Below are 57,671 nucleotides of genomic sequence, written 5' to 3'. Positions count from 1 at the left end.
GCGAGAAGCTCTCCGGCGACCTTGAACGGCTTCGCTCCTATTACCTGGACCGTGGCTATATCAACATGGATATCAGCTCCACCCAGGTCTCCCTCACGCCGGACAAAAAGCACGTCTACATCACGGTCAACATCCACGAGGGCAGCCGCTACAGGATTCGCGACGTCACACTCAGCGGCGACCTGAAAATCCCCGAGGACCAGGTGCAGTCACTGCTGCTGGTGCGCAAGGGCCAAGTGTTTTCACGGCAACTGATGACCACCACGTCCGAGCTGATCACCCGCCGCCTCGGCAATGAAGGCTACACATTCGCCAACGTCAATGGCGTACCCCAGGTGCACGAGGACGATCACACGGTGAGCCTGGTGTTTGCCATCGACCCCGGCAAGCGCGCCTACGTGAATCGCATCAATTTTCGCGGCAATACCAAAACCCAGGATCAGGTGCTGCGTCGCGAAATGCGCCAGATGGAGGGTGGATGGGCATCCACGTTCCTCATCGACCAGTCCAAGGTGCGTCTTGAGCGCCTGGGATTCTTCAAGGAAGTCAATGTCGAGACGCCGCCAGTGCCGGGCACGGACGACCAGCTGGACGTGAACTACAGCGTGGAGGAGCTATCGTCCGGTTCCATCACCGCCAGCATCGGATTCGCCCAGAGCGCCGGGCTGATCCTGAGCGGCTCGATCAGCCAGCGCAACTTTCTAGGCACCGGGAATCATGCCAGTCTGGGCTTGACCCGTTCCACTTATCAGAGCAAATACAACCTTGGCTTTACCGACCCCTACTTCACCAGGGACGGGGTCAGCCTGGGTTACAACGGGTTCTACAGCAAGACCGATTACAACAATTACTACGACAATGGACGCTCCTATTACGCGCTCAACAGTTTTGGCCTGGGCGCGAAAATTGGCTACCCGATCAACGAAACGTCACGTTTGAGTTTCGGCCTTACGGCACAACGCGACAGTATCGAGCCGGGGACCTACAGCGCCGATGAAATCTATGAATTCATCGGCCGCGAGGGCAAGGCATTCACCAACTTCAAGGCGGAACTCGGCTGGTCTGAATCGACCCTGAACAAAGGCATCCTGGCCACACGCGGGCATTCACAGAGCCTGAACATGACAGTGACGGTGCCCGGCAGCGACCTGAGTTTCTACAAACTCGACTATGCCGGCCAGACCTTCGTGCCGCTGAGCGCTCAGACCGCCCTGCGCCTGCATACCAAGCTCGGCTATGCCAATGGCTACGGTTCCACCGACGGTCTGCCCTTCTATGAAAACTACACCGCCGGTGGCGAAGGCTCTGTGCGCGGTTTCAAAAGCGGCACCCTTGGCCCCCGCAGCACACCGGCGACCGGAGCCTATTCCCGCCAGGGTCAGGCGTACTACACCGACCGCGACCGCGATGCGCTGGGCGGCAACGTCCTGATCACGGGCGGCATGGAATACCTGTTCCCCGTCCCCTTCGTCAAAGACACCAAATCCTTGCGCACCTCGGTGTTCTGGGACGTGGGCAGCGTCTATGCAGACAAATGCTACGTGAGTACGACCCAGGGATGCGGCACCATCGGGCTCGGCCAGATGGCCAGCTCGGTGGGTGTCGGCGTGACCTGGTACAGCCCCCTGGGCCCGCTGAGCGTCAACCTTGCCTATCCGATTCGCACCCCTGAAAACGCAGATACGCAGATATTCCAGTTCTCTCTGGGCCAGAGTTTCTGAACGCACTACTCATTGAAAAGCTCACCTGGAGGCTTGTCGATACTGACTCGGGGTGAACCCGGTGGAAGACTTGAACTGGCGGGTAAAAGCACTGTGATCGGTGTGCCCGCACTGCAACGCTACCTCGGTGATCGGCAGCTCGGAGTGCAGCAACAGTCGATGAGCATGCTCCAGACGCACCTTCTGGATCATCTGCCGGGGCGTGAGCTGGAACACGCGCTTGCAGTAGCGCTCCAGTTGCGCCACGGAAATTCCGGCGATGCGCGTCAGTTCCACGAGGGGTACACGGCGGTGAAAATGCGCGCGAATGTGTTCGTCAACCGCCGCCAGCCGCTGGTAGGCCGGATGGGATTCGCTGGCTGATTGCAGGTCGACCGAAATACCCGCCAGGCCCATGATCTGGCCGACATCGTTGTACAGAGGCCATTTGTGGGTAAGGCACCAGCCGGGTTCGTGAGTGCCATAGAGGTGCAATTCGAGCTGGTCTTCAAGCACAACGCCCGCTTGCAATACGCGCCGATCCTGCTCGGTGTAGCCAGGCCCCAGTTGTACGGGAAACACTTCGGCGCTGGTCTTGCCCAACAGCGCCTGCATCTGCTTGAGGCCGCAACGCTGCACCAGTGTGCGGTTGGCGAGTACGTAGCGGGCGTCGCTGTCCTTGATGAAAATCGTCGCATTGGGGATCACATCCAGCAGCGGTAACAACTGCGTCACGCCGGCCAGCAAGTGCTCGATGCTCTGGGGGCGACTGCCCTGGAGAAAGGTCGTAAACGCGCTGTGCAACATGACTTTGACCGCCCCTTCATACATCGACGTCCAGCAGATTGCCCCATGCCAGTGGCCTTGTCGAGCACGGCCATTGTGCCGAAATCGTCATGCGCAGTTGAGCAAAACATCAATCGACATGCGGTCAACGCGTTCAGGCTATGCCAGTCACAAGAAAACGCTGCCATGACTTCTACCGGCAACGTGCACTGACGGAGCGCTCCATGAAACGACTGCATGTCATCGACTCCCACACCGGCGGCGAACCCACACGCCTGGTCCTCAACGGTTTTCCTGCACTGGCCGGCAGCACCCTCGCCGCCCAGCTCGACAGCCTGCGCACGCACCACGATCAATGGCGCCGCGCCTGCCTGCTGGAGCCGCGCGGCAACGATGTACTGGTGGGGGCGCTGTATTGCCAGCCGGTGACGCCAGGTGCCACCTGCGGGGTGATTTTCTTCAACAATGCCGGTTACCTCGGCATGTGCGGCCACGGCACAATCGGCCTGGTAGCTTCTTTGCATTTTCTCGGGCATATCGGCCCCGGCGACCACCTTATCGACACGCCAGTCGGAACCGTAACCGCCACGCTGCACACCGATGGCACCGTCACCCTGCGCAATGTGCCTGCCTGGCGCTACCGCAAACAGGTTGCAGTGCAGGTTCCCGGCCATGGCGTGGTACATGGCGATATCGCCTGGGGCGGCAACTGGTTTTTCCTGGTATCGGACCACGGCCAGGCGTTGCACATGAGCAATGTCGAGGCGCTCAGCCATTACACCTGGACGCTGCTCGAGGCCCTCCAGGACCAAGGCATTCACGGAGCGGAGGGTGCGCTGATCGACCATGTCGAATTGTTTGCCGATGACCCCCAGGCCGACAGCCGCAACTTCGTCATGTGCCCAGGCAAAGCCTACGACCGCTCGCCCTGCGGCACCGGCACCAGCGCCAAGCTCGCTTGTCTGGCCGCCGACGGCAAACTCGCTGAGGGCGACATCTGGTTGCAGGCCGGCATTACCGGCAGCCAATTCGAAGGCCGTTATGAATGGGACGGCGAACAGGTGCGCCCGTTCATCACTGGCCGCGCTTATGTGACCGCCGACAGCGTGCTGCTGATCGACGAGCAAGACCTTTTTGCCTGGGGCATCTGCGCCCCGACCCTACTCGTCTGACACAAGGAGTTGCGACAATGACCCACAACATCTTCAGCGGCTGCATGCCTGCACTCATGACGCCCTGCACCCCGGCGCGCACGCCCGACTTCGACGCACTGGTCGCCAAGGGCCGCGAGCTGATCGATATCGGCATGAGCGCCGTGGTGTATTGCGGCTCGATGGGGGACTGGCCGCTGCTGAGTGAAGCCCAGCGTCAGGAAGGCGTGGCGCGCCTGGTGGCCGCCGGTGTGCCAACCATCGTCGGCACTGGCGCGGTGAACAGCCGTGAGGCCGTGGCCCATGCAGCCCATGCCGCCAAGGTCGGCGCCCATGGCCTGATGGTGATTCCCCGCGTACTGTCCCGCGGAGCCTCTGCCACCGCGCAAAAGGGTCACTTCGCAGCCATTCTCGATGCGGCGCCGAACCTGCCGGCGGTGATCTACAACAGCCCTTACTACGGCTTCGCAACGCGTGCCGAGCTGTTCTTCGAACTGCGCCGGCAACACCCGAACCTGATCGGCTTCAAGGAGTTCGGCGGCGCCGCCGACCTGCGCTACGCCGCAGAAAACATTACGTCCCAGGACGACAACGTGTCGCTGATGGTCGGCGTCGACACCCAAGTGGTGCATGGATTCGTCAATTGCAACGCCACCGGTGCCATCACCGGCGTCGGCAACGCCTTGCCGCGAGAAGTGCTGCAACTGGTGGCGCTGAGCAAGAAGGCCGCCCTGGGCGACGCCAAGGCCGCTCGCCTGGCCCGCGAGCTCGAAACAGCGCTGGCGGTGCTGTCGTCCTTCGATGAAGGCTGCGACCTGGTGCTGTATTACAAGCACCTGATGGTACTCAATGGGGATCAGGGTTACGCGTTGCACTTCAACGAGACCGATGAGCTCAGCAATGCCCAGCGACGCTATGCCGAACAGCAATACAGGTTGTTTCGCCGCTGGTATGCCAATTGGTCGACCGAGGTGTCGGTTTAGGAGCGAGCAGGCCATGTGCGACCACACGCCGCCAGACATCGCCATCGTCGGAGCCGGCATTATCGGCGTTGCCTGCGCCCTGCAACTCTCGCGACAAGGACGCCAGGTGCTGGTGATCGACTCGCAGCAACCGGGCATGGGCGCCTCATACGGCAACGCCGGTCACTTGGCCACCGAGCAGGTGTTTCCCATCGCCGACCTGGCGATCCTCAAAAAACTGCCCGCCATGTTGCTGGACCCCACGGGCCCGCTGCGTCTGGACTGGAAATACCTGCCACGTGCCCTGCCCTGGTTCACCCGGCTACTGCTCAACCTGCAAACGGACCGTTATCAACGCACCGTAGAAGGCCTTCGGTCCCTGAATGAAGGCAGCCTGGACGCTTGGCGCCGCCTGCTTGAGTCCATTGAACAGCCACAACTGCTGCGCAACGACGGCTCATTATTGGTATTCGAGCGAACCGCCTCGCGAAACGTCATCGATGCCTTGCAGCAGCGCATGCAACAGCAAGGCGTGCCGGTGACCTTGTGGTCAGGCGATGCCGTCCGAGCCGGTGCGCCGCAGTTGAGTGAGCGCATTCAGGGCGGTTTGTTTTTTCCTGGCACCGGGCACTTTATCGACCCCTACCAAGTGGTCCTCGCGCTGGTCAACGCCGCCACGGCCGGCGGCGTGCGATTTATCCAGCGCAAGGTGCTCGATGGACGCGTCGAAGGCGATAGCGTCACACTGACGACCGACCAGGGCACCCTCACCGCACGGCAGGTGCTGATTGCTTGCGGCGCCCACTCCGCCAAACTGACGGCGGCCCTGACCGGCAAGAAAGTGCCACTGGACACGGAACGCGGCTACCACCTGATGCTGCCCCACGAACACAACCGGCTGCCGTTTGCTGTCACCTCGCTGGAACGCAAATTCATCATGACCCCCATGAGCAGCGGCCTGCGCCTGGCAGGCACGGTGGAATTCGCCGGACTCGACCGCCCCGCCAACATGGAGCGCGCATGGCAACTTCATCGTCTGAGCCAGGGCCTGTTTCGCGAAGACTTGAATCGCCACGACGCCACCCCCTGGATGGGATTTCGGCCGTCACTGCCGGACTCGCTGCCGATCATTGATCAAGTCTGCGAGGGCAAGGTACTGCTTGCGTTCGGTCACCAGCATCTGGGGTTGACCCAGGCGGCGGTGACAGCGCAGATGATTGGGCAAATGGTGTCGCACCGGAATACGCCGCAATGGGCGTCGTACCGTCTTTCAAGGTTCTGAGGAATAAAAATCACAATTAAATTCTGGAGGCGGGCCTTACTGTGGCCAGCAGGCTTGCCCCAATGCCGTTCAGTTAAGCGCAGATTCCCTGTGGCGAGCAGGCTTGTCCTGCGTTGGGCTGCGCAGCAGCCCCAAAACCATGCTCTGCGCAGTCTCAGGTACACCGCGTTTTGCTTGATTGGGGCGCTTCGCACCCCAACGCGGGGCAAGCCCGCTCGCCACAGAGGCCTCGGCCTGCTTAAGGGTTTTGAGTACGGGTGGCGGCAGCCCTGAACAATGCCTCGGCAATGTGTTGAATCTCATCGCGCATCCACAGCTTCTCCATCCATCCGGAAGGAATGCCTTGAACTCCGTAGTGAGCGCCAGCCAATTGCCCAACGATGGCAGCGGTTGTATCGGCGTCATCGCCCAGATTTGCCGCTTCGAGTACAGCGTCGGCGAAACAATGGGTGTGATGGAAGCACCAGAACGCAGCCTCCAGGGAAGCCACTGCATAACCGGAACCCACAATGTCGTCACTCGACTTCGCTTGATATTCACTGCCGGCGATAGCCGACACTTTCGGTGCCGACAGAGACAGATTAGGAAACCGAAGCACATCAGCTTTAGCAGCCCCACTCAATGCATTGCTGATCGCTTCAGCCAGTAACAGACAACACTCAATCGCCTCCTGCGCCGCATGGGTGGTGCGAGAGCTCTCTGCCGTGAATGCGCGGACCTGCTGACGATCAGGAAAGTAAAACAGGGCCACAGGCGCCAAGCGCATCATTGAGCCATTGCCTGCGGAATATGGGTCCGTAGAGCCTGCAAATGGATTGCCATTTTTCTGAAAGTCCGCCAACGCTTGACGAACCGTCATCCCAATATCAAAACATTCGCCTGTGGAGCTCAAATCCCCATGCGCCCACCATTTAAGGTAACGCGCCATCTGATCCGCCGCGTCAAACCCTCCACTCTGCAACAAGCTCTGCGCCAGGCAGAGTGCCATCGATGTATCGTCCGTCCATTGGCCGGGTTTGAGCGTGAAAGGCCCTCCGCCGACCATATCAATCACGGGCGCGAATGAGCCTCGGGACATGAATTCGACCGTCGTCCCAACTGCGTCGCCACAGGCCAAGCCGAGCAAACTGCCACGATAGCGATCCAAAAGCGTTATAGCCATACGTACTCCCTGAGCTAATTCCTCAACGACACACAAGCTACTTCACCAACCGCTTCTCTTTGGAGGGGCGATATCCGAAATACGCGCTGTAACACTTGCTGAAATGACTCGGCGATACAAACCCGCACGCCACCAGCACATCCACTTGGGACAACTCGGTATGCTGCAACAACCGTCGCGCCTCGGTGACACGCAGTTCCATGTAATAGCGCTGCGGCGTGGTGCCCAGTTGCTCCTTGAACAGCCGTTCGAGCTGGCGCCGGGAACGGCCGGCGTAGACGGCAAGCTGGTCGAGTTCGAGGGGTTCCTCAAGGTTGGCATCCATCAACTTGACCACTTCGCGCAGCGGCGCGCTGACGCAGACGTTCTCGGTCGGTTTGATGCGCCGATAGCGTGATTCCTCGAAGGCCAGAATATCTTCGACGCCTTCAACCAACGCCTTGCCATGCAGGCTCTTGATCCAGTCCAGCGCCATGTGGAAGGCGCCCGAAGGGCTGGAGGCGGTGAGCCGGTCGCGGTCGATGACGAAGGGTTCACTGGTGACCTGGGCTGCCTTGGACACTTCGGCAAGTGCCGGCCGATGCTCTGGATGGATTGCGCAGCGATAACCCTGCAACAACCCGGCGCGCCCCAGGAACCAGGAGCCGTTCCACAACCCGGCAAGACTGATGCCTTGTTCAGCGGCGCTGCGCAGCAGATGGATGAAGTCTTCGCTGGCCTTGAGCTCCGTGCGAAAACCGCCGCATATCACCAGCAGGTCCACGTCATGCAACGCCGCCGCGTCGAGTGCGGCGTCGGGACGAATCACCAGGCCCAGGTCACTGATGACTTCGCCCTCACCCCAGCCGAAGGTGCGCGAGGCGAACAGCTCGGGGCGCAGCAGGTTGGCCGTGACCAGGGTATCGAGCGTCTGGGTGAATGCCGGCAGGGAGAAGTGTTCAAGCAACAAAAAGCCGACGCGAGTGACCGATGCCAGTTGCCCGGGGTTTTCGTTGAGGTAACGCAGATTCTTGCCTTTCATGCCGCCGCTGAATTGACGTCTTTCCATCGAGGGGTGGCCCACTTTTATTGTTGATCCCATGGGCGCCATCTTAGAGGCAAATGGGCCGGCTGTCTCAACCGGAACCTGCAGCTTGCCGGTAAACAGGCCCCAGCTCAAAGCCTTGCGTCATTCAACAAACCACAATCTGATATGGTTTTTTATTCGCTACCTGCCTCTGTACTGAAAGCCGCAGCGGACCGACAATGTCGCCAACCCGACATTTCTGTCATCCAACTTTTCGGAGGCCTCATGACCAAGATGGCACTGTTCCTGTTCGGCTTTTTGGTACTGACTATTGGCATTGGCCTGCTGGCGACCATATCGCCGGTGTAAGGATCGTCGGCCTGCTCGCTTGCCGACATCTTCCAACCCTGGCAGTCATTACGCGTTGGGGGCGGTGGCGACATTCAATTGAGGGCGAAAAAATGCCGCCAGTGCGTATTCGGCCATCAAAACGCCATAATCTCTGCTATTGTCCAAAGACCTCATCTCCTCATCATCGCCCGCACGCGATCTTCTGTGAGCATGCTCTGCGGCGTCGGCCTTTTCGATGTCGGGCCTGAATAGCACGGAACGCACAAGCGATGGACACACCGCCACCCACACCGCAGCAATCGCGCGCGGAAAAGATCGTCGAGTTCAAACGCCAGAAAACCCTGCTCAAGACCGGCGCGCTGCAGGACGCCATCTTCAACAGCGCGTATTTCTCCAGCATCGCCACCGACGAAAAGGGTGTGATCCAGATCTTCAACGTCGGCGCCGAACGCATGCTCGGTTATGCCGCCGCCGATGTGGTCAACCGCATCACCCCGGCCGATATTTCCGACCCCGTTGAGCTGATCACCCGCGCCGCCGCGCTCAGCCTGGAACTCGACACGCCTATCACACCGGGCTTTGAGGCGCTGGTGTTCAAGGCCTCGCGCGGTATCGAAGACATCTACGAGCTGACGTATATCCGCAAGGATGGCAGTCGCCTGTCGGCCATGGTCTCGGTGACAGCGCTGCGCAACCGCAGCGACATGATCATCGGCTACCTGCTGATCGGCACCGACAATACCGCACGCAAACAGGAAGAAGCCGAGCGCAAGGGTTTCGAACGCGCCCTCGAAGAAAAGAACCTGGAGCTGGAACACGCCAGCCACATGAAATCCGAATTCCTCGCCACCATGTCCCATGAACTGCGCACGCCGCTGAACGCGGTGATCGGTTTTTCCGAAGCGCTCAAGGATGGGCTGGTGGGCGACATGAGCGACACCCAGCGCGAATACATCGGCGACATTTTTACCAGCGGCCAGCACCTGCTGTCGCTGATCAACGACATTCTCGACCTGTCCAAAGTCGAGGCCGGGATGATGGACCTGGAGCTGGAAGCGGTTGAACTGTCGGGCCTGCTGGCCAACAGCCTGTTGATCGTGCGTGAGAAAGCCGCGCTGCAGCGTATCCAGTTGAAGCTCGACAGCCCGGACGATTTCGGCTGGCTGGAGCTGGACCTGCGCAAGACCAAGCAGATCGTCTACAACCTGCTGGCCAACGCGGTCAAATTCAGCGAGCACGGCAGCTCGGTAACCCTGGCCGTGCGCGAAGTCAGCCGCGCTCAAGTCGGCCTGGTGCCCGGCGACTGGCCGGTGCACGGGTTTGCACTGCCGCCCAGTACGCACACACAGTTCCTCGAATTGAGCGTCAGCGATACCGGCATCGGTATTGCCAGGGATGACATGGGAAAGCTGTTCAAGGCCTTCAGCCAGATCGACAGCAGCCTGGCGCGCAAATTCGAAGGCACAGGTCTTGGTCTGGCGATGGTCAAGCAGTTGACCGACCTGCATGGCGGCAGCGTCGCCGTGGCCAGCCACGCAGGCCTCGGCGCGCGTTTTGTGGTGTGGCTGCCGCTGCACCGAACTCTGGAGGCCACATGGCCGCAATCCTGATCGTCGAAGACAACGAAGCCAATATGCGTCTGGCTCGCCTGCTGTTGGTGAATGCCGGCCACAGCGTGGTGTGGGCCGCAGACGCCGAAAGCGGGCTGACCATGGCGCGCGAGCAACAACCGGCGCTGATTCTGATGGACATTCAACTGCCTGGCATGGATGGCCTGGCTGCCACACGCTTGCTCAAGCAAGACCCACATACCGCGCATATCCCGGTGATCGCCCTCACCGCCATGGCCATGAAAGAGGATCGGGAAAAAACCCGCCTGGCCGGTTGCGACGCCTATGTGATCAAACCCCTGCGCTACAAGGAGCTGTACCAGGTGATCGACACCCTGCTGAACCCGTCCATTACACCTCTAGCATGAGTCCTCTCCATGGCCAGCTCACCCGCAACGCTGTTGATCGTTGACGACGACGCTCACATACGCAAACTCCTGGAAACCCTGCTGCACCACGAGGGCTACCTGACCCTGAGCGCCGCCAGCGGCGAAGAGGCCCTGCACCTGGTGGCCAGCAGCCCGCCTGACCTGGTGTTGCTGGACGTCATGATGCCCGGCATGGACGGCTACGAAGTGGCCAGCCAGCTCAAGGGCAATCCCGCCATCGCGAATATCCCCATCATCATGCTCTCGGCGCTCAGTGAATCCGAGGCCCGGGTCAGCGGCCTGGAAAGCGGCGCCGAGGAGTTCATCACCAAGCCGGTGGAGCGCCTGGAGCTGTGGCTGCGGGTGCGCAACCTGCTGCGACTCAAAGCCCACGGTGACCTGCTCAAACAGCACAGCCTGATGCTTGAACAGCAATTGTTGAAACACACCAGTCCAAGCGCGCAGATGAACGTGCACGACCTGGCCCGTCAAGACCTGGAATATGCCTTGCGTGCGGCGGTTGAACGCAACGAGTTTGCCCTGCACTATCAGCCCAAGGTCGAGCTGGCCAGCGGCGAAGTCTGCGCCCTTGAGGCGTTGCTGCGTTGGGATCGACCCAGCTATGGCCCGGTTTCACCCGCCGTGTTCGTGCCGGTACTGGAAGACCTTGGCCTGATCGTGCCGGTGGGCCGCTGGGTGATCGAGCGTGTGTGCCAACAGATCGCCACCTGGCAGCTCAACGGCATTGGTGCGGTGGAAGTGTCGGTCAACGTGTCGGGGCATCAAGTGATCGAGGGCAACCTGATCGCCGATATCGAGCGCATTCTGGCCACCACCGGGGTCGAGGCTCACTGGCTGGAAGTAGAGCTCACCGAAAGCTCACTGATGGAAAACACCGAGCACACCATCGCCAGCCTGCAACGGCTGCGCACCCTGGGCGTGAAAATTTCCATCGATGACTTCGGCACGGGCTACTCGAGCCTGGCGTACCTGCGACGTTTCCCCATCGACACGCTGAAGATCGACATCGCGTTCATCCGCGAAGTCACCACCAACCCGCAGGATGCGGCAATCACGCGCACGATCATCGAACTGGCCCACAGCCTCAATCTGCGGGTCGTCGCCGAAGGGGTCGAAACCCAGGCGCAGTTGACGTTTCTGAAAGAGGCCGGCTGCGACCAGATTCAGGGGTATCTGTTCAGCCGGCCGTTGCCGGTGGAAACGCTGGAGCGGCTGTTGCTGGACCGGATCAAGTAAGCACAGCAGGTCTGCTTGTCGCAGCAATGCGACCGCCTGAAGCAGGCTCATGTTCGAATCGAAACACAAGGTCATCAAACGCGCGGTCCAGCGAGGGAATCAATGGCGCGGCGGACACTACAGAGGATTGATATCACTCAATCTCAAGGCGCCCTTCATGCAAAGACTCTCCTACCATAACCAGGTGTTCAGTCAGCCGTTGCCAACGTCTACACCCTCCCTCCCGCAGCCACTTTCCAAACAACCGCACGACACCCAGGCGCCGCCCGAACCGAACACTGCCCGCGCCGACGGTGACCGCGAACTGGCCATGCACTACCGCACAGCGCTGCTTTCTGCCGCCCAAAGCAGCACCGCGCCCACCATCAGTCACCTGCCGCCCCACTCCACCTTCGGCCAGTGGTGGGGCCAATTACGTGATGCGTTTCAATCCACCGATGTGCGCCAGTGGATCAAGGACAACCGCATCAACCCGGCCACGATTACGCTTGATCCACAGACAGGCGAAATCGCCTTCATGGTCAAGGGCAAACTGCACACGGTAGGACAGGACGATGCTCATTGGCGTGCGATCAGCGGACCCATTATCGACGCCGCGCGCGTGCTCGACGTGGGTACCGCCTTCAAGCCGCCTGTAACCCAGGTCGATCAACCGGTGCCGTGGTGGATCGTCGGCCGCTTTTATCAAGAGGCCCAGGAGCTGACGCCATTCGAAAAACACCAACGCGCGCAAACCCTCGAGCGTGAAAAGGGCTTCAAACCACTTGACCCGAGCACCCGCCAAGCGTTGATCGGTGCGCGCAGTGAAGATGCATTGCAGACACAGAAGTCAGTGCTCGCCGATATCCATACCCGCCACGTTGCCGCCACCACGTTGCAACACCTGGCGGACACCGTGAAAAAAAATGGCATCAACGATGACGAGCACATCGCGAAAAAATTGAAAGAGCCCGTTCATCTGTCCAGGAACGCCTCCTACTACCCGGATAAAACCGGCACATGGAACCAGGTCAGCCTTTTGCAACTGCTCAAGGACCATGGCTGGGACATTCCAAACAATCATGAGCAATTGGAGAACCTGGCGACAGCCCTGGCCACACCTGCCCTCACCTCACCGGCCCAGGGTAACCTGGGTGGCGCACTGGCCTGGCTCGCCCCCCTTGAGCAAGACAGACAGCGTCAACTCAAGCAAGTCATACACTCGGCTCGACTCGGCACTGCGAAAGTGCCTGCCGATGAAACTGTCCTCACTCACCTGCTGGGTGGCCAATCCGTTTCCCCGGCAGAGCTGCGCGATCCAGGACGGTTGATTGATAACCTGCTCAAGTCTCCCAGAGGCAAGGCACTGGGCGAGGCCATTCAGGCGTTTTTTGAGCGGCTCGCGATCAAGGGCAGCCCCGAAGACTGGCTGCTGGCAGCCATGAACCTGGAGAGCAGCACCGAGATTGAAGGCGAAACCACTCACTCGCCACAGCCCCATATCGAAGGCTACACACTGGTCACCGCGAAAAACGCCGACAAGACGCCCTCGATCATCGTCAAGAAGCTCGCTGAGCACCTGCTCGCCAATGGCAACGCCGAGTCCGCCGACACCGCAACGCTCCGGGCTCACCTGATGCTGGCCAGCCGAGCGCCGCAGTTTCTGGTCAAGGACATCCCCGAACAGGTGAAAGTCGGCTCACACAGCTGGGTCAGCTTTACCACCGCTGTCGCCCGCATCGAAGCAAAAGCGCCCGGAGCGACGGCGACGATGAGCTATGCGCAGGTCATGCTGCATGCCAGCGTCGCCCCCATTAGCGATCACGAACGCCAGGTCGAGTACGCAGCCCAGCAAGCTGCGATCAAGGACTGGGCTGTCGCAAACGGCATGCGCTATCCGTCGACCGAACGTGCGATAACCGAAGTCTGCAACGCCTTCAACAACCAGATACGCGAACTGCGCGAAGCCGCAGAAACGCAGATTCCACCCATGCCCACCACCAGCGCGCTCGCACTGGAACAGTTAAAGACAGCCCTGCCGGACATGGACCCGAAACTGTTCGAAGCAAAATGCATTGAGCTCAAACCCTCCAACAAGGACTTCCCGGGGCCCTACTCGATATTGGATCTGTTTATCGATGGCCGCTTTCTGCGGCACGCGCCGGACGGACATTTGAGCGATGGGGTGTATTGGCTGACACTCATACCTGGGTTGATCTCATTACCGGTCGGCGACAAATTTACGCCCGGCACTTGGAACACCCTGTCAAAAGGGATCGACATCAAGGATGTGCTGGCAAAAATCAAGGATTTACCCTCCCCACGGCAGCCGTTCGAAACAGCATTTGCCGATTACGAGAACGCGGTAAAAAAGACGACCGCGGCACAAATAAAAACCCTGGTTTCAAACCTGCCATTGGAAGACCGAAAAAATCTGGAGTTTGGAAAAATAACCGTCCGTACCGAAATCGACTACTGGCGAAACGATCATCCGTTACCCGTTGAAAAAGGTACTGTACTTGTCGAAACCGTGCGCAACGGCAAATCGGTGACGTATGCCATCAACCGATTGAGGGGCAGCATCACCAAGCGACCCGGCATGGCCTACAAGGAACACCAACCCACCGACGGTTGGTTTCCCTCCAAAGGAAAAAGATACGACGCTGTAACGCCTGGCGGGGAGTTTGCATCCGGGCTGACGGATGAAAAAAAGGGCGAACACGGCGCGCCCTACAGCTACGGCAGTGAACGCACCCGCTACCTCGCCGAGGCGGTGATCGCAGACATGGAGCTGCCTGCGGTAAAGCGCTACGCCAAAGGCGCGACAACCTTTGAAACGCAAGTGCCCACTTACAGAATTGTCGAAGAGATTGTGCTCAACCTGATCCCGTTCCGGTCGGCGATCAAGAACTTCATCGACGGAAAAACCCTTGAAGGCTTTGTGGACCTGGCCTTCGACATCTTCGGTTTTGCGGTCGGCCTGGGCGCGGCCTTGAAGGGAGCAAAAGCTCTGTCAGTCGGCGCTTCGGCATTATCCAGGGTCGTCCATGCGGGCAAAATCCTCGGCCGTGCGACGGTAGGCGCGCTTAACCCTTTGAGCGGTCTTGATGACCTGGCGCGAGGGGCTTTCAAGCTAGGCCGCCATGGCGTTTCCCGCGCGCGCGCAGCGTTGACGAAGGTTGATATCGCCGCACTGACGAAAAAACCGAATATCGCGCAAGGCACACTCAAGGGCGTCAACGGTGCAAGTGATGTTGGCGCACTCGCGCAGCTGGATGAAGTGACCGGTCAATGGCACGCCATCAACCCAGCCACGCAAAAACCCTTCGGGCCACCGCTTCAGAACTTTCAGGCCAAGGTGCTTTCCAGCGGTGAACTCAGCGAAAACATGAAGACGTTGTATAAAAGATTGGATAAGGAGCAAAACCATCTGGACATTTGTTACGCCACCGCATTACGCACCGCTCAGGCCGACAGAAAGATCACTGACACGACGTTCGAGATGATCATTCCCGAGGTGCTCAGTGGCGGATCAGATGCCTATAAACACATGATGAATATTCGCCCGGACACTTTGAAAAGCCGTTTTAAGGCAGCCGACATCACCGAATCAGGCGTCATTACCTTCGTCGGTCGAGGCGGCGACAACAAAAACCAAATAACGCACGCGGTCTATATTCATAAAGCCTCTGATGGCCAGTTGCACCTGTATCACCACAACTCTAATGCACTGGACAGCGCACTAGGCGGCAAAAACATTCAACCGACCACAGCAGGCCGGTCCATTGTCTATACGCTGGGTCCAGACCAACACGCCGGCATTCAACGCTTCATGGACCGCGGCACCGGCTTTGACATGGTGTTCACCCCCTCTACGACCCTGGAATCCAGCATAAGACGTCACGCCAAGTAAAAGCGGGGGTTTTCCCTTCAAAGTGAATGGAATCACTTTGAACCCGCACCCGGGCGCAGCCCTCCAACTTGCATACACCAACGCCCGGTACACGCTCAATGACATTCATTCTATGGTTGGCCGTACTCGGCGCCGTATTGCTCACCCTCGCCCTCACCTCCTCCTACCTGCGCTGGATGCCGGTGACCACCTCGGCGGTGTGTCTGTTGCTGGGCGTCGCGATTGGTCCGCTGGGAGTCGACCTGTTGCACCTGGACATCAAGGGTTCCGCGCGCTGGATGGAGCACCTGACCGAAGTCGCCGTGCTGTTTTCGCTGTTTGTCAGCGGCCTCAAGTTGCGCCTGCCACTCACCCATCGGCTGTGGCGCATTGCGTTCGGCATGGCCGGGCCGGTGATGTTGCTGACCATCCTCGGCACCTGCCTGGCGCTGCATTACCTGCTGCAATTGTCGTGGGGCGTGTCACTGCTGGTGGGGGCGATCCTGGCGCCCACCGACCCGGTGCTGGCAGGCCTGGTGCAGGTCAACAACGCCCAGGACTATGACGCGCTGCGCTTTGGTCTCTCGGGCGAGGCCGGCTTGAATGACGGCACCGCCTTCCCTTTCGTGATCTTCAGCTTGCTGTTCATGCAGCATGGTGGTTTCGACGGCGACTGGCTCGGCGGCTGGGTCCTGAAAAACCTGATCTGGGCAGTGCCGGCAGGATTGCTGGTGGGTTACTGGATGGGCCGAGGCATTGGCCGCGTCACCTTGTGGCTGCGCATCACTAATGACGACAGCACCCTGTCACCCAATGATTACCTGACCCTGGCGCTGATCGCACTGGCCTACGTGGCCGCCGAAGCCATCGGCGGCTATGGTTTTCTGTCGGTGTTTGCCGCCGGCCTCGGGCTGCGCCAGGCCGAATTCAAATCCACCGGCAACGCCAAAACACCCGCCGAGCACCTGGCACTGCCCGTTGTGGGTCATCTGGAAGTGGAGCCGGACCGCGCCCTGCAAGGTGACGTCAGCGACCTGGCCGACACGCAGATTGCAGCAGGCGTGATGATGGGTGACATGCTCTCGTTCGGCAGCCTGGTGGAACGCTCGATGGAAGTGTTTTTGGTGACCGTCCTGGGCATTGTGCTGGTCAGCCATTGGGACTGGCGCGCGCTGTTGGTCGCGGCATTGCTGTTCTGCGTGATTCGCCCGGCCAGCGTATTCGCGATGCCATGGGGCAGCCTGGTCGACCGTCAGCAACGCAGCCTGATGGGCTGGTTCGGGATTCGCGGCATCGGCAGCATCTACTACCTGTTCTACGCCCTCAACCATGGGCTGATCGGCACCGGCAGCGCCGTGGCGGTGAACCTTACCGTGTCGGTGATTGCCCTGAGCATCGTCGTTCATGGCCTGAGTACCCAGCCGATGCTGGCTTGGTATGAACGACGCGCCAGGGCGAAGGGTCAGTCCTGATTCTCAATGTTGCCGACGTCTGCCGCGTCATCCAGATCGTTGAGAGGCACGGTGGCATCATCATTGAGCGGCACGGTGGCATCGTCCATCAACGAGCCCGGGTCTTCATTGCCCGGATCGTTGGGTTCGTCTTCTTCCACATCCAATTCTTTTGACATGGCCTTCTCCTCTAACCGCCTTGGGTGTCGATATCGGCATCGGTTTCAGGCTTGGCTTCGGGCTCAGGCTCGAAATCCGGGCTGAACTCATTCTCCTGCGCCTTGGGGTCTCTGTCGGGCGTTGGGTCCTTGGGCGCATTGACAGCGCTGCCGGGGGCCGGCTCGCCGCCATCGATGGCCGGGTCGTTACGGTTGCTGGTTTGCGGGTCGTTACTGGTGTTCATGGGGCACCTCTTCGCAGGTCTGGGAAAATCTGTACTGCGTAAAACTAAGGTGCCGCAGCGGCGCGCGAAGTTCCTTCCGATTGCTCAGCGGATCGGATTATCGACCTGGATGTAGAACGCATAAATGCCCAGCACCAGCCAGAACACCATGAACAGCCACGGCGCCCGCATGGAGAACAGCAGCGACTTGCGATAGCCCTTGTGGGACGACTCCATTTCGGAAAACAACGGCGAATCATCGTAGGCCATGCCCATCACCGGTTCGCTGCGCAGCAGTTCGCTCTGCTTGTAGTGCCAGTGGTCGATGATTTCATACGCCGCGCGGATGCCCGGCCAGGCGTTCAGCGAACTCAGGATGCCCAGCGCCACCAGAAACACCGGCACCACCAGGGTAAACAGCTTGCCCCACTCCGGGTTGAGGTTGCCCATGCCGGAGACAAAGGCAATCACCAGGAATGACTGCGCGGTGAGGTAAGCATCGGTGCGGTTGGCGAGGATACTGGTTTCGTACTGGATTTCGCGGCGATAGAAGTCCAGGCGGTCCTTGGGCGAACCGAAGATCTTGGCGTTGTGCTCGCTGTGGTCGGTCAGGGCCGATTCCGGGGTATCGGGCGAGATGATGGTGGGCACGACGGTACTCCGCAGATGGTCGAATGCCAATTAGAAGAATCGGGCGTGTGCGAAGTTCAAGTTAGTTACGCACCATTAAAGAGCACTGCGCGGGCGATGTGAGAGTGGAACGCCCCATCGTGGCGAACGGGGTTCCGGGGCAAGCCCGCTCACCACAAGTAATCAACGCCTTGAGGCCATTGCGGCACATGCATTGCTTAACCCTTTCATCTGCCCGTAAACAGGAGCAAGCGTTACTCCCCGACCCAGAGCCACCCCCACAAGAAAGAAAGGACCAGGCCTGTGGCACCCTGCGCCACGGGCTCATAAAAAATTGCGTTTTTAAAAGCGGCAGTGCCACCCATGCACCCTGGGCACTGACAAGGTACCGGAATGGCTCGATCTTTCTTTGACGAAATGAATGACGCGAACGGCGAGTGCCGTGCGCACTACCAGGATTTTTCCCGCTGGCTGGCCAATACGCCGCCGGAACTGCTGGCCCAGCGTCGCCGTGAGGCTGACTTGCTGTTTCACCGCGCCGGGATCACGTTCACCCTGTACGGCGATGAACAGGACACCGAGCGCCTGATCCCCTTCGACATCATTCCGCGCAGCATTCCCGCCAGCGAATGGAGCGTGATCGAGCGCGGCTGTATCCAGCGCGTCAACGCGCTGAACATGTTCCTCGCCGATATCTACCACGACCAGCGCATCATCAAGGCCGGCATCATTCCGGCGGATCAGGTGCTAGGCAACGAAGGCTATCAAAAGGCAATGGTCGGGCTGGACCTGCACCGCGACATCTACTCGCACATCTCCGGCGTCGATCTGGTGCGCGACGGCGACGGCACCTACTATGTGCTCGAAGACAACCTGCGCACCCCCAGCGGCGTGAGCTATATGCTCGAAGACCGCAAGATGATGATGCGCCTGTTCCCCGAAGTGTTCGCCCGACAGCGCATCGCGCCGGTGGACCATTACCCCAACCTGCTGCTCAAGACGCTCAAGAGTTCCAGCCGCCTCGACAACCCCAACGTGGTGGTGCTGACCCCTGGCCGCTTCAACAGTGCGTTTTTCGAGCACGCCTTTCTGGCCCGGGAAATGGGCGTGGAACTGGTGGAAGGCGCCGACCTGTTCGTGCACGACCTCAAGGTGTTCATGCGCACCACCGACGGGCCCAAGGCCGTCGACGTGATCTACCGCCGCATCGACGACGCATTCCTTGACCCGCAGGCGTTCAATGCCGAATCCATGCTCGGCGTGCCCGGCCTGGTGGCTGCCTATTGCGCGGGCAATGTGGTGCTGGCCAACGCCATCGGCACTGGCGTGGCCGATGACAAGTCGATCTACCCCTACGTGCCGGCGATGATCAGGTTTTACCTGGACGAAGAACCGATCCTGCAGAACGTACCGACCTTCCAGTGCCGCAAACCCGAAGAACTGTCCCACGTACTGGCCAACCTCGGCGAGCTGGTAGTCAAGGAAACCCAGGGCTCCGGCGGCTACGGCATGCTGGTGGGCCCGGCCTCCACAGCCGCCGAGATCGAGGACTTCCGCCAACGCATCAAGGCGCGCCCTCACGCCTACATCGCGCAACCGACCCTGAGCCTGTCCACCTGCCCCACGTTCGTCGAAAACGGCATCGCGCCAAGGCACATCGACTTGCGACCCTTTGTCCTCTCGGGCAAGGAAACCCGCCTGGTGCCCGGTGGTCTCACGCGGGTGGCGCTGCGTGAAGGCTCGCTGATCGTCAACTCGTCGCAGGGCGGCGGAACCAAGGACACCTGGGTGGTGGAGGACTGAATATGCTGAGTAGAACCGCCGCAGATCTGTACTGGATGTCACGTTACCTGGAGCGCGCCGAAAACCTGGCGCGCATGCTCGAAGTCAGTTATTCGTTGTCGCTGATGCCCCAGGCCGGGCGCAGCGACGGCCTCGACGAACTGGCCATGTCGCTGCTCAGCAGCGGCACGCTGGAGAATTACCTGGAGCGCCACCAGACCCTGGACGCCGAGCGCATGCTGCACTTCTTCGCCCTCGACGAAGAAAACCCGGCCAGCATCTATAACTGCCTGCGCGCCGCACGCGGCAATGCCCATGCGGTACGCGGGCGCATCACCGCCGACATGTGGGAAAACCTCAACGCCACCTGGCTGGAAATGCGCAGCATCGCCGCAGGCGGCCTGGCGCGGCATGGCATCAGCCACTTCTGCGACTGGGTCAAGCAGCGTTCGCACCTGTTTCGCGGCGCCACCTCGGGCACCATCATGCGCAATGACGCCTACCGCTTCATTCGCCTGGGCACCTTTGTCGAGCGCGCCGACAACACCCTGCGCCTGCTGGATGCGCGCTACGAGATGTTCGGCGAAGAGTCCGAAGAAGTCAGCGACCTGTCGGCACGTGGTTACTACCAGTGGAGCGCCCTGCTGCGCGCCTTGTCGTCTTTCGAGGCCTATACCGAGCTGTACCCGAACGCCCTCAACGCGCGCTCGGTGTCCGAACTGCTGCTGTTGCGCAGCGATGTCCCGCGCTCATTGCACGCCTGTATCGAGGAACTCAGCCAGATCCTCGCCGACCTGCCCGGCAGCTACGGCCGCACCGCGCAGCGCCTGGCGGCGGAGTTCGAGGCGCGGCTGCGCTACACCGGCATCGACGAGATTCTGGAAGACGGCTTGCACACACGCTTGATCGAGTTCATCGACACCGTGCGCGAACTGGCCCGCGCCATCCAGAGTTCCTACCTGGAAGTGGTCTGACGCCCACCTCGAACTCAATGAGGGAGGCTGCGCAGCGCTCCGTGGCGAGCGGGCTTGCCCCGCGTTGGGGTGCGCAGCGCCCCCAATCCAGCAAAACGCGGTGTACCTGATACGGTTCAGCGCCTGGTTTTGGGGCTGCTGCGCAGCCCAACGCAGGACAAGCCTGCTCGCCACAGGGAATCTGCGCTTAACTGAACGTCATTAGGGCAAGCCCGCTCGCCACAACAAGCCCACCCACCACAGGAATGTGGCTGCCTGAAACCATCAGACGCCGGTGGACTGCACTGCCCACCACTTGGGCAACAACTGACGCACCCGCGCCTCGCCAAAGCGGTCGTCGATCAGCATCACCACGCCGCGATCCTGCTGGCTGCGAATCACCCTGCCCGCCGCCTGCACCACTTTCTGAAGCCCGGGGTACAGATAGGTGTAGTCATAACCGGCGCCGAAGATCGCACCCATGCGCAGCTTCATCTGCTCATTGACCGGGTTCAGTTGGGGCAGGCCCAGGGTCGCCACGAACGCGCCGATCAAGCGCGCGCCAGGCAGGTCGATACCTTCGCCGAACGCGCCGCCCAGCACGGCAAAGCCGATGCCCTGGCTGTGCTGGGTGAACTGGTCGAGAAATGCCTGGCGCTCGGCCTCGGCCATGCCGCGCGACTGCAGCCACAGGGCGATCTGCGGATGCCTTTCGGCCAGCAGTTGGGCGACCTGTTGCAGGTAATCGAAGCTTGAAAAAAACGCCAGGTAGTTGCCCGGTTGCGCGGTGAACTGCCGCGCGATCAGTTCGACGATGGGCTCCAGCGACGCCTGGCGATGCACAAAGCGCGTGGAGATGCGCTCGACAATGTGCACCTGCAACTGCTCGGCCTTGAACGGCGACTCCACATCCACCCAAGCGGTGTCCGCTGGCAGGCCCAGCAGGTCGGCGTAGTAATGCCTGGGGCTCAGGGTCGCGGAAAACAGCACGCTGCTGCGCGCGGCGGTCAGCCTGGGGCCAATGAATGGGGCGGGCACCACGTTGCGCAGGCACAGGGTCGAGCTGCTGCGCTTGCCGGTGAGCTGACGCTTGCTGATGTCGAAGATGAAGTGTTCATTGAACAGCTCAGCCACCTTGGCAAATTGCAACGCCGCGAAATAGAAGGTCTGCAGGTCACCGCTGAGGGCCTCGGGGCGCTCGTTGAAGTAGTCGCCCATGGCGCCGACGCACAGGCTCAGTGCCTGCAGCAGCTTTTCCGGCCGCGCTGCATAGGCCTGATACGGCGCGACCTGATCCTTGTGCAGCGCATTCCATTCACGGTTGAGGCGCTGCAAAGGTTTCTTCAAGGGCTCCGGCGCCGTGTCGCGCAACGTCTTGAGGCTGTATTGATCGAGGCTCGCGCTGTACATCGCACGGGCCCGTTCGACCAAATTGTGGGCTTCGTCAACCAGCACGGCGGCGCGCCATTGGTTGAGCTGGGCCAGGCCAAAGAGCATGGCGCCAAAATCGAAATAGTAGTTGTAGTCGGCGACGACCAGGTCGCTCCAGCGCGCCATTTCCTGGCTCAGGTAATAAGGGCACACGTCATGGGCCAGGGCCACCTCGCGCAGGTTGCGCTGGTCGAGCAGGCGCACCCTGGACGCGGCGGCGCGGGCTTCTGGCAGGCGATCATAAAAGCCCTTCGCCAATGGGCACGATTGGCCATGGCAGGCCTTGTCCAGGTGCTCGCAGGCCTTGTCCCGCGCGACCAGTTCCAGCACACGCAGCGATAACTGCGGATGGCTGTCGTACAAGACCTGCGCGGCATCCAGGGCCAGCTTGCGCCCGGGCGTCTTGGCGGTGAGGAAGAACAATTTGTCCAATTGCCGGGGCGCCAGGGCCTTGAGCAGCGGGAAAATCGTGCCGACGGTCTTGCCGATGCCGGTCGGCGCCTGGGCCATCAGGCAGCGGCCGGTGCTCACCGCCTTGTACACCGTCTCGGCCAGCACGCGCTGACCGGGGCGAAACGCTGCATGGGGAAATGCCAGGGCTTGCGCAGCCTGGTTACGGGCCTGGCGGTGTTGCATTTCCAGGCGTGCCCAGTCGAGGAACACGGCACATTGCTGATTGAAGAACGCTTCGAGCTGCACCGCCTGGAAGGGCTGGCTGAGCAGGGTTTCGCCCTCGCCGACGATATCGAAATACACCAGCGCCAGGTTGATCTCGCTCAGCCCCAGCTTCTGGCACATCAGCCAGCCGTACACCTTGACCTGCGCCCAATGCAGCAGCCGATGGTTGGCAGGCTGGGCATCGAGGTCGCCGCGATAGGTCTTTACCTCTTCCAGGCGATTGCTGTCGGGGTCGTAGCCGTCCGCCCTGCCCCGTACCCTGAGCTGCTGGTATTCGCCCTCCAGGGCCACTTCGTTCTGGTAATGCGCACTGCGCCGGGACGCCACCGTGCGGTGGCCGATAATGCCTTCCTGGGCACTGGGCGACGGGGTAAAGCGCAGGTCGAGGTCACCGACCTTGGCCGTGAACTCACACAGCGCCCGCACGGCCACGCTGTAGCTCAAGCGGGTTGCTCCGCCCAGCGCACGTAGCAGACGGTGACCGGCATCTGGTACTCGCCGCAGAATTCCAGCCAGCGCAATTGATTGTCCTGCAAGCGGTCGCCGGGGCCCTTGACCTCGATCATGCGGTAGGTCTTCTGCGCCGGCCAGAACTGGATCAGGTCCGGCATCCCGGTGCGGTTGGCGCGAATATCCAGCAGCAGGCGTTCGAACCAGTAGCGCAGGTGCTCGGCGGGCAGGCAGGTCAGCGCCTGTTCCAGCAACTCTTCGCTGAGCAGGTTCCAGAACACGAACGGCGACTGGATGCCCCACTTCTCCACATAGCGTTGGCGGATACTGGTTTTGTAGCGCTCATCCTGCAGTTGCTCGAAACACGCGTTGAACAGCGGCGCACGGCGCTGATGGAAATCTTCGCTGTGCAAATCCGCAGGCCCACGCTGGAACGGGTGAAAAAACGACCCCGGCAGCGGCGCGAAAATCACGTCCCAGCAGAGCAAGCCGAACAGTGAATTGATCAGCCCGTTTTCCACGTAATGCACCGGGGCGTCTGGCTCGCTGAGGTGCGCCTGCACGCAGTATTCCACCGACATCACAGGCGTCGGCACCGCCAGCGCCAGGTCCAGCCGCGTGACCGGACGCGGCCTGGCCTTGGGCATCGCCGGCTCGCCCAGTTTGCGGCGCAGGCGCGGCAGCACCCGCAGCAGGTGTTGCTGCTCGGCCGCGCTGTGCGGTGCCTGCTGCGCCAGGCATGCCAGGGCCATGGCCTGAGCGTAGGCCTCCTGGCGTTCCAGCACGCGGATCAGCCGTGCGCGGGCGCCGGGGTGGCTGCACGCCCGGTAGATCTGCTCGGCCAATACCAGTTCGGCGCTGCGCTCGCACAGTTGACCGATCTGGAACAGCAGCTTGGCGCGGCGTTTTTCCAGCCAGGGATTGTCGGTTTTCAGCGTGGCGATCTGCTCCAGCACCTCTTCCACCGCTTCGCCCGTCTCGAAAGCCTCCTGGCATTGGTGCAAAAACAAATAGCCATGCACGTCATCACGGCTGCGCAGGCCTCGTGATTCGTCGCAGAAGGCAACTTTTTCGTAGGTATGAATGCCCAGGTCGGCGAGCACGAACTCGGACCAGTCCTGATGCAAATTGCCGAAGAACATCAGGCGCAGACGGTCGCACAGGTGCATCACGGTGAGGCTGTAGAGGGTGTCGGGCAGCGCCGGGCACCACTGGGCAAAACTGCGGCTATCGGGGAACTGCTCGGCCAGGTGTTCCAGCCAATCGGCCTTGTTGCCCCTGGGGTGTTCGATCCACGGCTTGAACGCCGCGAGCAGTTCGCTTTTTTGCAGCAGGCTGAACAGCACCTCAAACCCCAACGGGCTTCGGTCTTGCACCCAGCCCAGCCCGAGCAATGGCGCAGCCGCCGCATGGGGGCAACCGATTTCCACGTAATTGAGCTTGCCCGCGCGAAAATGCACGCCCTTGCGCATCACCATGCGCACCAACAACGCCTGGGACGGCTGCGGCAACCTGTCGAATTGCTGAATGAAATGCTGTTCGTCGGCATCCAGCAGATCGGCATAGCGTTGCCCCAGCCAATGCAGCACTTGGCGGAAGTTGTGCAGGTAATACAGGGGATCGTCGAGGGGGTTGGCCATGGCGCAAACAATCAAATACTGGTTATGCATACAGAGTGCCGTTGCACAGGCGTTGTTGCAATCGGTAATAGATAAATGGCGCACGCAACTTTTTGTATAAAAGTGATCAGATAGGGGGATCCATGGCGTAGCATTTATGGCCCGCAGCCAGCTGTTGCGGGACTTTTCAGAGTTAAGGTAAGGGTTATGAACATGAAGAATTTGGGTCTGCCACTGGTTGCACTCACTTTTCTGCTGCTGGCCGGTTGCGCCACGCAAACGGTCGTCACGCTGCAAAACGGCACGCAATACCTGACCAAGGACGCCCCCAACGCCAAGACCGCCGACGGTTTTTACGAGTTCACGGATATTGCCGGCAAGCGCATGCGCATCAAGGCTGATGACGTGGCCACGGTGCGCAAGGAAGACTAGCCTCTAGATGCTGTGTAAGCGCGGCACTTTGTGGGAGGGGGCAAGCCCCCTCCCACCTTTGATCCTCATTGCTTTAAGCATTGCGTTCAAAGCTCTTCACACCGTTTCAACCGCATTCAGTCCTTAGCTGATCACAATCCCCTCCCCCGACAAACTCGCCACCCCCACCAGCGTCACCGAATCCCCCCCAAAGCTGAGCACCGTATCGGCGCCGACCACCCTGGCGTGATCGCGGTAATCCGTGCTGCCCTGCACACCGCCGAACACCAGCGTGTCACTGGGCTGATAGCCGATGACCCGGTCATGGCCGAACGACCCGCTGAACAGAAAGGTGTTATGCCCGCTGGTGTCGCGGATTGTGTCATTGCCTTTACCCCCCTCGATAAAGTCCGCGCCCTTGCCACCCTGGATGAGGTCGTTGCCGTCGCTGCCAAGGATGAAGGTGTTGCCCTTGTGCGGTTCGGCATTGCGGTTGAGGTCCTGCACCCAGGTGTTGGCCCGTGCCGGGTCCGACAGGTTGGCGACGATCACTGTGGAGTCGCGCGTCATCTGCTCGTAGAACCCGGACTCCAGGATGCGCGTCATGCCGTCGCCATAGCCGCTGGGCAAGTGCGCGAACCAGGTGGGCAGGTTGGCGATGGAAAACGGCAGCACGTTCCACAGCGTCGAGGCGTAGTGATCATTGAAGTTGACGATATTGTCGGTAGTCGACTCATGGGGTTTGTCGTGCACACCCAGGGACGCGAAGTTGACCGATGAACCGTCCAGCGCGCGGAATACCGGGTCGTTCTCAAAGCCGACATTGAGCACCTTATCGCCGGCGCTCTGGGTCGGTGACGCGTAGGCCACGTAGTGGGCGTCCTTGTAGAAACCTGACCATTTATTGCTGCTCAGGTCGGCCATGCTGTTGACCGCCAACCCGCCCAGGCTGTGGCCACTGACCAGCACATCGTTGCCGGTCAGGCCATGGGCGCCGGCATAGTCGGCGACGTTCTTGAGCAAACCGCCGAAGGCTTCACCCGCATAGTTTTTTGCATAATCCTTGGGACCCAGCGCCGCCAGCAGGTCGCTGACCAGGTCGCCGATGGAGTCGCTGATCAGGCTTTCCCGAGGGCCGGAGGTGCCGCGAAAACCGATGCCGATTTCCAGCAGCTTGCCAGCATCATCGTGCTTGCCCAGCACCTCGACCTGCGCCGTGGTGTAGCCGGCCTTTTCGCCATAGAAAGTGCCTCGGGCGTCGACCTTGCCGGCGTAGCCCAAGGCCGCGGCACTGATCGGCGTCCAGCCGGCCTTGCGCACCGCGTCCAGGGCCGCTTTTTCCGAGTCCGGATTCCACGGGATGCCGGGAATCACTCCCTGGGAATCGGTGCTGCCGAGCAACGCACCCACCAGCGTGGCGGGCAAGCCGAGGCCCAGGCCATTGTGCTGATAGCCCACGGCAAAGCCGTTGTCCAGATTGTGATACGTGTACAACGTGATCGCCATCGCATCGGCGAACAACGCCTTGGAGCCCTCGGTGCCGAGGTTTTTATAGTCAAAGATACCCATCGCTCGTGCCTCTCTTTTGTTGATGTTGTCGAGAAAGCCAATCGATCGCTCCCGCGCCAGGCGCGGGAACGCTTCACGCGTCAGAACGCCCAGTCGAGGCTCAACCCCACCCCGTGGACCTTCTCCTTGCTGGCCAACAGGCCGTTGTAGTCGAAGTTCACTCGCGCATCCTTGCTCAGCGCCAGGCTCACTCGTGCGCCAACCAGCGCTGCATCACGCACCATCGGCGCACTCTGCACCGCAAACGAGGGGCCGCCCGAGGCAAATGCCAGGTGCTGCTCGGAATCGGTGCTGCTGAGGTTGTGCTGCCAGCCCAAGGTACCGGACACCTCCAGTTGCTGGTGATCATTCACATTGAAGGCCTTCAACGCACGCAGGCCCAGAGTGCTCAGCACCAGGTCGCGGGTGTCGTCAGCGCTTTTCAATGCGGCGGCATCGCCCTTCTCGGTAAAACCGTCGCTGTCCAGGTGCACGTAGGCCAGGTTGCCAAAGGGTTCCAGCGCCAGCGCCGGCAGATTCACGCGGTAGGCTGCCTCGGTGAACACTTGCGTGCTGCGGGCATCGACCTTGGCTTTCTGCTTGCCGGCAACGTCGCCGTATTGCAGGTCGCGCTTCACGTCGGCGCGGTGCCAGCTGTAAGTCGCGCCGCCGCTCAAGCGCCAGGCGCCGATCTCATGCCCGGCATAGGCACCGAAGTGGTAGCTGTCGACCGACGCGCGCGAATGGCTGTCACTGCCCATGTTCAGTGACGTGTCGCTGTAGCCCGCCACCAGACCGATGCGGGTGGACTCATCCAGTGCCCCGTCAACCCCGGCGAGCATGCCGCCGATGGACGTGGTGTAACCCGCCGTGTCGCTGCGGCTGTCGGTCTTGCCCCAGGCACCGAGGGCCTTGACCCAGACGTTGCCACGGCTGTCGACGGTGTCGCTGGAGGCGCCCATCTCACCGTTGCGCAAGCGCTCGCCCACGGCCTCGCGCACGTAGCGGCTGTCGTTGACCAGGGCCGTCTCCAACGCCGGGTAGATTTCCCCCGACAGTTGCTGAAAAGCGCCCTGGGCCGACGCGGCGGTTGGCGACAGCAGCAGGCTTTCGTACACGGCATTGCCCGCCCCCAACTGCTCGGCCGCTGCGGCCACGGCACGCTGGTTATCGGTGACACCCACGCTGGCAAAGCTGTTGGCGTTGCGCGCTACATCCAGTTGCACGCCGTTGGCGCCGTAGTTCAGATTGCCGCCGATAAACAGATAGTCGGGCAGTACCGCCGCAAAACGGCCATTGATGCCACCGGCCGCTTGCAGGATGTTGTACTGGCGCCCGATCAGGCTTTGCGCCTGCGCTGTGCTGAGCAGCGTCGGGCTGTTTTCCAGGGCCAGGGTCACGGTGCCGCCGTTGAGCGTGGCGGTGCCGCCGGCCACGATGCGGTCGCTGCGGGTGGGCGACAGTTCCACGGCGTAGGTGGAGCCTGCGTCGAAGGTCACATCACCGGCCACGTTCAGCGTGCCAATGGAGTTGCCCGGCGCCACGGTGCCACCGCTTTTGGCCAGCAGCGAACCGATGCGCCCGGAGCCGCCAACCACGCCGCTCTGGCTGACGGTGACGTCCGAGGTCAGCGAGCCGTTGATTGCCAGCCGCCCCTGATTGACCAGGGTCGGGCCGCTGTAGGTGTTGGTGCCGCTCAGCACCAGGGTGCCGATGCCCAGCTTGGTCAGGCCGCCATGGCCGGCAATGTCATTGCTCCACACGTCCAGCCCGCAATGCACATCGGTGCACACCCGCTGCGTGGGTTTGCCGGCATCCACCACCGCGCCGATGCCCGGCAGGTCGGCGACGAACTGCCCGCTGCCGTAGGCGCCGTCGATGCGAAACTCGGCCGGAATATCCTCGGCGGTCACCAGCATGCCCGGCCCGTTGATGGCCTTGCCCAGGTTGATCATGCCCCAGCCGTACAGCGAATCGATGCCCGGCGCGCCGAGGTCGGTGGCGGTGGTCTTGAGCAACGTGGCGATCTGATCGCCGCTCATGTACGGGAAGCGCTCCATCAGCACCGCCGCACTCCCCGCCACATGGGGCGCGGCCATGGAGGTGCCGTTGAAGTTGGCGTAGTCGGTGGTGAGGTTGTCCAGGTTGGTGCCGTTGATGACCGAGCTGAAGATTTTCGTGCCGGGGGCCGACACGCAGAAGCTCGCCGCATAGCCGCAGCGCGAAGAAAAGGTGCTGATCACATAGGGGTTGGCGCTCGCGGTGTCCGGGTTTTGCTGCAAGGCGGCCACCGACAGCCAGTTGGGCGCAATCTCCGGCACGAAGTACGCCAGGCCCGAAATCGCATCCGGGTTGTTGCGGTTGTAGTCGTTGCCGGCGGCGAAGATCGTCAGCACGCCGCTGCGCGCGGCATCGATCGCGCCCTGGTAGGCACCGCCGGCGATGGTGCCGAGGATCGGGCGGATGTTATTGAACTGCGCCTGGGCTTCATTCACGGTGAAATTGGGAAACGCCGGATCCCGTCCGCCCTTGGCGTATTGATCGCCAATGCCAATCCCCCAGCTGTTGTTGATGATGCGCGCGCCGCTGGCCACCAGGGCATCCCAGCCGGCCTTGTACACGGCGCCATCGTTGCCAAGGATGATGCCGTCTTCGGGGCCCGGGTCGCCGTTCTCGGCGCTGATGATCTGCGCACCGTACGCCACGCCGTGCATCGGCCCACCGTCGCGGTTGCCTGCGGCGATCCCGCCGACGTGGGTGCCGTGGTTGCCCAGTTTGCCGTTGGAACCCAGTGACGGCGTGCCGTCATAGCGGAACGCATCGCCGGCTTTTACCGGGATATACGGGTCGGTGTACTGGCGGATGCCCTCGGTGACAATCGTCAACACTTTGTCGGGGCTGGCAAACTCCGGGTGCGCGGCGTACACCGGCTGGTCGAAAATGCCCAGTTTCACACCCTTGCCGCTGTAGCCGGCGGCATACGCGGTATCGGCATGCACCGCGCCCAGGCCCCAGTCGGCCTTGAACTCAGCGCTGCGCCAACTGGCGGCATCGCCTGGCTTGCCGGTTTCCACATAGGGGGCGGCGTGGGCGGTGCCCAGGCTGGCCAGGCAGCACAGCAATGCGCCATAGGGCGCGCTGCGCGGGTGGCGCAAGGCTGCGTGAATGGCGGTTGTTAACCCTGACTTGCGTGTGTTCACGGTGACCTTCCTTAGTTTTCTTATTGCCAATGTGTAAATCGCTTTTCCATAACAGCGCCGATCCCTGTGGGAACTGGCTTCATGCTGTGCCTTAGAACTGCCAGTTCAGGCTCAGGCCTACGCCCTGGGTTTTCGCCCTGCCGCCCAACTGCCCGTTGTAGTCGAGGTTGACCCGGGTCGCGTTGTTCAGCGCCAGGCTGGCCTGCACGCCCACCAGCGCCGCATCGCGCAGCAACGGCGCGCTGCGCACGGCGAACGACGGGCCGCCGGCCACGAACGCCAGATGTTCTTCGGATTCGACGGCGGTCAGGCTGTGTTGCCAGCCCAGCGATCCAGACAGCTCAAGCTGCTGGTGGTCGTTGAGCGCGAGGGTTTTCAGCGCACGCAGCCCCAGGGTGCTCAGCACCACGTCACGTCGGTCACTGCCACGCTCCAGCGCCGCCGCATCGCCTTTTTCGTGGAAGGAATCGCTGTCCAGATGTACGTAGGCCAGATGTACGTAGGCCAGGTTGGCGAACGGTTCCAGTGCCAGCGGTTGCAGTTGCAGGCGGTACGCGGCTTCGGTAAACAGCTGGGCACTGCGCGCGTCCACCTTGGCCTTTTGCTTGCCGGTGACGTCGCCATATTGCAGGTCACGCTTCACGTCGCCACGGTGCCAGCCGTACGCGCCGCCGAGGCTCAGGCGCCAGGCGCCGATTTCACGCCCGGCATAGGCGCCGAGGTGATAGCTGTCGACAGCGGCGGAGCCATGGCTGCCGTTGCCCAGGTTCAGCGAACTGTCGCTGTAGCCGGCGACCACGCCGACGCGGGTCTGCTCATCCAGCGCGCCGTCCACGCCCAGCAGCAGACCGCCGAGGGAGGTGGTGGAGCCGGCGGTTTCGCTACGGTTGTCGCTCTTGCCCCAGGCGCCCAGGGCCTTGAGCCACAGGTTGCGCTCGCCGGTGACCGGCACATGGCGCAGGCGCTCACCCACAGCGTCGCGCACCTGGCGGCTGTCGTTGATGAGCATGGCACCCACTGCCGGGTAGATTTCTCCGGACAACTGCTGCAAGCCTTGTTGCGCGCCTGCCAGGGAGTCGGAGCGCAGCACGCTTTCATACACCGGGTTGCCCGCGCCAAGCTGCTCGGCGGCCGTGGCCACGGCGCGCTGGTTGCGGTTGGCGGCGACGCTGGCGAAGGTTGCGTCGTTACGCACCACGTTCAGCTGTACGCCCGTGGCGGCGTAATCGAGACGCCCACCGAGGAACAGATAATCGGGCAACACCTGGCCAAACTGCCCCTGAATGCCGCCGGCTGCTTGCAGGATGTCGTATTGGCGGCCAACCAGGCTTTGAGCCTGCGCCGCGCTGAGCAGGGTCGGGCTGTTTTCCAGGGCCAGGGTCACGTTGCCACCGCCAAGGATCGCGCGGCCGCCAGCGACGATGCGGTCGCTGCTGCTGGGGGTCAGTTCCACTGCATAGGTGGAGCCCGCCGCCAGGTTGACGTCGCCCGCCACCTGCAAGGTGCCCACGGAATTTCCCGGCGCCACGCGCCCGCCGCTGTTCACGGACAGCGCAGCGATACGCCCGGAGCCGCCGAGGGTGCCGCTGTCGTTGACGGTGACCGCCGAGGTGAGCGAGCCATTGACCGCCAGCAGCCCGCCGTTGACGACGGTTGCGCCGCGATAGGTGCTGTCGCCGCTGAGCACCAGCGTGCCCGCGCCAGACTTGATCAGGCTGCCTTCATACAGGCGCCGCGCGGCGGCCTGATCGCGTGCCGTGCCTACCGCGTAATCGGTCTGGTCCTGCTGGCTGGCATTGGCGCCCACGCCGTTTTGCCAGCCCTTGTCGCGCAAGGTTTGCTGCCAGGCCGCCTGTTCGGCGCGGTCCTCGGCCTGGCGCTGGATCAGCGCCTGGTCGGAGATGCCATTGCTCCACACATCGCCCTGCCCGGCGGCGAGGCTCACATTCATCGCGCCAAGCAACTGCCCCGGTCCGTGCATTGCCCGGCCCAGGTCGGGCACACCCCAGCCTACGGTGGTGTTGGGCGCCTGGGTGAGCGAACCGTCGAGCTGGGTGGCGGTGGTCAGCAGCACCTGCAGGGCCTGCTCGTTGCTCATGTAGGGGTAGCGCTGCATCACCAGCGCCAGCGCGCCGGTGGCATGGGGCGCTGACATCGAGGTGCCGGATTTGATCCCGTAACCGCCACCGGGAATGGTGCTGTTGATCAGCGCACCGGGGGTGGAAATACACCAGTACTTGGCGACTCCGCATTTGTTGTACTTCTGGTTATTGGCGATATCCAGGCCTGATATGGCCAGCCAGTGTCCTTCCAGGTCTGGCTGGAAGTACGGCAGCGCGGCACGCACGCTGGCGTTTGCGTAGCCGCTATTGCCGGCGCTGAACACATTGATCACCCCAGCCCTGGCCACATCGGCCGCCGCGTCCAGCCAGGTGCCACGGTTGTAGTGTTGGGCATAGGCGGCGTGCAGGTCGCCGAGGGTCTGGTAGCTGACGTCCTTGGGCTGACTGCCCCAGCTGTTGTTGATGGCGCGCACGCCCGAGTCCACCAGGGCGCTGTACACGGTCTTGAAATACCTGGGGTCGGGCGTGGGGCCGAACAGGAAACTGTCGTTGGCGTTGGTGTTGCCCACATAGACCTGCGCGTTGTAAGCCACGCCGTGCATGCCGACGCCGTCACGGGCGGCACCCATGGTGCCGGTGACGTGGGTGCCATGGGAATCGTTGTTGGGGTTGAGCGCGCCGGTGGTGCTGAATGCGCTGCCGTCCAGGTACGTGCCGGTGGCGGTGACCGGGTGAAAGCGATCGGTGGAAGCCTCTGGATGACTGGCATCGAAGCCCGAATCCAGCGCGCCGATCTTTACCCCGCTGCCGTTGATGCCGGCGGCGTAGGCTTCATCGGCCTTCATGCGCCCCAGGCCCCAGTCACTCTGGAACTCGGCGGAGCGCCAGCTGGCGGCGTTGCCGGGCTGGCCGGTCTCGGTGTATTGCGCCTGCGCCGCAACGGACAACAGCAGCAGGGAGCCTGCGGTAAAGGGTTTGAAACGCGACGAATCGGTAATCATCAGAGCCATCCTGTGTGTGTTGTTATGGGCGTTGGTTCACAGGGCCGAAGGCCTCATCCACTTTCGCAAGGTCGGTGTCACGCAAATTGCCCGCGTAGTAATGCAACTTGGTCCAGGCCATCAGGTAGTCGTAACGCGCCTGGGCCAGGTCGCGGCGGGTGCTGTAGAGCTGTTGCTCGGCGTTGAGCGCGTCGAGGTTGACCCGCTCGCCGCCGAGGATGCTGTGCTTGGTCGAGACCACCAGCGCTTCAGCCGACGCCAGGGCCTTTTGATAGGCGCGCAGCTTGCTCACCCCCGACAGGCACGCACTGAACTGGCGCCGCAGTTCGATCAGGGTTTCGCGGGTCTTGCCTTCCAGCTCGTACTCGGCCTGTTCCATGGCACGGCTGGCCTGACGGGTGGATGCCGACACGCCGCCGCCGGCATACAACGGCACACTGATTTCGACGCCGATGGTGTTGGTGTCGTAGCGCTGGTTGTAGGTGTTGCCGCTGTCGGACTCCTGCTGACGCGAGCTGGCATACGCGGTGACCTTGGGCAAGTGCCCGGCGCGGTTGCGCTCCACTTCGTAGCGCGCCACTTCCAGGGACTGGCGCTGGGACGCGAGCGTGGGGTTGTTGCTCAGGGCCAGTTCGTGCCAGGTGTCGTAGTTGGCGGGCGTGAGGGTGAAGGCGCCAAAACCCTGATTCAACGGCGCCAGGTCGTGGATGTTGACACTCTGCACGCCGATCAGCGCGCCCAGCTCGCGCAGGGACGCGTCCTGTTCGTCCAGCGCCTGGATTTCTTCGGCGGTGGCCAATTCGTAACGGGATTCGGCTTCGAGAATGTCCGTGCGTGTGCCTTCGCCCTGCTGGAACAGGTGCTGGTTCTGCTGGAACTGCTGCTCGAAGGCTTTCTTCTTGGCGCGGGCAATGTCGATCTGGTCCTGGGCAAACAGCGCCTGGGTGTAGTAGCTCAGCACGCGCACCAACAGCGCCTGGCTCTTTTCGCGAAAACTTTCGTCGGCAAACAGCGCCTGGGCCACGCCCTTGCGGTAGTTGGCATAGGCTTCATAGTCGAACAGCGGCTGTTGCAGGCTGAAGGTGGAGCCGTAACTGTTGTAGTTGCGGTCGTCGCGATAACTGCCGCCGCGCCCGTCAGGCAGGTGCGCTTCGGAGTTGTTGCGGCCCTTGTTGTAGGTGTAGGACAGCCGCGGCAGCAGGCCGGCGCGGCCAATAGTGCGGTTTTCCAGGCCGGCGTCGCGCTCCTTGATCGCGCCGAGGAACACCGGATCGTTGCGCAGGGCCTGCTCGTACACATCGAACGGGCCCATCGCGGCCTGGGCACTGGCGCAGCTCAACAGCAAAGCGAGGCATACGGGCTTCATGCTCATTCCTCGGTCAACGCGGAGCCGGCGCGGTCCAGCAGCGGCTTGAACAGATAATTGAGCAACGAACGCTCGCCGGTGCGCACGAACATCTCGGCGGGCATGCCGGGCTTGATCACCAGGCCGTGGAGTGTTTCCAGCGCAGCCTCGCTGACGGTGGTGCGCAGCACGTAATACGGCGCGCCGGTCTTTTCATCGAGCATCTGGTCGGCGGAAATCAGGCTCACCTCCCCCGGCACGCGCGGGGTGCGGCTCTGGTTGAAGGCGGTGAACAGAATATCCACCGGCAGGTGGGTGCCGACCTTGTCCACCAGGTGCACCGGCAAGTGCCCTTCCACTTCCAGACGCGTGCCCTGGGGCACGATTTCCAGCAGGGTTTCGCCGGCCCGCACCACGGCGCCTTCGGTGTGCACGCCGAGGTTGACCGCGATGCCATCGGCCGGCGCGTTGATCTCGCTGTGTTGCAGGTCAAAACCGGCGGAGGTCAATTGCTGTTCCAGGGTGAGGCTGCGCAATTGCGCGTCGGCCAGCTGGCTGCGCACCTCCTTCTGGTACTCCTCGCTGTGCTGCTGCAGTTTGAGCCTGGATTCAAGGATGCCCTGCTCCACCCGGCCGCTTTCGCCGCTGTTCTGCGCCAGGTCCTGTTGCACCTGGGAGAGCTGGCGCTGGTAGTCCATTAGCCGGTTGCGCGGGATGTAGCCGTTGTCGGCCAACGGTTGCAGGTTGGCCAGTTGGTCGCGCAGCGATTGGGCCTGGGCGGTCAGGTCGGTGCGAGCGCGGCGCATACCGTTCAACTGCGCGCTGGCGCCCTCGATGTTGGCGCGGATGCCAGCCTGTTCACGGGCGAAGGCTTCGCGGCGGCTGCTGAACAGTTGACGCTGGCCTTCCAGTACCAGGGCCAGCGCCGGGTCGGGGTTGGCGCTCAGCTCAGCGGGAAAGGTGATCGCCGCTCGGTTGTCGCGCTCGCTCTGCCAGCGCGCCACGCTGGCCCAGGCCATGCGGTACTGGGCCTGCAGTGACTGTACGTCGGCCTGGTTGCGGGTCTGGTCGAGCCGAAACAGCGGCTGGCCCCGTTTGACCGTCTCGCCTTCGCGCACCAGAATCCGGCTGACCACGCCGGGGCTGACGCTTTGCACCGCCTTGCGCTTGCCGGACACCACCACCGTGCCCTGCACCGGGATGCCCTGATCGAGGGGTGCCAGGCTCGCCCAGAGGAAGAACCCTCCCGCGCCGACTACCGTCAGCAGCCACCCCATGCGGGTGAAAAAGCGGGCGTCGCGTTGTTCGAACGTAATACTGCTCATGCACCTGGATTCCTTCCGGCTTGGTACTGGCGACTGAAACTGACGCCCGGTTTTTCCTTCGGTGCGTCCTGCTGGCCGGACAACGCGCGCAACACGTCCTGGCTAGGCCCGAACGCCTGCAGGCGTCCTTCGTTGAGCACCAGCAGCTTGTCCGCCTGGGCCAAAACAGAAGAACGGTGCGTCACCAGAATCACGCTGCTGCCCTGGGCCTTCATTTGCACGATGGCGCTGGCCAGCGCGGCTTCACCGACGGTGTCGAGGTTGGAGTTGGGTTCATCCAGCACGATCAGGCGCGGCCCGCCGTACAGCGCGCGGGCCAGGGCGACCCGCTGTTTCTGGCCGCCGGACAGGCCGCCGCCGTTATCCCCCAGCACCGTGTCGTAGCCCTGAGGCAGGCGCAGGATCAGCTCATGCACGCCGGCCTGTTGCGCCGCCTTCACCACCAACGCCGGGTCGGCCTCGCGAAAACGCGCGATATTGTCGGCAATGCTGCCGCTGAACAGCTCGATGTCCTGGGGCAGGTAGCCGATGTGCGGGCCAAGGTCGTCACGGTCCCAGCGGTGAATATCCGCGCCGTCCAGGCGCACCGTGCCGGCCAGGGTCGGCCACACCCCCACCAGCACCCGCGCCAGGGTGGACTTGCCGGAACCCGAGGCGCCCAGCACGCCCAACACGTCACCGGCGCCAAGGGCGAAACTGACGTGGTGCAGCGTTGCCAGACGCAGCCCCGGCGGGCCGGCGCTGACGTCTTCGAAGCTCACCTGACCGTTGGGCGCCGGCAAGGCCATCTGCTCGCCCTCCGGCGGGAAGGCGCGCAACAGCTCATCAAGACGCTGATAGGCCAACTTGGCCGAACTCCACTGCTTCCACACCGCGATCAACTGGTCGATGGGGCTGAGTACGCGGCCCATCAGGATGGAACCGGCGATCATCATGCCGGCGGTCATATCGCCCTTGATCACCAACAACGCGCCCAGCCCCAGCACCAGCGATTGCAGGCACAGGCGCAGGGATTTGCTCAGGGAGGTGATCACCGAACCGGTGTCGCTGGCCTGGTTTTGCAGGCCGAGAAATTGCGAATGCACGGCAAACCAACGGGTGCGCAACGCACCGAGCATGCCCATGGCCTGAATGGTTTCGGCATTGTGCAAATGGCTGGTGGCCAGTTGGGTCGACTGCTGGGAGAAGCCACTGGCCTCGCCCAGCGGCTTTTTGGTCAGGTATTCGTTGAGGCAGGCCAGGCCAATCAGCAACACCGCACCGGCCGTAGCCAGCACCCCCAGCCACACGTTGAACAGGAAAATCACGAACAGGTAGATGGGAAACCATGGCGCATCGAAAAACGCGAACAACGCAGGCCCGGTGATGAACTGGCGGATATGGGTCAGATCACCCAGGGATTGCCCGGCATGGCCCTGCCCGCTGTGCAGGTTGCGTTCAAAGGCGGCCTTGTAGACGCGCAAGTTGAAACGCCGCTCCAGATGACTGCCGATGCGGATCACGATAAAACTGCGAATGACTTCGAGCAGACCAATAAACGCGAAGAAGCCGACCACCATCAGCGTCAACATCACCAGCGTGGTTTCATTCTGGGAGGACAGCACGCGGTCATAGACTTGCAGCATGTAAATCGACGGCACCAGCATCAACAGGTTAATCAAGGCGGTGAAACAACCGATACTGATCAAGATGCTCTTGTATTCACCCAGCGCCTTGAACAAGGGTGCAACGGTATGGGGCTTGGCCATATCTTCTTATCTTCCTTGAAGCAAACTACGCGCACTAGTTGGCGCAACCCTTCATCAGGGCCGGTCAACTAATCAATCAAGTTATAGACTTATAACGGTAACTAAGGTTTGCGCTGCAATACCACAACGCCGCCGGATCGAGTGCGGCCCTCGTACTCACCTTCGCGCTGACGATTCAAGTGGGTAATACCTCTACCTTCGGCATTCATAAGCCAGATTCCGTCCGGGGTGGGTGTCCAGCTCAAGGGCTTGTCGCCCAGCCAACGAGCCACACACGCCACATCGCCACCCAGTGCGTTGGCCTGCTCCAGTAATTCCAGGCTGCATACCTGATCCTGCTGCTTCAATTCCCAGTGCCCCGCCAACTGCGCGGGGGTGGGTAAAACCAGACTGCTCGCCATTGCGTGGGCTCCTGCCGACACGAACATCACCTGTACAACACCGGTGATCAATTTGGAAAACCACTGCATCTTCACGCTCCCGCCCGCAAGCGCGGCGCCGAAGCGCCGCGCCCGTGCATCACGCCACGATGTCGCTGACAGCGGCCTGGCCAACGGTGGTGACGAGGAAATCCGCCACACCCTTGCCGGCGAAGTCGACGGCCAACGTGCCCAGGTTGGTGCCTGAGGCGTAGGTCAGCACCGCATCGCCAGCATGCCCGGAGAACGCATTGACGAAGCTCAGGCCCGCGCCTTTGGTAATGCCGGACAGGTCGATCTTGTCCACACCGCTGGTGAAGTCGAAGATCTTGTCCGCAGCCCCTGGCCGGGAATCGGAACTGGCGCCGAACACGAAGGTGTCATTGCCCGCGCCGCCCCACAACTGATCGGCACCGCCACCGCCGTAGATGAGGTCGTTGCCGGCCCCGCCCTTGATGAGGTTGGCGGCATTGTTGCCGATGATCAGGTCGTTACCCGCCCCACCGAACGCGTTCTCGAGGGTCACGCCCTTGGCAATGGACACGTTGCCCACCAGGCCGCCAACGTCAGAGAACGAGGTCTCATTGAGGTTGATCTTCTGGTTCTGGGTGAACCCGGAGAAGTCCAGGGTATCGTTGCCGCCACCGTCCCAAACCGAGAACACCAGTTTGTCGGCGTTGGAGGTTGCGCTGAGGAAATCACGCCCGGTGTTGGAGTTGAAGCCGTAGGTGGTGTCGGTCGCGCGGGTGGCGAAGTTGGCACCGTAGAGCTTCTGGATCGCCGCGATATCGTCGATCAGCGGGCCGGAGGCATAGGCTTCAACCCCGCCTTTGCTGAAGTTCTGATTGGTGTTGCTCTCGCTCCAGTAGCTCATCAGGCTGTAGCCACGCGTGTCCTGTCCGTAGGTCGCGTCTTTGTAGGACGGGTTGCCGTTTCCGGCGTTGTAGTCGCCAGGATGCGCCAGGCCCAGGGTGTGGCCGATCTCATGGGTCAGGGTCTGCCGTCCGTAATTGTTCAGGTCCGGCGTCTTGTTCTGCGTGTAGCTGCTGTTGGTCAAGTACCACGAGGTGCCGTCGTAGCCTGCGCCGGTGCCGGGCAGGTAGGCGAAGGCCGCTGCGCCATCCTGGCCGCCACTGTAGTTACCGAAGGTCATGTGGCCGTCACCGCCGCTGGCCTTCTCGGTGAAGGTGACCTTGGCCACGTCCGCCCAGGATTGCATGGCGAGCGCTGCCTGTGCTTTCTGCTGGGCGCTGAACTGGCTGAAACCCGAGATCCCGTGTTTATTCAGGGTGCTCGTGGTGGCCGAGGTCAGGAAGGTGTAGGTGAGATCGATCTTGCCGTTGCCATCGGCGTCGCGGTATGCCGCGCCGTCCCGCAGCAGCTGGGTCGCTGCCTGGTCCACGGTGTAGGACGGTTTGCCGTTGACCGTGAGGTTGCCGCCACGGTCATACAAATGGCTGAAGCTATCGATTTGCGAGTAGGCGGTGCTGGCCTGAGCGGCAGAGACAATAGCTTTGTCTTTTACTTTTGACATAAACGTACTTCCTTGTTTGCAAGTGCATCAGTCTTGGGTCGATAGGAACCTCGCGGGCGAGATCGTCCTATCACTCGCCTCTTTTGAAGGCGTAAGAAAACTGACACAACTTGAAATCTTTCGTCTACATCTATTTCTGCAATCAGAATGTGCAGAAGATTCATCCTGCCCAAATAACGGGCAATGTTTATGGGGGGACGTGGTTTTTTGTCCTACAAAATACACCGCGCTGTTATTTAAATATTAAATAGCTGGCACGGGCATCAACTTACAGTGCACAGGAAAATAATGGATCCAATTATTGTCACGGTGTCATTGGCAACATTAAAGAGCCACTACTTATTATTTATCGTGACGATTGCCCCCTATTACCGGGACAAATAACTTAACCCGTTACCTGAGTCGGTTTTACGTGCTGGACCTGCCTGGAGACCTGACCCGGCGTGCGTTGCATGACCCAGGTCAATGCGAAGGTGAAGAACCGCCCAACGGCGCGAAAAATCTCACCTGGCCACCGCAAACGGATGCTATTTTTAAGCTTCTGCGCCATGACCACAGAGAGTTATGGCTCCTGCCGCGAGCTAAAGGAAGTGCTCAATGAACAAGGTGGGCAACATGAACAAAGTAACGTTCCCGAATGCCTGTCAACTGATGCGCTGGCATTTTCATCCAACCGGCTTCGAGGGCAGCATGGACGCGCCCGGCAGCATGGTCGCCCGCCTGTTCGACCGCGCAAGCGGCGAGACGCTGATTGCGATTGCCGGCATTCCCTGCGCCTCGGTGATGAACGCTGCCGATGTAGAGCGCATCATCGAAGCGATCGAGGATGAGCTGGCGTCGTTTGTGCCGCCACAGTCTTTACGGGCGTGAACAGGTGGGAGGGGCTTGCCCCCTCCCACATTGACCAGCTTACTTTCAAATCCGCTGATCATCGAAAAACGCCTTTTTGCCGTCTACCCGCTCGGATGCCCTCGGCACATTCACCGCCGCGCCTTCGGGCTTTTCCACGTACCAGTAGCAATGACTGACAGCCCGGGTGATGCCGACATACGCCAGGCGCAGCACTTCATCTTTTTGCGCCGTGTCATAGGGCTCGTTGTCGCCTGCCTTGCCCAGGCCTGCCATGCGGTACACCTGGTTCTTGTAAGGCGAACTGGTGACGTGCTGACAATCGCCCAACAGAAAGACTGCATCCGCTTGCAGCCCCTTGGCGCTGTGATACGTCAGCTGTTTCAACCTGCGCGCGGGTGCCGGCAAGCTCGAATCAGCATTAACTACCGCCTGAATATGATCCTGAATCAATAGCTTATCGCTGCTTTTTCGATACAGCATTAATACCGAGTCACCCTGCTGATAGTGCGCCTGTAGCTGCTGGCCCAATGCAGCATCGTCGCGGGCCACGACGTGTACGGGCACCAGCGCCTTGGGCGCGCCACTGGCTTTGGCTTTCTTGCCGGGAATAGCCGGCGCGGCGCGCACGATATGCTCGGCGGCATCGATGATGTGCTGATGGCTGCGGTAGTTCTCGCCCAGCATCACCCGAGTGGTGCCGGGCGACGGGAACTCGGTGTTGAATTCCATGAAGTACTTGGGCGAACTGCCGCGCCAGCCGTAGATAGACTGCCAGTCATCACCCACGCACAGCAACGAAGAACGCTGCGCGCCGCGCCCCACATGCATGGCCGGGCCGCGGCTGCGGATTTCGCGCAGGCTGGCGCGGATCCACGAGACGATCTGCGGCGACACGTCCTGGAATTCATCGATCATCAGGTGCGATAGCGGCCGCAACAGCGCGTCGCTGAGCAACTTGAGGTTTTCCGGCATGTTCTCGCCAAACAGCGAGAACATGCGGTTATAGGTCATGATTGGCGGCGATTGTTCGAGCAGGTGTTCTTCCAGGTCTTTCCAGAAAATGCTTAGTGCCTCAAAGAACAAGCGGTCGGGGTCATCCCTGGCGAAGGTCATCTGGCCAACGGCGGTGGGCACGTCCAGGCCGAGGTTCTCGATAAAGCCCGCCGCGGTGACGAAACAGTCCAGCAATGGCGCCGAGGCCAGCTCGCCCTTGACCTTGTAATCGAAGCCGGGTCCAGCTGTAGCCTCACCGGCCAGGCTGCTCAAAAGTCGTCTTGATGATTCGTAGCTATCCAGCCAAATCAATGGCTTGCGGCAGAAAGCTTGAAACAGGGTGCGCTTTACCGCCCACTCCGCACGCACCGACAACTTGGCGTTGGGCCGGCTGATCTGCGGGTTTTCCCGCGAATCGAAGCCCAGCACAACCCAGGCGTCCAGCTCAGGCGCATAGCCGTGACAATGGAACGTGGCGCCGTTGATTTCAAACGTCTGACGGCTGGGCTCGATGCCCTTGATCGGCCAGGCACCCGCGCGAAACCACAGGTCCTCGATCAAATCGCACAGTTCTTCATCACGCTTGGCCGCCAACTCCGTCACCGCAATGCGTTTCTGCACGTCCGGGTGGTCGCGCTCCAGTTCCTTGAGCTGCAGGCCATGACGGGCCAGCGGCGCGATCAATTCGCGAAACCGCGCGTGGCGACCGTGCAGCCGGTGGTAGCAGGCGTTCATCTGCTGGCGCTGGGCGTCGTTGATGCGCAGGTCGAAGGGGTTGCTGTCAGCGTCCTCGAAGCCGGCACTGAGGTTTTCGAACGCCTGCAGGCGCTCAAACCCCGGCAGGCTGCGCACCATCGGCAGAATGCGCGAGTGAAAGGTGCGCACCACGGCCTGCGCTTCTTTCACGCCAAGGGGTTGGCCCCACAGGCCAAGAATGTCCATCAGCTTGTTGACGAAGTCCTTGCGCGACTCACGGGTAAAGGTCACCACGGTCATCGAGCTGAGTTCAAAGCCCAGGTAATGGGTGAGCAGCAGGATGCGCAACACCAGCGAGGTGGATTTACCGGCTCCGGCACCGGCAATCACCGAGGTGGACGGCGTATCGCTGAAGATCATCTTCCACTGCGCGGTGCTGGGCTGGGCATGGGCGGGCAGCAGGCGCGCCACATCGGCCTTGATGCGCTTTTTGATCTCGGCGGTGAGCGGCAGGCGCCAATCGTCGAACAGGCTGTCGTCCACTCCGGGCGCGCGGTGCTCGTCCGGGCGGAAATCACGAATCAGCAGCACTTGGCGCCCTTGCTCGATACCCTCGGCCATGCCCTCGCGGTAACCGTACTCCACGCCCGCCTCATGCCCGCTGCGAAACCCGTCGGCCTGGCCATGCAGCCAGGAGAACCGGTGCTGCGCACGCAGCCGCGTGAGGCCATGGCCAAACAGGCGTGCAGCGAGGCGTTTGAACAAGGGCATTTCTGCCAGCGGAAGCAGATCAGGGGGCAAATCGGGCTTTTGCTGCGGCACGCGAACTCCGGCGAGGATGTTGATTCTGGCGAATGGGCCATGGTCGCCGGAATCGCTGTTCAGTGCCAGCCAATTGCTTTGCCGTCATGCAGTTAGGCGACGAAGTGAAAGTCAAAACCCGGTTAATCCATCTAATCGGTTGATAGGAATCAGGCATTTTTTACGCTTTTTACCGATCAACCGCTCAAGGATGATAGAGCCCATTCAGAGGAGACGATCATGCTTGAACTTCGACCTTTCACTTCCCTGGGCGGCGCTCATCACGGCTGGCTCGACGCCCATCATCACTTTTCGTTTGCCGAATACCACGATCCAAAGCGCATGCACTGGGGCAACCTGCGCGTGTGGAACGACGACATCATCGCGCCGGGCACCGGCTTCCCGCAGCATTCGCACCGGGACATGGAAATCATCACCTATGTGCGCGAGGGTGCCATCAGCCATGCCGACAACCTGGGCAACAAGGGCCGCACCGAAGCCGGTGACGTGCAGGTGATGAGCGCAGGCACCGGGATTGCCCATAGCGAATACAACCTGGAAGCCGCACCGACGAAGATTTTCCAGATCTGGATCATTCCCAATGAAGCCGGGCTGCCGCCGTCATGGGGCGCCAAGCCGTTTCCGCAGGATGGTCGCGAGGGCTTCGTGACCCTGGCCAGTGGCAAGCGCGGCGACAGCGAAAGCCTGCGCATTCGCGCCGATGCGCGACTGGCGGCGGCCAACCTGAAAGCCGGGGAAAGTGCCGAATACCGCCTGGACGGTGGACGCCGAGCCTACCTGGTGCCGGCCACGGGGGTTATTGAGGTCAATGGCCTGCGCGCGCAGGCTCGCGACGGCGTGGCGGTGGAGGATGAGCGGGTGCTGCGGGTGACCGCGATTGAAGACAGCGAGATCGTGCTGGTCGACCTGGCCTGATTTACAAATATCGGACAGCCGCATACCCGGTGGCGAGCAGGCTTGTCCTGCGTTGGGCTGCGCAGCAGCCCCAAGACCATGCTCTGCGCAGTGTCAGGTATACCGCGTTTCCCTTGATTGGGGGCGCTTCGCACCCCAACGCGGGGCAAGCCCGCTCGCCACAATAAGCCCGCTCTACACAGGGCGGTTATTGAGAAATAGCGCCGTCAACCAGCACTTGCGCTTCTTCCACCAGTTGCTTGAGGTGATCTTCGCCGATAAAACTCTCGGCGTAGATCTTGTAGATATCCTCGGTACCCGATGGCCGTGCGGCGAACCAGCCGTTTTCGGTCATCACTTTCAAGCCACCGATGGCCTGGTTGTTGCCCGGCGCATGGCTGAGGATCTGCTGGATGCTCTCCCCGGCCAGTTGCGTGGACGTGACCTGCTCCGGCGACAGCTTGCCCAGCAGGGCTTTCTGCGCCGGGGTGGCCTTGGCGTCGACGCGAATGGCAAACGGCTCGCCCAGCGCATCGGTGAGGCCACGGTAGATCTGGCTCGGATCCTGACCTTTGCGCGAGGTCATCTCGGCCGCCAGCAAGGCCGGGATCAGACCGTCCTTGTCGGTGCTCCACACCGTGCCGTCCTTGCGCAGGAACGATGCACCGGCGCTTTCTTCGCCGCCAAAGCCCAGCGAGCCGTCGAACAAGCCATCGGCAAACCACTTGAAGCCCACCGGCACTTCATACAGGCGACGGCCGATGTTTGCCGCCACGCGGTCAATCAAGCCGCTGCTGACCACCGTCTTGCCCACGGCCGCATCGGCGCGCCAGTCGGGACGGTTCTGGAACAAGTAGTCAATCGACACCGCCAGGTAGTTGTTCGGCGCCAGCAATCCGCCGGACGGGGTAACGATACCGTGGCGGTCGTGGTCCGGGTCGCAGGCGAAGGCCACGTCGAAGCGTTCCTTGAGCCCGATCAGGCCTTGCATGGCATAGCTGGAGGACGGGTCCATGCGGATCTGGCCGTCCCAGTCGACGCTCATGAAGCGGAAGGTCGAATCGACTTCGGTGTTCACCACCTCAAGATTCAGGCGGTAATGCTCGGCAATCGCCGACCAGTAACGCACCCCTGCTCCACCCAGCGGGTCGACGCCCAGGCGCAGATCGGCGCTGCGGATGGCATCCATGTCGATCACATTGATCAGGTCCGCCACGTAGGTGTTGAGGTAGTCATGGCGATGGGTGGTGTCCGCCTTGAGCGCCTGGGCGTGGGTCATGCGCTTGACCCCGGCCAACTGGTTGGCCAGCAGCTCGTTGGCTTTGGCTTCGATCCATTTGGTGACGTGGGTATCGGCCGGCCCGCCATTGGGCGGGTTGTATTTGTAACCGCCGCTTTGCGGCGGGTTATGGGACGGCGTGATGACGATCCCGTCCGCCAAGCCGCTGGTGCGGCCGCGGTTGTAGCAGATGATGGCGTGGGAAATCGCTGGCGTCGGGGTGTATTCGTCACCCTCGGCGAGCATGACGTGCACGCCATTGGCGGCAAGCACTTCCAGCGCGCTGGCGCCGGCCGGGGTCGACAGTGCGTGGGTATCCAGGCCGACAAACAGCGGGCCATTGATGCCCTGGGCTTCACGGTACAGGCAGATCGCCTGGCTGATGGCGAGCACATGCCATTCGTTGAAGCTCAGCTCGAAGGAATTGCCACGGTGCCCGGACGTACCAAACGCCACGCGCTGGGTGGAGATCGCTGCATCAGGCTGGCCGGTGTAATAGGCCGTGACCAGTCGCGGGATATCCACCAGCAACTGAGCCGGCGCCGGTTTGCCCGCAAAAGGACTGATTGTCATGCATGAACCTCGAAAAGAAGAAGTCGGAAAAAAGCAGTTTACTGGCACTTGGACTACCGCGCGACGGTATCGATCCTACTTGATGGGGAGAAATTTCATACAGCTAGACGCTCTGCCCCTGGCGCAGTGCCTCGCCCAGCGCAGCCAGGGCGTTGTCCAGATTGGGCAGACCGTGGAAGGTATGGCTCAGACGCAGGTGTTGATGATGCAAACCGCTGACACTGAACAGCTCGCCGGGCGCAATAACGACGGCGCGCGCCAGCAGATACTGGAACACCTGGCGCATATCCACCGCTTTGGCCGACTCCAGCCAGAATGTCGCGCCGCCGACCGGCATCCGGTACGTCACCAGACCTCCCAGATGCTGATCGAGCAGTTCACCCATGGCGCTGGCCTGCTCGCGCAATAACGTGCGCAGGCTACGCAGGTGCAGGTCGATGCGACCGCTTTGGTACAACCGCGCAATCGCCCGCTGGCGAATCGCCGATAACCGAAACGAGCGCAGCAGGAACTGGCGCTGCAGGTCGCTGCTCATGTGCCGCGACAGCACATAACCGTAAGGCGCTTCCGGCCCGAGGATTTTCTCGAACGAGGAAAACACGATCAGCCGCTCGGGGTTGACCAGGTCACGCAGCGGGCCCTGAGTCGGCACAAAGCTCAATTCGCCATACAGGTCGTTTTCCAACAGCCAGCAACCGTAATGGTCCAGCAACTGGGCCAGCTCCAGGCGGTCCTGAGGTTGCACGGCCACCCCTGCCGGCAGACTCACCGACGATGACATCAACAGCAGTTGCACGGATTCCTCGCGCAGGGCGCGTTCGAGCGCCCCCAGATCAAGGCGACCCGCGTGCACCCAGGGCAGTTCGATCACTCGCACGCCGGCATCCTGCAGCAGACGCAGGATCAACCAGTCACAGGGCGACTCGACCAACACCGTGGCACCGCGCAACCCCAGCACCTCGATGAGGATGTCGAGCACGCCACGCAGGTCAGCACCCACATACACATCGTCCGCGTGCCAGCAGCGCGTGGGTGATGAGGTGTAGCGCGCCGCCAGCGCCGCGCGCAGCTCCCATACGCCGCACGACTGGGAACTGTGCTGCGACTGACGCGGATACTGGCGCACCAGCTCGCGCTCCAGGCGCAGCAAGGTATCGTCCAGATTGGCCAGTAGCGCCGGTTCATCACCGCTGAGCACCGCCATGGCCGGGCGTCGCGCCGCCACGTACAGACGTTCGAGCAAGTCCCCACTGGCACATGTCGCAGCGCTGTCGGCAAGGGGCCAGGCGTAATACCCCGACTTGGCCACCGAGTACACCCGGCCCTCTTTCTCCAGCAGCGAATAGGCATACTGGATGGTGGAGATCGAGACATTCAGGCGCTGGGACAGCTCGCGCAGCGACGGCAGCTTCACTCGCGTATCGGTACTCACCTCGTTGATCAGATTGATCATGTAGCGATACACCGCCTGGTAGGCGAAGTCCGCTTGTCGCGCGCCACGCAACGTCATCGAGCGGACAGCTGCCGAGCCATGTCATGAGAGGTCAGGTCGCGCTCAAGGGTGTGCTTGCGCGCACTGCTGGCCGGCAGCAGGGTCATTGGCCGCTGACGATACAGATGCTGAAGCAAGGGCAGCGGCAAACCGCTGGCAACCGTCACCCACTGTTGCAGCATCTCGGCGGCCGGCTTGCCCTGCAGCACCTTGTGCAGTTCGGGCAATGCCACGAGCATGCCGGGATGGCACTGGCGCAGGTAGCTTTCCAGCCGTTCACCATGATGGATGAAGGGCGAAAACATCAGGCAGATCATCTGACTTTCATCCAGCCCGAAAAACTGCCGGGCACAGGCGGTGGCCGCGGCGCGCCCTTCACTGCTGCCGGCCTGGGCCAGCAGTTCCAGCGGAATCTGCACATGATCGAGCTGCTCCTGCGCCAGCAACAGAAACTCTTCAACACCTTCCCCATACGGTAATTCGCGCAGGCATTCAGCTTTCAGGCCGCGCAGATGGGCCATCAACAAGGGATTGGCAAACGCCGGGTGGCTGAAATGAAACCCCAAGGGGTCTGGGGTATACGCCATGAACTCGGTCAGCAACGGTGCGCTGGCCGGGTCTATGCCTTCGAGCAGGTCGGCGAAACCGATATACGCCAGGGGACGGTAACCGCCGGCGCTGATGTCGGCCCTGGCCTGATAATGCTCGCCATACAGGTCGCGATAGAAATCCTCGCTCCATTGGTCCATGCGCGCGAACAGGCGGTCCAGAGACAGGGCCCTGTCGGTGCGGCCCTTGTCCGAACCCGCCTGAGCGGCTTTTTTCAGCCAGGCCAGCAGTTGGCTCTGCTTGCGCGCAGAATCGCCACTGACCAGCACGTGCACGCCGCCGTCCCACGCGGTGACACGCTGATAGAAATCCCCCAGGGCCAGATAGGTGTCGTTGCACAAGGTTGCGCAGATATCGCCGCAGCTCAGGTGACCGACCATCAACCGGTTGCGTTGTGCCGCTTCACAGCCCTGGGTCGATACCGGGCGCTGATGATTGAATGGCAGTACCTCATGGTTTTCCACCATCAGCAATTCAACGCGGTCATCGTCATGGAAAAACAGGCGGCTGTAACCATTGTGGATGGTATCGAGTGTGCGCTGGGTCATGCCGGCATGGCGCAGCGTCGCCACCCGCAGTTGGAACGTCATCGGTGATCGCCCGGCGATACTCAATTGCGCAGCACGCAGCATCGCCAACGTGTAGCTGCTGACCTCACCGCCGCCGTGGGCGACCAGCACCTTGTAGTCGCCGATATGCTCCATGCCGCCTGCCGCCACGACAATACGCTGGATCAACAACTGCAGCGCCGTACGTTCCGCACGACTGAAGTACCCGATCAATCGTTGCTGAACTTGCTGGTAAACATACGTCATAGCCTGTTCGTGAATAGCGCTCATAGCTCTACTACCTGAGTTGAAATATAAGTTTCAAACAACTATCAAACCGAGTTGCTTGATCTATTGAATTGCCAGGAAAGTCGTTTGCGGTGTGGTGCCGACGGTGACCCAACACTAGCACCTTGTAAAAAATCGACATTGACTGCGCGAAACGTACGCCCAAGCCTCCATGGCCTCGAACGCCCGCATGCCCGCGGCTCACGCCGGTGCTGATGACTCTCCTAGGAATATTCAGACAATCTCCTACATTCCTTTAACCCCGAATTAAAAGATCCATCCGACAAATTAAATTTGCCAGACACTGCTCCATGAATGTCAGTTGATTGAGCGTCAGCAGGGAAGCGTGCAAGACCTGAGTCCGCCGCAAATGCCGCACTATTAAAAACCGCAGTAAGTACCCGCCGGCGTATCAGTGCATCAATCATTACTCGGTCCTTGAGTTGAAGTAAGAACACAATTATCAAGGCTGGAATAATGATTAACAGATACAGAAGCCGGCCGAAAACCAGTTCAGTTCAGGATCAGACGTCAAGTGGATCACCCACACACGACAACGCCGCGCTGAAATTCAGGGCGGCGTCCGGGGCAAAGGTATCGTTTACGGGACTGAGGGACGGTTGCGCGCATTGGAAAGCGCGCGGGTTAAGCCCTGTCAAATGGCGCTTTTGTCCCATACGCCGAGGGCTCGGAACAGTCGTTTACGAATGTTCCTACACACGAAACAGCTTAAACTTGCAGCGCCACCCGCTCACGGCACGGGCATTCATCCATATAACGGTGCGCTTCAACGAACTGGTCAAAGGCAAACACCGTGGTTTTCAGCGGTACCAGCACACGGTCGGCGGTCAACTGGTTGATATCACGCAATGCACGCTGCATGGCAACCTGGTCCTGGATAATGCCCAACTCCGGTTTGCCGGTGAAATTGCCAATGCAGTGCACAAAGAATTGAATGTTCTTCTGGAACGCCGCACAAGCCGGAAACGGCGTCTGATTACCGCCCTGCAGACCATAGAGCACCAGGCTGCCGCGCGGTGCCAGCACATCGCCAAGCAACGACATCTGTGGGCCGCCGAGGCCATCGAATACCACGTCGACGCCGCGATTGTCGGTGAACTTGTTGATTTGCATCAGCAGGTCCTGCTCCTCGGTGACAATGACCTTTTCCGCCCCGAGGGACATCAGGTAATCACGCTCGGCGCTGTCTTTGGTCGCCGCAATCACCCGCACCCCCAAGGCCTTGCCCAGTTGCACGAAGGACGGGCCGGCGCAATGGCTGGCGTCGGTGACCAGCGCAAACTGGCCGGGTTTGACCCGCGCCAGATCCATGTAGGCGAAGTAGGCGATCAGCAGCGGCGTGTAGTGCACACTGGCTTCAATCGGGCTCAGCACATCCGGGTAACGGGTCAGTGCCGAGCGGGGCAGGATGATCTGCTCGCCATACACCGGGTAATCATTAGGGCTCTCGGCCGGAAAGCTGGCCACTTTGTCGCCCACCGCCAAGTCATCCACGCCATCGCCAAGGGCGACCACCACGCCGGCCATTTCATGGCCCAGACCGGACGGCAGGCGTGCATGGGAAGACGCCAGGTTCTGGCGCCACAGAATGTCATACCAACTGACGCCAATGGCCTCGACACGCACCTGCACTTCGCCCGGTGCGGGCTGCGCGGCTGCATGCTCTTCGCATTTGAGCACCTCGGCCGGACCAAACTTGTGAAAACGGATCGTGCGGGACATCGCAAACCTCGTCAAAGTAACCTCTAATGCCATGAACTTTATCTGGGCTTTGGGGGTAAGGCCACCGGTCGCCATTAATAGTCGACATGCCTGTCATTGATTCCGCGACTAAGCTACAGACCTCAGCTTTCGTAGGAAAACTCAATAATCTTGTGCAGAGTATCAGTCTTTCCCCGTAAGATTCATGCCGGTCATTGTTTACACAGGGCCGCTCTCGTCAAGTTTGCAGACTCTTCCAGGACACAAGATGAACCGTAACGACCTGCGTCGTGTCGACCTTAACCTCTTGATCGTATTCGAAACCTTGATGCATGAGCGCAGCGTGACCCGCGCTGCCGAGAAACTGTTCCTCGGCCAGCCCGCCATCAGCGCCGCGCTCTCGCGCCTGCGCGGCCTGTTCGACGACCCGCTGTTCGTGCGCACCGGCCGCAGCATGGAGCCCTCGGCCCGCGCGGTCGAGATCTTCGCCCTGCTCTCCCCGGCCCTGGACTCGATCTCCACCGCCGTCAGCCGCGCCGCCGAATTCGACCCGGCCACCAGCACTGCCGTGTTCCGTATCGGCCTGTCCGACGACGTCGAATTCGCCCTGCTCCCCCAACTGCTCAAACGCCTGCGCGCCGAAGCCCCCGGCATCGTGCTGGTGGTGCGCCGCGTCAATTACATCCTGATGCCAGGCCTGCTGGCCTCCGGCGAAATTTCCATCGGTGTCAGCTACACCGCCGACCTGCCCGCCAACGCCAAGCGCAAGGTTTTGCGGCGCAGCCTGCCCAAATTGCTGCGCGCCGACAGCGTGCCTGGCTCCCTGAGCCTGGACGACTTCTGCAGCCGCCCCCACGCCCTGGTGTCGTTTGCCGGCGACCTGAGCGGGTTTATCGATGAAGAACTGGAAAAGCTCGATCGCAAGCGCCATGTGGTGCTCGCCGTGCCGCAGTTCAACGGCCTGGGCACGTTGCTGGCGGGCACCGACATACTCGCCACCGTGCCCGACTACGCGGCCGAGGCACTGACCTCAGCCGGCGGCCTGCGCGCCGAGGACCCACCGCTGCCGGTGCGCAGTTTCGAACTGCACATGGCATGGCGCGGATCGCAGGACAATGATCCGGGAGAGCGGTGGTTGAGGTCGCGGATTCAGATGTTTTTTGGCGATCCTGAGAGTCTATAGGCGTTGTCGGGCAGGCTGTTTAGCTGATCATTTCTGCCTTTCCACAAACCATGGAGTTCCATTCACTTCCAGTGGATTGCTACATTGGGGGCACATCTGAGGGCATGCTTTGGATGGTTTGAAAAGGATGCCCCCAGCCCTATACCCAAGAATCCGCTCATGAAATCACTCCAGCCCAAGCCAAAGAGTGGCCTCCGTCCACGCTCCAACCGTCTCAAGATCTTCCAAGGTTTCCAGCAGAATCTTTTCCAAACTCAATGCACAGCATCCTAACAGGCCAAAAGTCGTGGATATTTCAACCCCACTCGGCATTTGCAATTACCAGAGCCATATTTTGAATATCAGCTTGTCTACCCCGCAGCCGATCGACGCCGTCGCGACGTGTTACGCCGGCCCGTCGATAGTGCCGGCAGACAAGATCCGCACCGGCTTTAATGCCGTCTAACAGTCAGCCGGGCCGTCCGTGCCTGGGCAACGTAGTTAAATAGTCATCCATGCGTTGGATAAGTGGATCGGTCAGCTGTTTCATCGAAGGGATGGGAGTGATGACAGGGTGACTTTGCGGATGCTCAAAGTCTTCAATCTGTTTTTTCACTTCGATTTCAATACTCTTATCAGCCAATTCCTTGGCTATGGCAACAAAACCGTTATCTAACGGATGGGCACGTTCACCCGCTTGCACGCCGGGATAGTTAACGGCAGGCTGAAAATCACTGAGGACAGCTATCAATCTGACCGAGGAGTAAATCCACGGCCGAGCTTCAGAAATGAGCGCTCCATATAAATTAATCAGAATGACTCCGCTCAACAGTGCGCCTACCGAATGCCCCTGTGCATCGATAAAGCTGAGCCTGGCTGGCGCAACTTTGCTCCATGCTTTGCGCAGGTACGGCAGCAGATTGAAAATATTCAACAGGTTTGCGATAACAGACAGAGGGATTAAAAGTAATGCTCCTAGCCCGACGCCGATTAAAAGTAGGAACCCCAGCAGGGTAAACACGAAGGCTCCCAAGAGCAGCCATGCAGGAATATAAAAGACAAGTACTAGAAATCCAACCGTAATGTCAAATGATTGCGGTGGCAGCCCCAAGGCTTCAGCCACAACCCATCTTGAAATGGCTGTCGATATCAGCAACACCAACAAGTGCAGCAGGATAATAGGGGTTTTACCAAACGGCTTGTCCCATACAGAGATAAACCAGCGATAGGTGCGTAAACATACAAACATGAAGCCAACAACAAACCCTAGAGAAGCAATCAAGATAGCACTATTTAATATTGCAACACCCATTAGCACTGACAAGAACATCCCAAGCACTGTAACAGCGACAGAAAAACTATAAAAACGCCCCGACCAACTCATGGCTTTTAACTTAACCTTCAACTTCCCGAACTCAAACATCATTCCTCCCGACTATTAATTAACTTTACATCAACCCATTGACGCTTCGCATATGCTCAACCGCTTTACGCACTACTATCCATCTTTATCACAAGTAGGACAGGTACCAAGCGTTCCCGGAGGAGGCTCCAAGCGCTGGAGTGGAGAACAACATAATCGTCGAGGCACTGCTCTCCTCTATCAGGCAGTGTGATACACCAGTACTGAAGCCACCCTTTAGCCCCTTGGTACGTAAGCGTCCGAGCTACACCGCCTTGCAACTCAAACCTTAATCCGTTTAAACCACTGATTCACGCGCTCGCACTCAAATGCCGCTGGATCAAAAACATCTCCATGCCATTCAACCATCGCGTCATGCTCTGGATGATCGGGGTTGGCCATCGCCTCTAGAAAGTCCTCGTAACCAGGCCCGCCACCCACGTCTTCCGGTGGGCAAGCATTGGCCCCCTCGATGCAGTACGGCACCTGAGGACAGGCAATAGCGGGTAGCATTTTTTCGACCTTGATACTGTGATGCCAGCTGTCACCAAAGTCGTAGAGATAATTGAATGTGCGCTTTCCGTTCAGCGCCTTGATCAGCGTTTACGTGCTTCAGGGTTCACCGTCGGCCCCCAGCCATCAGGATCGGGAATACCGTAATTCTCACCGGCAATTTCAAACTCATGCAGATGGCTATCACTCCAGCCCATCACGACCTGGATGACATGGTGCAGTTTGCCCAAGGTGATGTTTTCAGGCACCGCGAACCGACGCCAGATCGTCGGAGTGATCCACTTCAGCTCAATGTGCAGCAGCAACAGGTCGGCGGCGGGTTTGGGTAAACGGACAGTTTTAACCATGGATCAGGCGGCCTCGCAGTGTTCAGTGTGGTTCAAAGAAATGTTCCAGGGCAGCAACTCGCTCACCCGATTGATCGGGTGCTCGGCAATGTGCTCAAGCACGTAGGTCAGATAGGCCTGTGGGTTTAACCCGTTTAGCTTGGCAGTACCCACCAGGCTGTAAATCGCAGCCGCTCGTTCTCCGCCGGCATCGGAACCGGCAAACAGGTAATTTTTGCGACCCAATGCGACGGCGCGCAGCGCCCGTTCGGCGGCATTGTTGTCGATTTCGATTCGGTCGTCATCGCAGTAGCGCATTAAGGCCTGCCACCGGTTGAGGGCATAGAGGATTGCACCGCCCAATGCCGACTTTTTCGACAGTTGAGTCAGCGTCTGATTAAGCCATGCGTGCAGGTGTTCCAGCAGCGGACTGGCCCGGCTTTGCCGAACCGCTTTTCGTTGGTCGGGCGGTTGCCCTCGAATCTCGCTTTCGATGGCATACAAAGCCGCAATCCGTTGCAGTGCCTCGGCGGCAAGGGGTGAAGCCAGGTCTTTGTAGACGTCGTAAAACTTGCGGCGGGCATGAGCCCAACACGCGGCTTCCTCAATAGTGCCCGTGGCATACAGCTGAGCAAAACCGGCGTAGCCGTCAGCCTGCAAGATCCCGCTGAAACTCTTGAGATGAGCACGCGGATGTTGCCCCTTGCGATCCGGCGAGTAGGCAAACCAGACCGCCGCCGGTGTCGAGTCACCCGCAGGTCGGTCGTCGCGCACGTATGTCCACAGGCGAGCCGTTTTGGTCTTGCCGTTGCCCGGCGCGAGCACGCCAATCGGCGTGTCGTCGGCATGGACTTTGTGACCACTCATGACGTGGTGCTCAAGGGCGTTGATCAGTGGTCGCAGCAACTGGCTGCTCTGGCCGACCCAGTCGGCCAGGGTTGAGCGCTCCAGCTCCACGCCCTCACGGGCGTAGATCTCGGACTGCCGGTACAGCGGCAGATGATCGACAAACTTGGAGACCAGCACATGGGCCAACAACCCCGGGCCTGCAAGGCCTCGGGCTATTGGTCGACTTGGCGCAGGCACCTGGGCGATGTGCTCGCAGCAGCGGCAGACCCACTTGGGGCGAACATGGCGGATCACTCTGAAACGTGCCGGAACGTACTCCAGCACTTCGGACGCATCCTCACCCAAATAGCGAAGCTTCCCACCGCAGCCCGTGCATTGCGACTCGGGCTGATGCACGTGAGTTTCTCAAGGCAGGTGTTCGGGCAATGGTTTGCGGCGCGAAACTGCGCGAGGTGCCGGTTCGACTGGCGGTGTCATTTCGGCTTGGCTGACTTGCAGCTCTTCAAGGCTCAACTGAAGTTGATCGATCATCGCGTCCAGTTGCTCGCAGCTGCGACCGAACTGCGTACGACGCAGCTTGGCGATCATCATTTTCAAGCGCTCAATCTCTGCCCGCTGGGCAGAGACCAGAGTCTTCAAGGCTTGAAGATCGTTCGGCAGGGAGTCGGTCACGAGAGTCATGACCGCATGTTACTGGGGCTTTTTTCAGCGCGGCAAGTCAGACCGCGAGGACGGGTGCTGTACGAATTGGCCTGCGCCAATCAATGCCTTCCAACAGCATCGATAACTGCGCAGCCGTCAGCGACACGCTGCCGCTGGTTGCTTGCGGCCAGACGAAGCGGCCTTGTTCCAACCGTTTGCAAAATAGACACAAGCCGTCGCCATCCCACCACAACAATTTGATCCGGTCACCGCGTCGTCCGCGAAAGGCGAAGATCTGACCGGAGAAGGGATCGGCTTCCAGTTGAGTCTGCACCAAGGCCGCCAATCCATCGAAGCCACGGCGCATGTCCGTGACGCCAGCGGCTATCCAGATACGGGTTCGAGCGGGTGGGGCAATCATCGCAATAACTGTTGCAAGACGAGTTGCAGCGTCTGCGGATCTGGCGTGCCCGTGAGGCGCAGCTTGGCTTTTCCTACCTCAACTGCGATCTCGGAATAACACTCTGCCTGTGGCTGGACGACTTGCGGCAGATCCATTGGCGCCTCGATCACCTGGACGGGCAAAAGAGTTGCACTCTGGCTGACCGGGCCGAACAGCCCTTCTTGGTACTGCTGCCGCCAGCGAAAAACTAGGTTGGCATTGACGTCATGTTCGCGAGCGATCAACGACACGGAGGCCCCGGGCTGAAAGGAGGCCTCGACGACTTGGCGTTTAAAGCCCAGCGGAAAGTTGGGGCGGCGACCGGCTCGACGGGCTGGGGCAACTGTATCCAAGATAGTGTCCACTAAAAAATGGTGTCCACTATATTGGCTAATTTAGAGGGCTATCAGGAGAGGGTACTGGCCGGACGGTTACCTTGGTACTATGTCAGAAACCGTATTTGCGATTGCTCGCGCTGGGCGGTCATCCAGGTATGAAACGCATCCATCAGCGGCGCTGCTTTTTCCTGACGTATTCGTCGTCGGACGTCCGGTTCTAAATCACAGACTTCGCGTTCAACTTCACATGAGGCCGCGATGTAGTGATCGGCGTATTTCGCGACTATCCCCTGGGCCAACAAGCCTGCCGTTGGGATACCTTTGTCGATGACCTGGGCTGGCACCGGGGCCTGGGTCAGTGTTTCGCACTCATCGCAAACCCACTTACCCCGAACGTGCCTTTCAACGCTGAACACGCCAGGCGTGTAGTCGAGTTTCTCGCTTACATCCTCGCCGATGCGCTTGAGGGCGCAGCCGCATTGGCATTGAGTGTTTTCAGGTTCGTGATGAATCAGCGTGCGCGGAAATTCGGCAGGCAAGGCGATACGTTTGGGTTGCTGACGGACTGACGATTGCAAGGGCTTCGGTGCCAGGTATAGGCCGTGTTATCGGTTTTTCGCAGCACAGGACCAATACGAATTCCTGTGGTACTACGCGCTCAAGCCACCGTTTTACACCACCTGCTGGACCTGATCCGCTTCAGGCTCTATCGCATCCACAGTAGAGACATGGTTGGTGATGCCGAAAGGAATGTGCACGGATGGAGCAACTGCGCTAGTCGATTTAAGGTGCCCTGATTGGTCATCGAAGAAGATGTGTGGTTTCAATACACCTAAAATTTTTCCTTTCTCGATACCACCTAAGAAGAATGCGTCATTGGCCATGACCCCCCAACTCTTGAGTGTATTCATCGCACGCTCATGAGACGGAGCATTGCGGGCTGTGACGATCGAGACGCGTATGCGGTTTTCGTATTTAGGATTGAGCTTTTTGTGCTTCTCCTCGACCGACTGGATTTTGGATATCCGCACCATGAATTCCTTCAGCGGCCCGGGGTTATGGGGCTGCATGACGTTCTTCACTTCGTGCGCATGGAACTCAGACAATCCAGAGGCCTGCATGATTGTTTCGGACTCATCGCCGGCGAGTACGCCGTCAAAGTCGAATGCGATGCGTAGGGTTTTATCAGTCTCGTCGTCTTCAAATTTTGAATCGAGCACCTGGCCAGCCGGGTACCCGGCCCTGATAGCCGCTTCCACGTCTTTTTTGTCACCCGACAAAAATAAAGCGATATTCAGTGCTGGTATGTATTCATAAGGAGATTTTCCCTGCATGAAAATCGCCCTTGTCATCCCAAGCTCGTAGTGCTCGATAGTCTTCAGTACACGCAGCCCAGTGTCGGGATCATTGCGCGAAAGAAGTATTACCTCGACGAGCGGATCCGTAGGATCGACGCTAAGGTCATTCACTGACAGTAAGCGCTTGATGAAGGGGAACGCTATCCCCTTAGGAAGCGGGACGTGAAGATTTTTTTGCTGAAACTTGCGGTATTCCTCCTCCCCCTGACTCTGAAACACTGCGTCCGATGCCAATGAACGAGCCCCATGAAAGACAGGACACCGTTTCCCCCTTACGATAAGGGATAGGCAAACGGTTATGTTTATGACTAATAGCAACGACAAGAGTGGGGAGCTTTTGGGCCAGGAGCGGCGGCGCCGCTGGAGCCCGGAGCAAAAACTGGCCATGGTTCGCG

The 57,671-nt window shown here is 60.7% G+C and carries 40 protein-coding genes and 4 pseudogenes (1 of these 44 running past the window's edge); 16 read left to right on the top strand and 28 right to left on the bottom strand.

The features are described from left to right. Positions 1–1,721, top strand: partial view of an outer membrane protein assembly factor BamA gene (gene bamA, locus TU75_RS20485; RefSeq protein WP_060549927.1) — the 3' portion only. Its footprint begins 646 nt before the window's first position; only the last 1,721 of its 2,367 coding nucleotides appear in the window; the start codon falls outside the window, past its left edge; its stop codon occupies positions 1,719–1,721. Between the two features lie 21 nt (positions 1,722–1,742). Here the strand turns inward: bamA and TU75_RS20480 are convergent, their stop codons facing one another. Further along, entirely contained in the window at positions 1,743–2,507 is a 765-nt protein-coding gene (locus tag TU75_RS20480; RefSeq protein WP_060549956.1) for an AraC family transcriptional regulator, read from the bottom strand. A 203-nt stretch (positions 2,508–2,710) separates the two neighbouring features. Between TU75_RS20480 and TU75_RS20475 the strand changes: the two genes are divergently transcribed. From TU75_RS20475 to TU75_RS20465, 3 genes are read left to right on the top strand one after another with little or no spacing between them, the layout of a single operon-like run. Beyond that, positions 2,711–3,658, top strand: coding sequence for a 4-hydroxyproline epimerase (locus TU75_RS20475; RefSeq protein WP_060549926.1), 948 nt, complete (start codon positions 2,711–2,713; stop codon positions 3,656–3,658). 17 nt (positions 3,659–3,675) lie between these two features. Beyond that, positions 3,676–4,620, top strand: a complete 945-nt coding sequence (locus TU75_RS20470; RefSeq protein WP_060549925.1) for a dihydrodipicolinate synthase family protein — start codon at positions 3,676–3,678, stop codon at positions 4,618–4,620. A 13-nt stretch (positions 4,621–4,633) separates the two neighbouring features. Then, positions 4,634–5,881, top strand: a complete 1,248-nt coding sequence (locus tag TU75_RS20465; protein ID WP_060549924.1) for an NAD(P)/FAD-dependent oxidoreductase — start codon at positions 4,634–4,636, stop codon at positions 5,879–5,881. 238 nt (positions 5,882–6,119) lie between these two features. On the opposite strand, the gene TU75_RS20460 is transcribed toward TU75_RS20465, so the two are convergent. Then, a complete protein-coding gene (locus TU75_RS20460) occupies positions 6,120–7,043 on the bottom strand; it encodes an ADP-ribosylglycohydrolase family protein (protein WP_060549923.1) in 924 nt (307 codons plus the stop codon). A gap of 37 nt (positions 7,044–7,080) precedes the next feature. Further along, positions 7,081–8,064 carry a GlxA family transcriptional regulator gene (locus TU75_RS20455; RefSeq protein WP_060549922.1) on the bottom strand — a complete coding sequence of 328 codons (984 nt, stop codon included), beginning with the start codon at positions 8,062–8,064 and terminating at the stop codon, positions 7,081–7,083. A 605-nt stretch (positions 8,065–8,669) separates the two neighbouring features. Here TU75_RS20455 and TU75_RS20445 point away from each other — a divergent pair. The 5 genes from TU75_RS20445 (at position 8,670) to TU75_RS20425 (ending at position 16,978) form a co-directional block, all read left to right on the top strand. Next, positions 8,670–10,010 carry a sensor histidine kinase gene (locus TU75_RS20445; RefSeq protein WP_060549920.1) on the top strand — a complete coding sequence of 447 codons (1,341 nt, stop codon included), beginning with the start codon at positions 8,670–8,672 and terminating at the stop codon, positions 10,008–10,010. Then, a complete protein-coding gene (locus TU75_RS20440; protein ID WP_003230164.1) occupies positions 9,995–10,378 on the top strand; it encodes a response regulator in 384 nt (127 codons plus the stop codon). The genes TU75_RS20445 and TU75_RS20440 overlap by 16 nt, the downstream gene beginning before the upstream one ends. 9 nt (positions 10,379–10,387) lie before the next feature. After that, positions 10,388–11,635, top strand: a complete 1,248-nt coding sequence (locus TU75_RS20435; protein ID WP_060549919.1) for a GGDEF/EAL domain-containing response regulator — start codon at positions 10,388–10,390, stop codon at positions 11,633–11,635. A 49-nt stretch (positions 11,636–11,684) separates the two neighbouring features. Beyond that, entirely contained in the window at positions 11,685–15,527 is a 3,843-nt protein-coding gene (locus TU75_RS20430) for a DUF8038 domain-containing protein (protein WP_231981979.1), read from the top strand. A gap of 98 nt (positions 15,528–15,625) precedes the next feature. Then, the gene (locus TU75_RS20425; RefSeq protein ID WP_060549917.1) at positions 15,626–16,978 is read left to right on the top strand and encodes a cation:proton antiporter; all 1,353 of its coding nucleotides are present in this window, start codon (positions 15,626–15,628) and stop codon (positions 16,976–16,978) included. Here TU75_RS20425 and TU75_RS27710 read toward each other — a convergent pair. The 3 genes from TU75_RS27710 to TU75_RS20415 all read right to left on the bottom strand — a co-directional run bounded on the left by TU75_RS27710 (position 16,969) and on the right by TU75_RS20415 (position 17,990). Continuing rightward, a complete protein-coding gene (locus tag TU75_RS27710) occupies positions 16,969–17,136 on the bottom strand; it encodes a hypothetical protein (RefSeq protein ID WP_015371992.1) in 168 nt (55 codons plus the stop codon). The two genes, TU75_RS20425 and TU75_RS27710, sit on opposite strands and share 10 nt — an antisense overlap. 11 nt (positions 17,137–17,147) lie before the next feature. Next, positions 17,148–17,360 (bottom strand): hypothetical protein, encoded by a 213-nt coding sequence (locus TU75_RS20420; RefSeq protein WP_060549916.1) that lies wholly within the window; start codon positions 17,358–17,360, stop codon positions 17,148–17,150. 84 nt (positions 17,361–17,444) lie between these two features. After that, on the bottom strand, positions 17,445–17,990 hold the full coding sequence (locus TU75_RS20415; protein ID WP_003230153.1) for a hypothetical protein: 546 nt from the start codon (positions 17,988–17,990) through the stop codon (positions 17,445–17,447). 372 nt (positions 17,991–18,362) lie between these two features. Between TU75_RS20415 and TU75_RS20410 the strand changes: the two genes are divergently transcribed. Continuing rightward, positions 18,363–19,772, top strand: a complete 1,410-nt coding sequence (locus tag TU75_RS20410; RefSeq protein WP_003230151.1) for a circularly permuted type 2 ATP-grasp protein — start codon at positions 18,363–18,365, stop codon at positions 19,770–19,772. Positions 19,773–19,774: 2 nt separating this feature from the next. Beyond that, positions 19,775–20,725, top strand: a complete 951-nt coding sequence (locus tag TU75_RS20405; protein WP_003230148.1) for an alpha-E domain-containing protein — start codon at positions 19,775–19,777, stop codon at positions 20,723–20,725. Between the two features lie 264 nt (positions 20,726–20,989). On the opposite strand, the gene TU75_RS20400 is transcribed toward TU75_RS20405, so the two are convergent. Together TU75_RS20400 and TU75_RS20395 are read right to left on the bottom strand one after the other, a co-directional pair. Then, positions 20,990–23,257, bottom strand: coding sequence for an ATP-dependent DNA helicase (locus tag TU75_RS20400; protein WP_060549915.1), 2,268 nt, complete (start codon positions 23,255–23,257; stop codon positions 20,990–20,992). Beyond that, positions 23,254–24,903, bottom strand: coding sequence for a VRR-NUC domain-containing protein (locus TU75_RS20395; RefSeq protein WP_060549955.1), 1,650 nt, complete (start codon positions 24,901–24,903; stop codon positions 23,254–23,256). The genes TU75_RS20400 and TU75_RS20395 overlap by 4 nt, the downstream gene beginning before the upstream one ends. Positions 24,904–25,089: 186 nt before the next feature. Between TU75_RS20395 and TU75_RS20390 the strand changes: the two genes are divergently transcribed. Next, positions 25,090–25,314, top strand: a complete 225-nt coding sequence (locus TU75_RS20390; RefSeq protein ID WP_003230142.1) for a YgdI/YgdR family lipoprotein — start codon at positions 25,090–25,092, stop codon at positions 25,312–25,314. 123 nt (positions 25,315–25,437) lie between these two features. Here TU75_RS20390 and TU75_RS20385 read toward each other — a convergent pair whose 3' ends face one another. The 8 genes from TU75_RS20385 to TU75_RS20350 all read right to left on the bottom strand — a co-directional run bounded on the left by TU75_RS20385 (position 25,438) and on the right by TU75_RS20350 (position 39,476). Next, positions 25,438–26,862: a polyurethane esterase gene (locus tag TU75_RS20385; protein WP_060549914.1), complete on the bottom strand. Its 1,425-nt coding sequence runs from the start codon at positions 26,860–26,862 to the stop codon at positions 25,438–25,440. 80 nt (positions 26,863–26,942) lie between these two features. Further along, entirely contained in the window at positions 26,943–30,041 is a 3,099-nt protein-coding gene (locus TU75_RS20380; RefSeq protein ID WP_082630503.1) for an autotransporter serine protease, read from the bottom strand. Positions 30,042–30,132: 91 nt separating this feature from the next. Beyond that, positions 30,133–33,105: an autotransporter serine peptidase EprS gene (gene eprS, locus TU75_RS20375; RefSeq protein ID WP_060549913.1), complete on the bottom strand. Its 2,973-nt coding sequence runs from the start codon at positions 33,103–33,105 to the stop codon at positions 30,133–30,135. 22 nt (positions 33,106–33,127) lie between these two features. Next, positions 33,128–34,471 (bottom strand): TolC family outer membrane protein, encoded by a 1,344-nt coding sequence (locus TU75_RS20370; RefSeq protein ID WP_060549912.1) that lies wholly within the window; start codon positions 34,469–34,471, stop codon positions 33,128–33,130. A 2-nt stretch (positions 34,472–34,473) separates the two neighbouring features. Then, positions 34,474–35,775 carry an HlyD family type I secretion periplasmic adaptor subunit gene (locus tag TU75_RS20365; RefSeq protein WP_060549911.1) on the bottom strand — a complete coding sequence of 434 codons (1,302 nt, stop codon included), beginning with the start codon at positions 35,773–35,775 and terminating at the stop codon, positions 34,474–34,476. Continuing rightward, positions 35,772–37,523, bottom strand: a complete 1,752-nt coding sequence (locus TU75_RS20360; RefSeq protein ID WP_060549910.1) for a type I secretion system permease/ATPase — start codon at positions 37,521–37,523, stop codon at positions 35,772–35,774. Before TU75_RS20360 ends, TU75_RS20365 begins: the two co-directional genes overlap by 4 nt. Positions 37,524–37,624: 101 nt before the next feature. Next, positions 37,625–37,993 carry a protease inhibitor Inh/omp19 family protein gene (locus TU75_RS20355; RefSeq protein WP_060549909.1) on the bottom strand — a complete coding sequence of 123 codons (369 nt, stop codon included), beginning with the start codon at positions 37,991–37,993 and terminating at the stop codon, positions 37,625–37,627. A 49-nt stretch (positions 37,994–38,042) separates the two neighbouring features. Continuing rightward, positions 38,043–39,476: a serralysin family metalloprotease gene (locus TU75_RS20350; RefSeq protein WP_060549908.1), complete on the bottom strand. Its 1,434-nt coding sequence runs from the start codon at positions 39,474–39,476 to the stop codon at positions 38,043–38,045. A 597-nt stretch (positions 39,477–40,073) separates the two neighbouring features. On the opposite strand from TU75_RS20350, the gene TU75_RS20345 reads away from it, so the two are divergent. Beyond that, on the top strand, positions 40,074–40,346 hold the full coding sequence (locus TU75_RS20345) for a DUF1652 domain-containing protein (RefSeq protein WP_003230123.1): 273 nt from the start codon (positions 40,074–40,076) through the stop codon (positions 40,344–40,346). Between the two features lie 45 nt (positions 40,347–40,391). Here the strand turns inward: TU75_RS20345 and TU75_RS20340 are convergent, their stop codons facing one another. Then, on the bottom strand, positions 40,392–42,839 hold the full coding sequence (locus TU75_RS20340) for a UvrD-helicase domain-containing protein (protein WP_060549907.1): 2,448 nt from the start codon (positions 42,837–42,839) through the stop codon (positions 40,392–40,394). Positions 42,840–43,058: 219 nt separating this feature from the next. On the opposite strand from TU75_RS20340, the gene TU75_RS20335 reads away from it, so the two are divergent. Beyond that, positions 43,059–43,754, top strand: coding sequence for a pirin family protein (locus TU75_RS20335; protein ID WP_060549906.1), 696 nt, complete (start codon positions 43,059–43,061; stop codon positions 43,752–43,754). Positions 43,755–43,941: 187 nt separating this feature from the next. Here TU75_RS20335 and pgm read toward each other — a convergent pair whose 3' ends face one another. The 4 genes from pgm to TU75_RS20315 form a co-directional block, all read right to left on the bottom strand. Further along, positions 43,942–45,585, bottom strand: a complete 1,644-nt coding sequence (gene pgm / locus TU75_RS20330) for a phosphoglucomutase (alpha-D-glucose-1,6-bisphosphate-dependent) (RefSeq protein WP_060549905.1) — start codon at positions 45,583–45,585, stop codon at positions 43,942–43,944. Positions 45,586–45,688: 103 nt separating this feature from the next. Continuing rightward, positions 45,689–47,095 carry an aminotransferase-like domain-containing protein gene (locus TU75_RS20325; protein WP_003230115.1) on the bottom strand — a complete coding sequence of 469 codons (1,407 nt, stop codon included), beginning with the start codon at positions 47,093–47,095 and terminating at the stop codon, positions 45,689–45,691. Beyond that, positions 47,092–48,525 (bottom strand): hypothetical protein, encoded by a 1,434-nt coding sequence (locus TU75_RS20320; protein ID WP_060549904.1) that lies wholly within the window; start codon positions 48,523–48,525, stop codon positions 47,092–47,094. Before TU75_RS20320 ends, TU75_RS20325 begins: the two co-directional genes overlap by 4 nt. Positions 48,526–49,251: 726 nt before the next feature. Next, a complete protein-coding gene (locus tag TU75_RS20315) occupies positions 49,252–50,265 on the bottom strand; it encodes a zinc-dependent alcohol dehydrogenase family protein (protein ID WP_003230112.1) in 1,014 nt (337 codons plus the stop codon). 247 nt (positions 50,266–50,512) lie between these two features. Here TU75_RS20315 and TU75_RS20310 point away from each other — a divergent pair, with 247 nt between their 5' ends. Next, positions 50,513–51,427: a LysR family transcriptional regulator gene (locus tag TU75_RS20310; RefSeq protein ID WP_003230110.1), complete on the top strand. Its 915-nt coding sequence runs from the start codon at positions 50,513–50,515 to the stop codon at positions 51,425–51,427. 286 nt (positions 51,428–51,713) lie between these two features. Next, complete coding sequence (locus TU75_RS27445) at positions 51,714–51,872, top strand: hypothetical protein (RefSeq protein WP_156422789.1); 159 nt, start codon at positions 51,714–51,716, stop codon at positions 51,870–51,872. Between the two features lie 3 nt (positions 51,873–51,875). Here the strand turns inward: TU75_RS27445 and TU75_RS20305 are convergent, their stop codons facing one another. From TU75_RS20305 to TU75_RS20275, 7 genes and pseudogenes are all read right to left on the bottom strand, one after another. Continuing rightward, entirely contained in the window at positions 51,876–52,829 is a 954-nt protein-coding gene (locus TU75_RS20305; RefSeq protein WP_060549903.1) for a hypothetical protein, read from the bottom strand. Between the two features lie 261 nt (positions 52,830–53,090). Next, positions 53,091–53,668, bottom strand: a pseudogene (locus TU75_RS20300) (plasmid pRiA4b ORF-3 family protein). Between the two features lie 3 nt (positions 53,669–53,671). Continuing rightward, a pseudogene (gene tnpC, locus TU75_RS20295) lies at positions 53,672–55,177 on the bottom strand (IS66 family transposase). Between the two features lie 37 nt (positions 55,178–55,214). Then, a complete protein-coding gene (gene tnpB / locus TU75_RS20290) occupies positions 55,215–55,559 on the bottom strand; it encodes an IS66 family insertion sequence element accessory protein TnpB (protein WP_060549902.1) in 345 nt (114 codons plus the stop codon). After that, a pseudogene (locus tag TU75_RS28655) lies at positions 55,556–55,852 on the bottom strand (transposase); the annotation flags it as partial. The gene tnpB and the pseudogene TU75_RS28655, both read right to left, overlap by 4 nt. Before the next feature lie 329 nt (positions 55,853–56,181). Further along, positions 56,182–56,484 (bottom strand): annotated as a pseudogene (locus TU75_RS26875) (IS66 family transposase zinc-finger binding domain-containing protein); the annotation flags it as partial. Between the two features lie 105 nt (positions 56,485–56,589). Next, complete coding sequence (locus tag TU75_RS20275; RefSeq protein WP_141719141.1) at positions 56,590–57,510, bottom strand: 5'-nucleotidase; 921 nt, start codon at positions 57,508–57,510, stop codon at positions 56,590–56,592. Positions 57,511–57,671: the final 161 nt, after the last annotated feature.

Origin of the sequence: Pseudomonas poae (genome assembly GCF_001439785.1) — a bacterium.
GTDB classification, from domain to species: domain Bacteria; phylum Pseudomonadota; class Gammaproteobacteria; order Pseudomonadales; family Pseudomonadaceae; genus Aquipseudomonas; species Aquipseudomonas poae.
Note: the sequence above shows the minus strand (reverse complement) of the source record. Positions and strands in the feature narration are given on the sequence as shown.

Bases quoted from the DNA above. Each gene is read 5' to 3' on its own strand.
- TU75_RS20405 (WP_003230148.1), top strand. From the start codon at position 19,775: ATGCTGAGTAGAACCGCCGCAGATCTGTACTGGATGTCACGTTACCTG.
- TU75_RS20395 (WP_060549955.1), bottom strand. From the start codon at position 24,903: ATGGCCAACCCCCTCGACGATCCCCTGTATTACCTGCACAACTTCCGC.
- TU75_RS20315 (WP_003230112.1), bottom strand. From the start codon at position 50,265: ATGTCCCGCACGATCCGTTTTCACAAGTTTGGTCCGGCCGAGGTGCTC.
- TU75_RS20410 (WP_003230151.1), top strand. From the start codon at position 18,363: ATGGCTCGATCTTTCTTTGACGAAATGAATGACGCGAACGGCGAGTGC.
- TU75_RS20435 (WP_060549919.1), top strand. From the start codon at position 10,388: ATGGCCAGCTCACCCGCAACGCTGTTGATCGTTGACGACGACGCTCAC.
- pgm (WP_060549905.1), bottom strand. From the start codon at position 45,585: ATGACAATCAGTCCTTTTGCGGGCAAACCGGCGCCGGCTCAGTTGCTG.
- TU75_RS20430 (WP_231981979.1), top strand. From the start codon at position 11,685: ATGTTCGAATCGAAACACAAGGTCATCAAACGCGCGGTCCAGCGAGGG.
- TU75_RS20355 (WP_060549909.1), bottom strand. From the start codon at position 37,993: ATGCAGTGGTTTTCCAAATTGATCACCGGTGTTGTACAGGTGATGTTC.
- TU75_RS20350 (WP_060549908.1), bottom strand. From the start codon at position 39,476: ATGTCAAAAGTAAAAGACAAAGCTATTGTCTCTGCCGCTCAGGCCAGC.
- TU75_RS20465 (WP_060549924.1), top strand. From the start codon at position 4,634: ATGTGCGACCACACGCCGCCAGACATCGCCATCGTCGGAGCCGGCATT.
- TU75_RS20475 (WP_060549926.1), top strand. From the start codon at position 2,711: ATGAAACGACTGCATGTCATCGACTCCCACACCGGCGGCGAACCCACA.
- TU75_RS20325 (WP_003230115.1), bottom strand. From the start codon at position 47,095: ATGACGTTGCGTGGCGCGCGACAAGCGGACTTCGCCTACCAGGCGGTG.
- TU75_RS20365 (WP_060549911.1), bottom strand. From the start codon at position 35,775: ATGAGCAGTATTACGTTCGAACAACGCGACGCCCGCTTTTTCACCCGC.
- TU75_RS20370 (WP_060549912.1), bottom strand. From the start codon at position 34,471: ATGAAGCCCGTATGCCTCGCTTTGCTGTTGAGCTGCGCCAGTGCCCAG.
- TU75_RS20455 (WP_060549922.1), bottom strand. From the start codon at position 8,064: ATGAAAGGCAAGAATCTGCGTTACCTCAACGAAAACCCCGGGCAACTG.
- TU75_RS20480 (WP_060549956.1), bottom strand. From the start codon at position 2,507: ATGTTGCACAGCGCGTTTACGACCTTTCTCCAGGGCAGTCGCCCCCAG.
- TU75_RS20335 (WP_060549906.1), top strand. From the start codon at position 43,059: ATGCTTGAACTTCGACCTTTCACTTCCCTGGGCGGCGCTCATCACGGC.
- TU75_RS20320 (WP_060549904.1), bottom strand. From the start codon at position 48,525: ATGAGCGCTATTCACGAACAGGCTATGACGTATGTTTACCAGCAAGTT.
- TU75_RS20345 (WP_003230123.1), top strand. From the start codon at position 40,074: ATGAACAAGGTGGGCAACATGAACAAAGTAACGTTCCCGAATGCCTGT.
- TU75_RS20420 (WP_060549916.1), bottom strand. From the start codon at position 17,360: ATGAACACCAGTAACGACCCGCAAACCAGCAACCGTAACGACCCGGCC.
- TU75_RS27710 (WP_015371992.1), bottom strand. From the start codon at position 17,136: ATGTCAAAAGAATTGGATGTGGAAGAAGACGAACCCAACGATCCGGGC.
- TU75_RS20385 (WP_060549914.1), bottom strand. From the start codon at position 26,862: ATGGGTATCTTTGACTATAAAAACCTCGGCACCGAGGGCTCCAAGGCG.
- TU75_RS20360 (WP_060549910.1), bottom strand. From the start codon at position 37,523: ATGGCCAAGCCCCATACCGTTGCACCCTTGTTCAAGGCGCTGGGTGAA.
- TU75_RS20425 (WP_060549917.1), top strand. From the start codon at position 15,626: ATGACATTCATTCTATGGTTGGCCGTACTCGGCGCCGTATTGCTCACC.
- TU75_RS20440 (WP_003230164.1), top strand. From the start codon at position 9,995: ATGGCCGCAATCCTGATCGTCGAAGACAACGAAGCCAATATGCGTCTG.
- TU75_RS20305 (WP_060549903.1), bottom strand. From the start codon at position 52,829: ATGTTTGAGTTCGGGAAGTTGAAGGTTAAGTTAAAAGCCATGAGTTGG.
- eprS (WP_060549913.1), bottom strand. From the start codon at position 33,105: ATGATTACCGATTCGTCGCGTTTCAAACCCTTTACCGCAGGCTCCCTG.
- TU75_RS20390 (WP_003230142.1), top strand. From the start codon at position 25,090: ATGAACATGAAGAATTTGGGTCTGCCACTGGTTGCACTCACTTTTCTG.
- TU75_RS20310 (WP_003230110.1), top strand. From the start codon at position 50,513: ATGAACCGTAACGACCTGCGTCGTGTCGACCTTAACCTCTTGATCGTA.
- TU75_RS20470 (WP_060549925.1), top strand. From the start codon at position 3,676: ATGACCCACAACATCTTCAGCGGCTGCATGCCTGCACTCATGACGCCC.
- tnpB (WP_060549902.1), bottom strand. From the start codon at position 55,559: ATGATTGCCCCACCCGCTCGAACCCGTATCTGGATAGCCGCTGGCGTC.
- TU75_RS20460 (WP_060549923.1), bottom strand. From the start codon at position 7,043: ATGGCTATAACGCTTTTGGATCGCTATCGTGGCAGTTTGCTCGGCTTG.
- TU75_RS20445 (WP_060549920.1), top strand. From the start codon at position 8,670: ATGGACACACCGCCACCCACACCGCAGCAATCGCGCGCGGAAAAGATC.